Genomic DNA, 56,769 nt, shown 5'->3' with positions numbered 1-56,769 from the left:
GCATCGACACGTCTCCGGCCCGCGACACGCGTTGTATCGAGTCCGTGCGGGCGTTGCAATAACGCAGCCGCGCTGCAGATGCGGATGAAGCGCGCGGGTGCCAGCGACCTATGGATGCCTGGCGAAGCGCCTGCGGTCGCCAGGCGTCGTTGCGGCACACCGTAAGCTGCGGGTCTAGCGCGAATGTCTCGTCCGCGCGCCCTGATTCGAGCTGCCGGCCATGTTCACCCGATTTCGCGTCACCACGCATCGCGGCGACGACGATCTGCTGACCGGTGGCCTCGGCGCGGCGGGTGTGGTCTCGACCGTACCACCTGCATTCGCGGATCGTGACGCGCCGACCGCACCCGAGGTCCGGCGGCGCGCGTTGTGGTCGAACTGGCGCGGCATCGCGGATCTGTCGCCTGGCAGCGGTTACGGCCGCGTCTACGGCAGCCTCACGCCGGTGGCGGGGCGCGAGTACCACGCGTTCGCGACCGTGCCGGGTGCGCGGCATCCCCATCGGGTCATGACCCAGGTGCCGGATCACTTCGACCGGCGCCGCCGCTGTCTGGTCGTGTCCGCGTCGTCCGGCTCGCGTGGCGTCTATGGCGCGATCGCCGTGGCCGGCGCATGGGGGCTGCCCCGCGGCTGTGCCGTCGCCTACACCGACAAGGGCGCGGGCACCGACTACTACGATCTCGATGCAGGACGCGGTGTGGCGGCGGACGGCACGGTCGCCGCCGATCGGCGCGCGACGACGTTCGCCGTGGCGGCGTCCGGCGCATCCGGCGTCGCGTTCCCGCACGCGCATTCGGGCGACAACCCGGAAGCCGATTGGGGCCGCCATGTGCGCCAGGCGGCCGAGTTCGGTCTGCAGGCGCTCGCCGACGCCTGTCCGGACGCGGCGCCTTTCACCTTCGACAACACCTGCGTCATCGCCGTGGGCCTGTCGAACGGCGGCGGCGCGGTGCTGCGTGCGGCGGAGGAGGGCGATTGGCTCGATGCCGTCGTGGCCGCGGCGCCCAACGTCTGCGTCGCGGCCCCCGGGGCGCGCTCGCTCTTCGATTACGCGACCGAAGCGGCGCTGTGGATGCCGGCCGCATTTCCGCACCTGCGCGATGCCCCGCATCCCCTTCCCGCGGCGCAGGGCGTGCACCGGGGCGCATCGCTGCACGCGAGCGGCGTGGTCGATGGTGTCGGAACCGCAGCGCAGGCACGTGTTGCGTACGACCAGCTCCGGGCCGCGGGGTGGGAGGCCCCGGCCGTGCAGGCCGGCGCGCTGTCGGTGCGCTTCGGCCTGTGGCGTGCAGTGGCCGCTGCCTATGCGTCCGCCTACGGGCGCTTCGCGGTCGACGCCCACCCTTGCGGATTCCGCTATGCGGCCCTGGACGCCGACGGCGCCGCGCGGCCCGCGACGGCGACGGAACGCGCCAGCTGGTGGAGCGACGCCGGTGGCATTCCACCTGGAGCGGGGATCGGCCTGATCGAGAGCCCGTCCGGCGACACGGACGCAGCATTTGCCGGCCTGCTTTGCCTGCGCGGCCTGCAGACGGGGGGCGATGCGGCCGCCCAGCGGGTGCAGCAGGGCGTCGCCGGCACGCGGGCGGGTGCGCCACGCGCCGGTCTGCCGATCGTCATCGTCCATGGCGACGACGACGGCTTGATCCCACCCGCGTTCAGCAGCGCGCCCTATGTCGCGCAGGCGCGGGCGGCGGGCGGCGAGGTCGCGTACTGGCGGATCGCCCGGGTGCAGCATTTCGACAGCTTCTTGGCGCTGCCGGAATGCGGCGTCCGCTACCGGCCGTTGCTGCCGTACATCTATGCCGCGCTGGATCGGATCGACGCCGCGCTGAACGGGCAGGCCGCAGGTCCGCGCGATGCATCGATCGCGCCCGCGCGCGCGAGCGGGCTGCCCCTGACCCTCACCGATCTGGCGATTCCGGCAGTCTGACGCCGAAGACGGCGTGCGCTGGACTGCGCTCGGCCAGACCGGACAGGTCCATAGACGGGCTTGCGGCGGGCTCCGTTAGTAGTAATACTACTAACTATGGACCTGACCCAGACCCAGCACGCGATCCTCGCCCTGATCGCCGAGCGCATCGAATCGGAAGGCATGCCGCCGTCGCAGGCGGAGATCGCGCGCGCATTCGGCTTCAGTGGCGTGCGCGCGGCCCAATACCATCTCGACGCGCTGGAAGCGGCCGGCGCGATCGAACGTGTGCCCGGACGTGCGCGCGGGATCCGGGTTCGAGTGGCCGTGCCGGCATCGCAGCAGGTGCTGCCCCTTTCGGCGACATCCGACGACAGCGCCCTGCGCCTGCCGGTGCTCGGGCAGGTCGCGGCCGGCCTGCCGATCGGCGCCGACGCGCCACTGGATCTGTCGGCGGTCGACGATTACGTCGTGCTCGATCGGGTCTTCTTCTCACCGTCGCCGGATTACCTGCTCAAGGTGCAGGGCGATTCGATGCGCGACGAGGGCATCTTCGAAGGCGACCTCATCGGCGTGCATCGCACCCGGGACGCGCGTTCGGGCCAGATCGTCGTCGCCCGCATCGACGACGCGATCACCGTCAAGCTGCTGAAGATCGGCAAGGACCGCATCCGGCTGTTGCCGCGCAACCCCGACTACGCCCCGATCGAAGTGCTGCCCGACCAGGATTTCGCGATCGAGGGGCTCTATTGCGGCCTCGTCAGGCCGAACCGCTGATGCGGCGCGGCGGCCGGCATCTGCACGGTGTTTCCCGACGTATCGCTGCGTGGTCCGCTCCTGATCCGCGGCGGCCCGCACAATTAGTTTCGATTCCACGCGAGCGTGTCGCAGCCTGTGCGATCCGCGGCTGCGAGGATGCTCCCACCTACCCGGAACACGAATGACAAGGACCACGACGATGGACGAGAACAAGAAGCGCGCGCTTTCCGCTGCACTGAGCCAGATCGAGAAGCAGTACGGCAAGGGCGCGGTGATCCGCATGGGCGACCGTGTCTCGGAAGTGGTCCCGGTGATTCCGACGGGCTCGCTGCAGCTCGATCTGGCGCTGGGCATCGGCGGCCTGCCGCGCGGCCGCGTCATCGAAGTCTATGGTCCGGAATCCTCGGGCAAGACCACGCTGACCCTGCAGACGATCGCGCAGTGCCAGAAGGCCGGTGGCACGGCGGCGTTCATCGACGCCGAGCATGCGCTCGACCCGACCTACGCGCAGAAGCTCGGCGTCAACGTCGAAGACCTGCTGGTGTCGCAGCCCGATACCGGCGAGCAGGCGCTCGAGATCGCCGACATGCTGGTGCGTTCGAACTCGGTCGACATGGTCGTCATCGACTCGGTCGCCGCACTGACGCCGCGCGCCGAAATCGAGGGCGAGATGGGCGACCAGTTGCCCGGCCTGCAGGCCCGCCTCATGAGCCAGGCCCTGCGCAAGCTGACCGGCAACATCAAGCGCAGCAACTGCATGGTGTTCTTCATCAACCAGCTGCGGCACAAGATCGGCATCATGATGCCGGGCCAGAGCCCCGAGACCACGACCGGCGGCAACGCGCTGAAGTTCTACGCCTCGGTCCGCCTCGACATCCGCCGCATCGGCGCGATCAAGAAGGGCGACGAGATCATCGGCAACCAGACCCGCATCAAGGTCGTCAAGAACCGAGATCCTCTACGGCGAAGGCATCAGCCGCGAAGGCGAGCTGATCGACATGGGCGTCGAGGCCAAGCTGGTCGACAAGGCGGGCGCCTGGTACAGCTACGGCGACGAGCGCATCGGCCAGGGCAAGGAGAACGCCCGCCAGTACCTGAAGGAAAACCCCGAGGCCGCCGCGCGTCTGGAGGCCGCGATCCGTGAGCGCCTGCTGCCGGCACCGGTCGCCGTCGCCGACGTGGCCGAGGCGGACGACGCCGACTGAGGCGATGACGGAACCGGATGATCCGATGGGCAGTGCGCCGGCGTTGGACGAGCATTCGTCCGCCGCCGGGGCGCGTCGTCGGCGGCGTCCCGAGGCGACACCGGCGCAGCGCGCACTGGCACTGCTGGTCCGGCGGGAGCATTCCCGGCTCGAACTGGAGCGGAAGCTCCTGGTCCGTGGCATCAGCGCCGAAGATGCGACGCTGGCGGTCGAGCGGATGCAGGGCGAGGGCTGGCAGGACGACCTGCGTTTTGCGGTGAGTCTGGCCAGGATGCGGGCCAATACCGGCAACGGACCGGTCCGCATCGAAGCGGAGCTGTCGACGCACCGGCTCGACGATGCCGTGATCGCCGACGCCTTCCGGCAATTGCAGGAAGACGGGGAGGATGACTGGCTCGCGCGGGCCGGGGATCTGCTCGCGCGGCGTTTCGACGCCGTCGCGCTGCAGGCGGATATGGCGCTGCGGCGCAAGGCCAGCGACTTCCTGCTGCGCCGGGGATTCGCCGGCGACACCGTGCGGCAGGCGATCCGCCACTACTGCGGGCGTTAGTCCCCGCCCGGCGTCGCCGCATCGGCGGTCGGTCGGTCGGGCGGGCGTGTCCGGCCCGCAGACTGTGCCCGCGCCGGCCTGATACCCTTTGCGGACTGGGCGAATGCTTCGTGCCGATCCCGCAATGCGCGGATCATCGGATCGCGAAGCCTGCCCGTTCCGTCAACGCCAGGCCCATGACCACGTACAGCCCGACCAGTACCGCCCAGATCCGCAGCGACTTTCTCGCCTTTTTCCGCGACAAGGGCCACACCGTGGTGCCGTCGGCGCCGCTGGTGCCCGGCAACGACCCGACGTTGCTGTTCACGAACTCCGGCATGGTCCAGTTCAAGGACGTGTTCCTGGGCGCGGAAAAACGCAGTTACGTGCGCGCGACGGACGTGCAGCGCTGCCTGCGCGCGGGCGGCAAGCACAACGACCTCGACCAGGTCGGCTACACCGCGCGTCACCACACCTTCTTCGAGATGCTGGGCAACTGGTCGTTCGGCGACTACTTCAAGAAGGACGCGATCGCCTGGGCCTGGGAATTGCTGACCCAGGTGTGGAAACTGCCGCCCGAGCGCCTGCTGGTCACGGTCTACCAGACCGACGACGAGGCGTACGCGCTGTGGCGCGACATGGTCGGCGTGCCGGAGGATCGCATTGTCCGCATCGGCGACAACAAAGGCGCGCCGTACGCGTCGGACAACTTCTGGCAGATGGCCGATACCGGCCCCTGTGGCCCGTGCACCGAGATTTTCTACGACCACGGTCCCGCGCATTTCGGCGGCCCACCGGGCTCGCCGGACGAGGACGGCGACCGTTTCATCGAGATCTGGAACCTGGTCTTCATGCAGTTCGATAAGCAGCCCGACGGCACGCTGCTGCCGCTGCCGGCGCCGTGCGTCGATACCGGCATGGGACTCGAGCGTCTCGCGGCGATCCTGCAGGGCGTGCACAGCAACTACGAGATCGATCTGTTCCAGGCTTTGATCCGCAAGGCCGGCGAGCTGACCGGCACGCAGGACCTGGAGAACAAATCGCTGCGCGTGATCGCCGACCACATCCGTGCGTGCAGCTTCCTGATCGTCGATGGCGTGCTGCCGTCGAACGAAGGCCGAGGCTACGTGCTGCGCCGGATCATCCGCCGCGCCTTGCGCCATGGCTGGATGCTCGGCGTGCGCCAGCCGTTCTTCAGCGCCATGGTCGACACGCTCGATGGCGTGATGGGCGAGGCGTACCCGGAACTGCGCGAGAAGCGCGACCTGGTGGCGCGTGCGCTCAAAGCCGAGGAAGACCGCTTCGCCGAGACGCTTGATGCGGGCATGCGCATCTTCGACGACATCGCCGCGCGCAGCACCGGCACGATTCCGGGCAACGATGCGTTTCGTCTGTTCGATACCTACGGATTCCCGCTCGATCTGACCGCCGACATCGCTCGCGAACGCGGTCTCGACGTCGACATGGCCGGGTTCGATGTGGCCATGCAGCGCCAGCGCGAGACCGCGCGCGCCGCCGGACGTTTCGCCTCGTCCAGCAGCCTGCCGGCCGAGCTCGTGTCGCAGCTGCAGCCCACGACGTTCCTGGCGGAGGGTGCCGATGACCTCACGGTCGTCGCGTTGCTGCGCGATGGTCGGCCGGTCGACACGGTCGCGGCCGGCGACGCGGCCGTGGTGATCCTCGATCGCAGTCCGTTCTATGCGGAGTCCGGTGGCCAGGTCGGTGACACCGGCGTGCTGGAGAACGACGCCGCGCGCTTCGAGGTGTCCGACACCCAGAAATATGCCGGCCAGTTCCACGGACACATCGGCACGCTGACCGGCGGCACGCTGCGGCGCGGCGACCGGCTGCGCGGCGCGATCGACGACGCCCGCCGCGGCACGATCATGCTCAATCACAGTGCGACCCATCTGCTCCACGGCGCGCTGCGCGAACTGCTCGGCACGCATGTCGCGCAGAAGGGTTCGCTGGTCGCGCCCGAGCGCCTGCGTTTCGACTTTTCGCATTTCCAGCCGGTGGAGGCCGGTGAACTCGCCGAGATCGAACGCCGGGTCAATGTCGAGGTCCGCGCGAATCATCCGGTGTCGATCGTCGAGATGGACATGCAGGCCGCGATCGATGCGGGTGCGATGGCGCTGTTCGGCGAGAAGTACGGTGAGCGTGTGCGGGTGGTGACGATGGGCGAATCGGTCGAGCTCTGTGGTGGCACCCACGTCGACCGCACCGGGCGCATCGGTCTTTTCAAGCTGGTGTCGGAAGGTGGCGTGTCCGCCGGCGTGCGCCGCATCGAAGCGCTGACCGGTCAGGCCGCGCTCGATCATGTCCGCGCCGAGGAAGACCGGCTGCGCCAGGCCGCGGGCCTGCTCGGCGGTACGGCGGCCGATGTCGGCGACCGGGTGCGGGCGCTGCTCGATCGGCAGAAACAGCTGGAACGCGAGCTCGAGACCTTGAAAGCGAAGGCAGCCAGCGGTGCGACGTCGGATCTGGCGTCATCCGCGATCGACGTCGATGGCATCCAGGTGCTGGCGGCGCGCCTCGAAGGCCTCGATGCGAAGGCATTGCGCGACGCGGTCGACCGGTTGAAGCAGCAGCTCGGCGATATCGTGATCGTGCTGGCAGGCGTCAGTGGCGGCAAGGCCGCGCTGGTGGCCGGCGTCGGCGGCAGCGCCGCCGGGAGGATCAAGGCCGGCGAACTGCTGTCGCACATCGCCGGCCAGATCGGCGGCAAGGGTGGCGGTCGTCCGGACCTCGCGCAGGGCGGCGGCGATGACGGTCCTGCGCTGGCGGCTGCGCTCGCCGCGGTGCCGGCATGGGTGGCCGGGCGGACCGGGGTGAGCGCGCGCTAAATGCGGTTCGCCGGTTGTTGACCGGTCGTCCGGATCGCGACATCCTTCACGCTTCATTTTGGCCTGTAATCGGTTTCTACAGTCGAGGACGGTTCGGATTGCAGCCCATGCCGACAGGGATTTCCATGTCGGCCCCAGGAGATTTGTTATGTTGATTCTGACCCGTCGCGTCGGCGAGACGTTGATGATTGGCGACTCGGTCTCGGTGACCGTCCTCGGCGTCAAGGGCAACCAGGTACGCATCGGCATCACCGCGCCCAAGGACGTGGCGGTGCATCGCGAAGAAATCTATCAGCGCATCCATCGCGGCGAAGGCGTCGAAGCGCCGCTCGACGCGGATGACGCCGACGATGCGACGGAAGATTTGCCGCAGACGAGGTGAGCCGGTATCCTTCGCCCCGCGTCGGGTGCATTGCACACGACGCGTTGCTTCGGAGAGTTGCCCGAGTGGCTGAAGGGGCTCCCCTGCTAAGGGAGTATGGGGCTTAAAACTCCATCGAGGGTTCGAATCCCTCACTCTCCGCCACTGTTCTGATCCGACGTTTTTTTAGTTCGCGTCGAAAAATCATTGCAGTGGGCATTGACGGAATTGCGCACCACGTGCAAAATTCCGCTCCTGTTCCAGCGCGCCCGTAGCTCAGTTGGATAGAGCACCAGGCTACGAACTTGGGGGTCGGAGGTTCGAATCCTTCCGGGCGCACCACGGGACAGACCATGAAGAAGCCAGCGAGCGATCGCTGGCTTTTTTGTTGCCTGTCGTGCCGTCAGGCGTGCGGTCGCTCCGGTTCGACAACTTGCATCGCGCGGCTCGCGTCGCACGCACGTGGGCTGCGCGACGTGCTGCACACAGACGCGTCGATGCATCGGCGACGGCATCGCGCGATCGATCAGAGGCGCGCGTCGGCCTCGCCGGCGGGCAGCATCGCCTTGACGTCGAACAGCACGGCGCCCGGCTTGCCGAACGCGCGTAGGCCGCTGGCGCCGAGGGCCTGGAACTGCGCATGCGCGACCGCGAGTACCACGGCGTCGTACGCGCCGTGGGCGGGCTCGGCGACGATGTCGAGCGCGTATTCCGCCTGCGCATATGCGGGCGCGACCCACGGGTCGTGCACGTCGACCGTGACGTTGTAGCTGCGCAGTTCCCCGATGACGTCGATGACCCGGGTATTGCGCAGGTCCGGGCAGTTCTCCTTGAACGCCAGTCCCAGTACCAGCACGCGCGCGCCGGCGGTCTGGATGCCCCGCTGCTGCATCAGCTTGATGACGCGCTGCGCGACGTGCAGGCCCATGCTGTCATTGATCCGGCGACCCGCCAGGATCACTTCCGGGTGGTAGCCGATTTCCTGCGCCTTGTGCGTCAGGTAGTAGGGATCGACGCCGATGCAGTGACCGCCGACGAGTCCCGGCCGGAACGGCAGGAAGTTCCATTTCGTGCCGGCCGCTTCGAGCACTTCGTGCGTATCGATGCCGAGCCGGTCGAAGATCAGGGCGAGTTCGTTGACCAGGGCGATGTTGACGTCGCGCTGGGTGTTCTCGATGACCTTGGCCGCTTCGGCCACGCGGATGCTCGACACGCGATGCGTGCCCGCGTCGATGATGTCGCGGTACAGCGCATCGACGAAATCCGCGGCCTCGTCGCTGGAGCCCGCGGTGACCTTGAGCGTGTTCTCGAGCCGGTGCTGTTTGTCGCCTGGATTGATCCGCTCGGGGCTGTAGCCGACATGGAAATCGTGGCGATAACGCAGGCCGGACACCTGTTCGAGGATCGGCACGCAGACCTCTTCGGTCGCGCCGGGATAGACCGTGGATTCGTAGATCACGACATGGCCCGGCTGCAGCGCCGTGCCCACCGCGCGACTCGCCGCATCGAGCGCCGACAGGTCTGGCCGCTTGTAGGCATCGACCGGCGTCGGCACGGTGACGATGAAGACGTTGCAGGTCGCGAGCGCTGCCGCGTCGGCGCTGTAGGTCAGGCGATCGGCGGCGCGCAACTCGCCCGTCGACAGCTCGCGGGTGTGGTCGAGTCCGGCCTGCAGGCCTTCGACGCGCGCGGCATCGATATCGAACCCGAGCGTCGCGTGCCGGCGACCGAGCGCGACTGCGAGCGGCAGTCCGACATAGCCCAGTCCGATGACGGCGACGCGAATGTCGTCGCGTGCGGGCGGTGCTGCGCTCATCCGGGATGTCCTGCGTAAAACCGGCAGTGTAGCGGAGTCGCCCGGGCCCGCCGGCGTGCGCCGACCACCGCGTCGGGCTGGCGCATCCACGCGAAATGGTCGGCCGCCGCGCCCAGGGCGTCGTTGTCGAGATGGGCGATCGCGATGTCCGTGCTCGCCAGTTTGGATGTCAGGAACCGCAGCGAGGTCTCGGGCGCGAGCCAGTCCTGCGACAGCAGGACCGCACGCACCGGGACATCGACCGCGGCCAGTGCGGACTCCAGGTCCACGTCGAGTGCGGCTGCGCGATAGCGGCCCGACAGCCCGCTGCGCGACCAGTCGCCGATGACACCGCGCGCCTCGTTGCCGCCGAAACCGAGACGACGCCCCGGCAGCACGCCGTTGGTCCGTGCCAGCCATGCCATGAACCGGTAGGCGAGCGGCAGTCCCCAGCGCTGCGGCCCGGGAAACGCACGCCAGTGCGGCGCGCCGCTGGCGACCAGCCACAACGCGTCGAAGGCGTCCGGCTCCAGCGCGAGCCGGCAGCAGGCCAGCTGTCCGCCGAGGCTGTGGCCGCCGATACGGCGCGGCAGCTCGGGCACGCAGGCGCGCAGCGCGGCTGCGCTGCAGGCGACGTCCTCCTGCAGCAGGTGACGATACCCCCAGTCGGCGCGGCGTCCTGCGCGCAGCGAGCTCGAACCGATGCCGCGCCATTCGTGCAGGGCCACCGCGACGCCGCGTACGGCCAGCGCATCCGCGAACGGCAGGTAATGCCGGGCGGGCACGCCCATCGCCGGTAGCCACAGCAGGCTGGCGACCGGCGCGTCGGGTCGGCGGACGATCAGTTCGTAGCGATGGCCGTCGTGCGTCTGCAGCGCCTCGACCGAGCCGTCGACCTGCGGCATCACGGGAGGATCGGGCCGAGATGCCCCAGCACGCTGACCGCGCCGGTGCCCGGCCGGTAGGCATCGCGCATCGCCGCGTGCACGTACTCGATGCCGGCGCGACTGGCGTCGACGGCGGCATCGCCGAGCGCGAGGCGCGCCGCGATCGCCGAGGACAGCGTGCAGCCGGTGCCGTGGCCGTCGATGTCCAGGCGCGGCGCGCGATGTTCGAACGCGGCGTCGTCTTCGTGATAGCGGTCGACGACCGTGTCGCCTTCCTCCAGATGGCCGCCCTTGAGCAGCACGCCGCGCACGCCGAGGTTCCGCAGCGCACGCAAGGCCTCGCGCGCCTGGGATGCGTTGGCGATCCGGCGCCCGAGCAGCAGTTCGGCTTCGGGAATATTCGGCGTCAGCACCCATGCGCCCGGCAGCAGGCGACGACGCAAGGCGTCGAGCGCGTCGTTGTCGAGCAGCTTCGCTCCGGAGGTCGCGATCATCACCGGATCGAGCACCACCGGCACGCCCGGATGCGCTGCGAGCGCATCCGCCACTGCGTCGACGATCTCCGCCGTGGCGAGCATGCCGATCTTGATCGCGCGGATGTCGAAGTCGTCGAAGCAGGCGTCGATCTGTGCGCGCAGGAACGCGACCGGCGGCGCGTGCACCGCGGTCACGCCGCGGGTGTGCTGCGCGGTCAACGCGGCGATCGCCGAGACGCCGTGGACACGATGCGCGGCGAAGGTCTTCAGGTCGGCCTGGATGCCGGCGCCGCCGCCGGAATCGGAGCCGGCGATGGTCATCACCGTGCGCGGGCGTGCGGGACGTGGAAGCTCGTTCATACACGCATTGTGCAACAGCCGCGCGATGCGAATCCCGGGCGCGCGGTCAGCCGATGCCGGCGGGCGTACTGCGCAGGCGCCAGTGCCGATAGGCGGTGTACCCGGTGCCCGCGAGCCCGGTCAGGGCCGCCGGTACCAGCAGGGCGCGATAACCGAGGCCTGCGAACAGCCAGGCGCCCAGCACGCCACCGGCCAGGAAGCCGGTGATGATGATTGCGCTCAGCGTGAGCTGGCGCACCGGTAATGGCAGACCACGTAGCGCGTGGCCCAGGCCGATGCCGAGGTCGGTGAACATGCCGCTCAGATGCGTCGTGCGCACCAGCGCGCCGCTGTAGGTCGTCACCATCGCGTTCTGCAGCCCGCAGGCCATCGCGGCGAGCATCGCGCCCAGGATCTGCTGCTGCAGGAACAGCGGCACCGCCAGCGCCAGCAACGCCGCTTCGATCGACAGGGCGACGCCGTAGCGCCGTCCCAGCTGCAGGCTCCGGCCTTGGAGGATCAGTCCGCTGAGGGTCGCCCCGATGCAGAACGCGATGACCACGCCGCAGAGCTGGGTCATCGCGCGCCAGTCACCCTGGGCAAGGGCCGCGCCGAGCAGGCTGGTGGTGCCGGTCAGATGGCTGACCGCCTGGTGCTCGAAGCCGAGGTAGCCGATGACGTTGACCATGCCCGCCACGCAGGCGAGCAGGGTCGCACCGATCCACACCCATCGCGGCAGCGTGTGCGCCACCCGCGCTACAGCACTTCCGAGGCGAAATCCGCCAGCCGCGAACGTTCGCCGCGACGCAGCGTGATGTGCGCGCTGTGGGCCCAGTTCTTGAAGCGGTCCACCGCGTACGTCAGGCCAGAGGTGGTCTCGGTCAGGTAGGGCGTGTCGATCTGCTCCACGTTGCCGAGGCACACGATCTTGGTGCCCGGACCCGCGCGCGTGATCAGGGTCTTCATCTGCTTCGGCGTGAGGTTCTGCGCCTCGTCGAGAATCAGATAGCGCGACAGGAAGGTACGTCCGCGCATGAAGTTCATCGAGCGGATCTTGATCCGGCTCGCCAGCAGATCGTTGGTCGCCGCGCGGCCCCAGCTGCCGCCCTCCTGGTTGTGGGTCAGCACTTCGAGGTTGTCGGTCAGCGCGCCCATCCACGGCGTCATCTTTTCCTCTTCGGTGCCGGGCAGGAAGCCGATGTCCTCGCCGACGCTGACCGTCGCGCGGGTCATGATGATTTCGCGGTAGCGCTGCTGGTCCATGGTCTGGGCGAGGCCCGCCGCCAGCGCGAGCAGCGTCTTGCCGGTCCCAGCGGTGCCGAGCAGGGTGACGAAATCGATGTCCGGATCCATCAGCGCGTTGAGCGCGAAATTCTGCTCGCGGTTGCGCGCATTGATGCCCCACACCGCATGCTGCGTGTGGCGGAAGTCGTCGACGATCTGCAGCGTCGCGCGGCCCTCGTCGACGCGCGCGACCCGGAATTCGGATTCCTCGTCGCCGGGCAGGTAGAGGAACTGGTTGGGGTACCAGCCGTCGTCCTCGTCGGCGGCCAGTTCGTAAAACGTCCGCCCCTTGTCGGTCCACGACTTCAGGTCCTTTCCGTGGCGCGTCCAGAAGTCCTCCGGCACCGCGGTCGCGCCGGTGTAGAGCAGGCTGAAATCGTCGAGCGCGCGGTCGTTCTCGTAATCCTCGTTGGGGATGCCGGCGATCGCCGCCTTGATCCGCAGGTTGATGTCCTTGGAGACGAACACCACCGGGTAGTCGGGTTCGGTGCGCACCAGGTCGAGGATCGCGCCGAGGATGCGGTTGTCGGGCGCGGCCACGCCGAACGAGGTCGGGTCCTCGGCCGGCACCGTGGTCTGGAAGCGGAGCTTGCCGACGCTCTGCGCGCCGCGCAGCTGCAGACCCTGCGGGCGCAGCAGCGGCAGGCCCGAGGCGATCGCGTCGCTGCCGGACGCCTCGATCAGCTCGTTGAGGAAGCGGCTGACCTGTCGCGCGTTGCGACTGGCTTCGGTCGTGCCTTTCTTGCCGTTGTCGAGCTCTTCGATCACCTGCATCGGCAGGTAGACATCGTGCTCCTCGAACTTGAACAGCGCGGTCGGATCGTGCATCAGCACGTTGGTGTCGAGGACGTAGACGCGTTTGCCTTTGGTCATCATTGTGGTGTCGACAATCCCTGTTGGGTGGGGTGCGGGCACAGCGGGGACCCCGCGCCGTGCAGGCGCGACGCGGAGCGGGAACACGGGGAACCGGGTGGAGACCACGGCGTCGACGCACCGGTACGCGCGCGCGGCAGCGCCGCCGTGGCCCGGAGGCCGGGACGGCGGAACGTGCGGACGGGAGGAGCGATCACCTGGCCTGCGCAGCCTGCAACGCGTCGAGCACGGCCTGGGCATGGCCGGGGACCTTGACCTTGCGCCACTCGGCGACGATGGCGTCGTCGGGGTCGATCACGAAGGTGCTCCGCTCGACACCCATGACCTTGCGGCCATACATGTTCTTCTCGCGGATCACGTCGAATGCGCGACACAGCGCTTCGTCCGTGTCGCTGACCAGCGGAAAGGCGAAGCCCTGCTTGGCGCAGAAGTTGTCGTGCGATTTCACCGAGTCGCGCGAGACGCCGAAGACCTCGGCGCCCAGCGCCTGGAACCGCGGCAGCAACGCGTTGAAGTCCAGCCCTTCGGTCGTGCAGCCGGGCGTGGAATCCTTCGGGTAGAAGTACAGCACCCGCCAGCGGCCGGTGTGGGCGGCAAGGGTGGTGGTCGTGCCGCCGGACAGTGCCAGCGGGAGGTCGAGCGTGGATCGGTCGAGCTTGGCTGCGCTCATCGAACGACGGGGCATCCGGTGCAGGAGTGATTGCGCATCACAATGCGCCAAAGCGCTCGCGATCCGCAAGCGCCATCGTGCATCGTCAGAACTTCATCGGGTCCATGATCGCGTCGAGGTTCAGGTGATCGCAGAACTCGAGGAAATCATCGCGCAGCGCGGCGATGTGCATGTTCGCCGGAATGCCGATCGTGACCTGCGCCGAGAACATGTCGGCGCCCGTCTGCATGGCGCGGTAGCGCGACGAATGCAGGCTCTCGATGGTGATGCCCTGGCGGTCGAAGAAGTCGGCCAGCTGGAACAGGATGCCCGGCTTGTCGGCGGCCACGACTTCGACCACGTAGGGCAGCAGATTCGACTGCACGGGCTTGGGGCCGGTGCGGTACCAGACCAGCTTGAGGTCTTCCTCGCGTTCGAGCCGCGTCAGCATCGCTTCGAGCTTCGCCACCGCGTCCCACGGGCCGTTGGCCAGCGCGGTCACCGAGACATCGCGGCCGACGGTGGACAGCCGGGTGTCCACCAGGTTGCAGCCACTGTCCGCGATACGCCGCGACACCGACAGCAGCGGCGATGCCGGATGCGTGGTGTAGGCATTGATCAGCAGGTAGTTCTCGTTCGGCGAAGGCCGGGAAGCGGTGTCTGTATCGGAGTCGGTCAAGGGGGCGTCCGCGGCGGAAATCTGGTCGTCCACGTCGTGGTGACGGGAACTGGGTGAACGGCGACCCGGTCTCGGACCGGAAGCCGCGGTCAGCATACTTGCCCGCGCTTCGTGGCCGCAAGTAACATCGACGCGCATTTCCCGCAAAAAACCCGCTGTTCGCCCGTTCGTCCGCCCAGCGCGGTCGCGCCGGCGTGCCGCTCACCGGACCCCACGACCTTGCGATTGACCGGCAGCATCACCGCCCTCGCCACGCCCTTCACCGACACCGGCGCCGTGGATCACGCGGCGTGGAAACGCCTGGTGGACGCGCAGCTCGAGGCGGGCACGCAAGGGCTGGGGGTCGCCGGATCGACCGGGGAAGCGGCGACGCTGTCGGACGATGAATACGCCGAGATCCTCCGCGCGGCGGTGCGCATCGTCGCGGGTCGGGTGCCGGTACTGGCCGGCACCGGACTGTCGGGGACCGGCAAGACGATCGCGCAGACCCGCGCCGCGGCGGCGCTGGGCGCCGATGTGGCGCTGGTGGTGACGCCGCCGTACGTGCGACCTACGCAGACCGGACTGCTGGCGCACTACCGCGCGATCGCCGATGACGGCGCGTTGCCGGTGCTGCTCTACAACGTGCCGGGCCGCACCGGTTGTGACCTGCTGCCGGAGACCGTCGCGGCGCTGGCCGCGCATCCGCGCATCGTCGGCATCAAGGAAGCGCACAACGGCGAGGACCGGATGCAGGCCCTGCTGGTGCTGCGCGATGCCGGTTTCGCGGTGCTGAGCGGCGACGATCCGACCGCTGCGCGTGCGATGCTCGCGGGCGCCGACGGCGTGATCGCGGTGGTCTCGAACATGATTCCCGCGGCGTTCCGTCGTCTGTGCGATCTCGCGCGTGCCGGTCGCGCCGACGAGACGCTGGACTGGGACGCGCGGTTGCAGTCGCTCTACGCATTCGCCGGCATCGAATCCAATCCGATCCCGGTCAAGGCGGTGCTCGCGCGGCAGGGCTTCGGCCACGGCCTGCGGTTGCCGCTGACTTCCCTGGCCGACGCGCACCTCGCGCTGGCCGACGATGCGACGCAGGCGGCGGCGGACCTCGAACGGTCCTGTCGTGCGCTGCGCGCCGCCTGATTCCTGCAGGAGTACTCCACTGATGCGTTCATCGAATTCCCCCCTCCGTTACGTCGCCATCGCCTGTCTGGCCGTTGCGGTCGTGGGTGCCAGCGGCTGCCGCTGGTTCAAGAAAGAAAACGAGCTCTACGCACAGAGCCCCGAGACCCGTCCGCTGGAGGTCCCGCCGGATCTCGACCTGCCGCGCACCGAAGGCGGGATCGCGCTGCCGCCGACCGGCGGCTCGGTCACGCGCTCGACGACCGGGCCTGCGGTCGCGGGCACGGCCAACGGCTTTGCGGTGCAGGGCGAACGCGACGCGGTGTTCGCGCGTGTCGGCCAGGCGCTCGAAGCGACCGACGGCGTCACGGTCACCAGCCGCGCGCAGATCGTCGGCACCTACGACGTGCAGTACGCGGGCAGCCAGTTCCTGCTGCGCGTGACCCCGGCCCAGGACGGCGGCACGTTCGTGTCGGCGGTGGATCCGCGCGGCCAGGCGGCGACCGGCGACGCCCCGACGCGCCTGCTCGCCGCGGTGCAGGCGGCGCTCGCCGACTGACGTCGACACGCGACCGCTGGACACGGAAACGGGCGCCTCGGCGCCCGTTTTCATGTCTGCAACCGGTCGCGGCCGTCAGCGTTCGAGCAGCGGCAGCTTGTCCGGCTTGTTCTCCCACTCCTTTGCGTCGGCCAGCGCGTCCTTGCGGGTCGTGATGACCGGCCAGTCGCGCGACAGCTCGGCGTTCAACGCGACGAAGGCTTCCTGCCCGGCGGGCACGTCGTCTTCGGGATAGATCGCATTGATCGGACATTCGGGCTCGCACAGGGTGCAGTCGATGCACTCGTCGGGGTCGATGACCAGGAAGTTCGGGCCTTCATGGAAGCAGTCGACCGGGCAGACCTCGACACAGTCGGTGTACTTGCACTTGATGCAGTTTTCGGTAACGACAAAGGGCATGGAATCTTCGTACGGGCGAATGCTGGGCGCAGTTTAAGGCAGCGGCCCGCGCGGCGTGCGAAGTGTTCGCATTTGTGCCGCAGGCGTCGAAGCGGCGGGCGTCGAAAGAGGGCGGACGCAGGCGGGCATTGCGTGCATGCGCCCGTCGCGGACGGACGGTCTCGACGTGCGGCGGCCGGCAGCGCCGGAGTGCAGGGCCGTTTCGGCCCACGACGACCACGCTGGGATGCGGGCCCCCGAAACGCAACAGGCCCGCAGCTTGCGCGGCGGGCCTGTTGCCTGAAATGGTGCTCCCTACGGGATTCGAACCCGTGTTTTAGCCTTGAGAGGGCCACGTCCTAGGCCTCTAGACGAAGGGAGCGAGTGCGTTACCGCCGGAGCGGCACCGGCTGGACGACCGGCTGCAGGCATCGTCAGGTGCGTGCAGCTTGCTAGTATAGCAACGATACGAGCCCCGAAGCAGGGGCCGGACAGGAAATTTTTCCACTTGATGCCGAATCACATTCCGTCTCTTCCGGCCGCCGAGCTGCGGACCATTCCACGAGACCAGCACACGATCTCCCGCCGGCAGATCAGCCAGAACGCACTGCGCGTGCTCTACCGGCTGCACGAAGCCGGTCACCAGGGGTATCTGGTCGGCGGCGCCGTCCGCGACGTCCTGGTCGGGCTGGCCCCCAAGGATTTCGACATCGCGACCGATGCGACGCCCGAACAGGTCAAGGCGCTGTTCCGCAATTGCCGCCTGATCGGCCGCCGGTTCCGTCTGGCGCACGTCGTGTTCGGCCGGGAGATCATCGAGGTCGCGACCTTCCGCGCCAACGTCGACGACGGCAGCGGCGACCGCGAGCTGCACGAGGGCGGGCGCCTGCTGCGCGACAATGTCTACGGCACGGTCGAGGACGATGCGATCCGCCGCGACTTCACCGCCAACGCGTTGTATTACGGCATCGCCGATTTCTCGGTGCGCGATTACACCGGCGGCTTCGAGGATGTACAGAACCGGGTGCTGCGCCTGATCGGCGATCCCGACACGCGCTACCGCGAGGATCCGGTGCGGATGCTGCGCGCGGTGCGGCTGTCGGCCAAGCTCGGTTTCACGATCGATCCCGGCACTGCGGAGCCGATTCCCCGGCTCGCGTCGCTGCTCGGCGAGGCCGCGCCTGCGCGGCTGTTCGAGGAATGTCTGAAGCTGTTCCTGTCGGGCCATGCGGTCGCCAGCTTCGAGGCGCTGCAGCAGCACGGCCTGCTCGGCGCGCTGTTTCCCGAGTCCGCGGCCGCACTGGCGTCGAACCGCAGCGGCGCGCTGCGGGCGATGGTCGTCGCCGGCCTGCGCTCCACCGACGCACGCGTGCAGGCCGGCGATCCGGTCTCGCCCGCGTTCCTGTTCGCGACCCTGTTGTGGCCGGCCTACTGCCGCACGCTGATGAAGCTGCAGGCCGAGGGCGTGCAACTGGTCGACGCGCAGCGCCGCGCCGCGGACCGGGTCACGGTGCACCAGCTGTCGACGATCGCGCTGCCGCGTCGCTTCTCGCTGCCGATGCAGGAGATCTGGCTGCTGCAGGCGCGCTTCCCGCAGCGCCAGCGCAAGCGCGTGACGCGCACGCTGTCGCATCCGCGTTTCCGCGCCGCGTTCGATTTTCTCGTGCTGCGCGAGGCCGCATCCGACGAGCATGCGGCCGACGTCGCGTTCTGGACCGAGGCGCAGGACGATCCGGACCACGCGATCGCGCTGTTTCCGGCCGACGACGAGGCCGGCGAAGGCGATGGCGAGGCGCCCCGACGTCGGCGTCGTCGCCGACGTCCCGCCGGCGGCTGAGCGACGGGCCACGATGGAAGCCGCACGCGTGCAGCGCGTGTTCGTCGGTCTGGGCGGCAATGTCGGCGATGCCGTCGCGACGCTGCGCGCCGCGGCCGGTGCACTGGCCGGGTTGCCGGACGCGCGCGACTTCGTCCTGTCGCCGCTGTACCGCACACCGGCCTGGGGCCGGGTCGACCAGCCCGACTTCGTCAATGCGGTCGCGGCATTCGACACCACGCTCGCGCCACGCGACCTGCTCCATGCGCTGCTGGCGATCGAGCTGCAATTCGGCCGCGTCCGCGACGCGTCCTGCGACGACCGCTGGGGGCCGCGCACGCTGGATCTGGACCTGCTGCTGTACGGCGCGCAGGTCGTTGCATTACCGGGACTGACCGTGCCGCATCCGCACCTGCACCAGCGCGCATTCGCGCTCGTGCCGCTGCTGGACATCGCGCCGGACATCGTGATTCCCGGCATCGGGCCCGCATCCACTGCGCTGGCCGGCCTGGCGCCTGCGGCGATCGAACCGGTGCGATGACGGTCACGGCCCGCGGCGGACGCTGCCGGGCACGCGCGCGTGATGCGACACTAGGCACATGAGCATGCCTTCCAATGACGCGCCGGTCACCGTACCCGCGCTGTTCGCCGCCCGCGACGCCGGGCGCAAGCTGACGATGCTGACCGCCTACGACGCGGGCTTCGCGCGGGTCAGCGACATCGCCGGCATCGACCTGCTGCTGGTCGGCGACTCGCTCGGCATGGTGGTGCAGGGGCATGGCTCGACGTTGCCGGTCACGGTCGACGACATCGCCTACCACACGGCCTGCGTGGCACGCGCCACGCGCCGCGCGCTGGTCGTCGCGGACCTGCCGTTCCAGTCGGACGCGACGCCGGAACTCGCGCTCGCGGCGTCGACGCGTCTGCTGCAGGCCGGTGCCGGCATGGTCAAGCTGGAAGGCGCGGGCCCGCACAAGCTCGACGTGATCCGGTTCCTGGTCGCGCGCGAGATTCCCGTCTGCGCGCACCTCGGGCTGACGCCGCAATCGGTGCTGCGCTTCGGCGGCTTCAAGGTGCAGGGCCGCGGTGACGCCGCCGCGCGGGCACTGCGCGAAGAAGCGCAGGCCGTCGCCGACGCGGGTGTCGCGCTGCTGGTGCTCGAAGGTGTGCCGGCGGCGCTCGCCAGCGCGATCACCGCAGCTTCGCCGGTGCCGACGATCGGTATCGGCGCCGGGCTGGGCTGCGATGGCCAGGTGCTGGTGCTGCACGATCTGCTCGGTCTCGACAGCGGACATCGCCGGCCGAAGTTCGTCCGCGATTTTCTCGCCACCGGCGGGTCGGTGGATGGCGCGGTGCGCGCCTACATCGATGCGGTGCGCGATGGCACGTTCCCGTCCGAGCAGCATTCCTACAGCTGAGCGCCGCGCCGGCGTCTCCGTCTCTCCCTCGATTGCCGAATCCATGATCGAAACCGTCGACGACCTGTCCCTGCTGCGCGCGCGCGTGACGCAGTGGAGGCGCGAAGGCCTGCGCGTCGGCCTGGTGCCGACGATGGGCAACCTGCACGCCGGCCATTTCTCGCTGGTCGAGGCGCTGCGCGCACGCGTCGATCGCGTCGTCGCCAGCATCTTCGTCAATCCGACGCAGTTCGGGCCGCACGAGGATTTCGACCGGTACCCGCGCACGCCCGAGGCGGATGCGGCCGGTCTCGACGCCGCGGGCTGCGACCTGGTGTGGCAGCCATCGGTGGCGACGATGTATCCGCTGGGCCTGGCACAGGTGGTGCAGGTCCGCGTGCCCGGCGTGACCGCGGTGCTGGACGGCGCGCATCGGCCGGGGCATTTCGATGGCGTCGCGACCGTGGTCACGCGGCTGTTCCACCAGGTCCAGCCCGATGTCGCCGCGTTCGGCCGCAAAGACTACCAGCAACTGGCGGTGATCGCCCATCTGGTGCGCGATCTCGCGTTCCCGGTCGAACTGCTGCCGGTCGCGATCGCGCGCGCGCCGGACGGGCTGGCCTTGAGTTCGCGCAACCAGTACCTGGATGCGACGCAGCGCGCGGCCGCGCCCGATCTTCATCGCAGCCTGCTGGCGGCCCGCGATGCACTGGCCCGCGGCGATGCGCCCGCGACCGTTGAAGCCGCTGCCGGGGAGCGCCTGCGCGCTGCCGGGTTCGACGTCGACTACGTGGCCGTGCGCGCGCCGGACCTGGCCGCATTCGATCCCGGCACGCGCGAGGGCGTGGTCCTGGTCGCCGCGCGGATCGGTAGCACGCGCCTCATCGACAACCTCGAATTCAGCTTCTGATCGCGGCCGCCGCGGTCGCTGAATCCTGCCGGCGTGCGGGCCGGCAGCATGTTGCGATGCGGAATATCGACCCTATACTTTCCGCCTCCTGCGGGGCTCTCCCGCCAGACCGCCGAGATCCGGCCGCGATGCCATGCAACTGACCCTGCTCAAAGCCAAGATCCACCGTGCGTCCGTGACCCACGCCGAGCTGCACTACGAAGGCTCGTGTGCGATCGACGGCCGCCTGCTCGACATGTCCGGCATCCGGGAATACGAGCGCATCGAGATCTACAACATCAACAACGGCGAGCGCTTCGCGACCTACGCGATCCGCGCCGAAGTCGGCAGCGGCATCATCTCGGTCAACGGCGCGGCCGCGCACAAGGCCGGCGTCGGGGATCTGGTGATCATCTGCGCCTACGGCGCGCTGGACGAGGCGGAGGTCGCCAAGTTCAAGCCGAAGCTGGTCTACGTCGACCGGCAGAACCGGATGACCCACACCAACGACGCCATCCCGGCGCAGGCCGCCTGATGGCGACGGCGGCGCAGCGGATCGACTCCACGCTGGCGCCGCATGCCGCGCGCCTCGCCCAGGCGCGCATCGCCGACCTCGTCGCCGCCGATCCGGCGCGGCCGCAGACCAGCGCGCTGCGCGTCGGTGGCCTCTACGCCAGCTTCGCGCGCCAGCGCGTGGATGCCGGTGCGCGCGATGCGCTGCTGCAACTCGCACGCGATGGCGGTGTGCCCGGTGCGCTGCGCGCCTTGTTCGACGGCGAGACCGTCAACACCTCCGAAGGGCGTCCGGCCCTGCATGTCGCGCTGCGCGCGTCGCTGTCGACGACGGCCATCGCCCGCGATGCGTCGGCGCAGGCGCGCGAAGCCCGCGCCCGCATGGCGCAGCTGGTCGCCGGACTCGAGGCCTCGGACGTCACCGACATCGTCAACGTCGGCATCGGCGGGTCGGACCTCGGCCCGCGCCTGGTCGTCGATGCGCTGAAGGATTTCGGCACCGGCCGCTTCCGCGTGCATTTCCTGACCAACGTCGACGGCAGCGACGCCCAGCATCTGCTCAAGCAACTCGATCCCGCGCACACCGCGGCGATCCTCGTGTCCAAGACCTTCGGCACCCAGGAGACCCTGCTCAACGGCGCGGTGGTGCGTGACTGGCTCGGCGGCAGCGACCGGCTCTACGCGGTCAGCGCCAACGTGCCGAGGGCCGAAGCATTCGGCGTCGCGCCCGAGCGCGTGCTGCCGATGTGGGACTGGGTCGGCGGCCGGTACTCACTGTGGTCGGCTGTCGGCTTCTCGATCGCACTGGCGATCGGGGTCGACGGCTTCGACGCCTTGCTCGCCGGCGCGGCCGACATGGACGCGCACGTGCTCGAGGCGCCGCTCGAGGCCAACCTGCCGGTGCTGCATGCGCTGACCGGTGTCTGGAACCGCAACGCGCTCGGCCTCCAGACGCAGGCGGTGCTGCCCTACGACGAGCGCCTCGCGCTGCTGCCCGCATACCTGCAGCAGCTGGTCATGGAAAGCCTGGGCAAGTCGGTCACGCCCGACGGCGCGCCCGCGGGCGTCGATACCGTTCCCGTGCTGTGGGGCGGGCCGGGCACCAATTCGCAGCACAGCTTCTTCCAGGCGCTGCACCAGGGCACCCAGACCGTACCTGCGGATTTCATCGGCGTGGTGACGCCGGCGCATCCCTATGCCGAGAACCACGCGGCGCTGCTGTCGAACCTGCTGGCGCAGACCGAGGCGCTGGCCAACGGTCATGCGGCGGACGATCCGCAGAAGGCCTATCCGGGCAACCGCCCGTCGACGCTGTTTTTGCTCGACACGCTGACGCCGCGCGCGTTCGGCGCGCTGGTCGCGCTGTACGAGCACAGCGTCTACGTGCAGTCGGTGCTGTGGGGCATCAACGCCTTCGACCAGTGGGGCGTGGAGCTGGGCAAGCGCATCGCGGGCGAACTGCTGCCGGCGGTGCAGGGCGGCGATGCGACCGTGTCGGATCCGGTCACGCGCGCGCTTCTCGACGAGATCCACGCGCGCGCCGGACGCGCCTGACGGGTGCGCAGTGCCGTGTGCATCCGCGCGGCCGAGCCGGCGGATGCGCCAGGCCTGCACGCGCTGTTTTCCGAGGCCGCGGCCTATGGCGGCACGCTGCAGTCGCCGTATCCCTCGCAGGCCGAGTGGGCCCGCCGACTCGCCGACCTGCCGTGCCACACCGTGCAGCTGGTGGCCGAGGAGGCGGGCACGGTCGTCGGTGCCGCCGGGTTCGACGTGTTCCAAAACCCGCGTCGGCGGCACGCCGCGAACCTTGGCATGGCCGTGCGGCAGTCGCGGCACCGCACCGGTGTCGGCACGGCGCTGTTACGCGCGGTGATCGACACCGCCGAGCGCTGGCACTGTGTGCGCAGGCTGGAGCTGGAGGTCTACACCGACAACGCGCCGGCGATCGCGCTGTATGCGCGCCACGGGTTCGTCGAGGAAGGCGTGGCGCGGCAGTACGCGTTGCGCGACGGCGTCTTCGTCGATGTCCTGCTGATGGCCCGCGTGGTCGACACGCCGGGGCCGCGCACGGGTTGACGTCAGGCGGGGTGTCGAACCCGTCGTCTCCGTTGGCTTGAAGCGCGCGACCGATGCAGGCGTCGCGCCGCCCGTGTCGGAGCGCGCGCGATCAACCTCCGTCGTCGAGACCTGTCGCGCGCGAGCACGCTCTTCCAGTTCTTTCGCTTCGACATCGAGTTGCAGCTGCGACCTGTTTGCGCAGGCACTGCCGACAGTCCGGGTTCACTCCAGCCCGTGGCGGCGCAGCGCCCACTCGACGTGCTCGTCGACCAGCGCATCGCCCGAGTGCTGGCGCGCGCGCAGCGCCGCCGTCGTCTCGGGTGTCGTCGGCGCGTTGCCCAGCGCGATCGCGAGGTTGCGCAGCCAGCGGCGGTGCCCGCTGCGGCGAATCGGCGAGCCCTCGGTGCGCTGCAGGAACTCGTCCTCGTCCCAGGCGAACAGGTCCGCCAGCGACGCGGTATCGAGGGCGTTGCGTGCGCGGAAATCGGGTTCGTCGTGGCGCTTGGCGAACTTGTTCCATGGGCACACCAGCTGGCAGTCGTCGCAGCCGAAGATCCGGTTGCCGATCAGCGGCCGCAGCGAGGCATCGATCGCGCCTTCGTGCTCGATCGTCAGATAGGCGATGCAACGCCGCGCATCCAGCCGGTGCGGCGCGACGATCGCGCGCGTCGGGCAGACCTCGATGCAGCGCACGCACGTACCGCAGTGGGCGCTCGCCGGCGGATCCACCGGCAGCGCGACATCGACGTAGATCTCGCCGAGGAAGAACCACGAGCCGCCGTTCCGGTCGATCAGGCAGGTGTGCTTGCCGATCCAGCCGAGTCCCGCGTTGCGCGCGAGCGCACGCTCCAGCACGGGCGCCGAATCGACGAACACGCGATGGCCGAAGGGGCCGATCTCGTCCTGGATCCGGTGCGCGAATTTCTGCAGGCGCTGCCGCATCAGCTTGTGATAGTCGCGACCGAGCGCATAGCGCGCGACGTAGGCGCGGCTGCCGTCGGCGAGCGTCTGCCATGCGCTGTCGTCGTCGTTGCGACCGTAGTCCAGTCCGACCGAGATCACCCGCAGCGTGCCGGGCAACAGCGCGTCGGGGCGGGCGCGCAGGTCGCCGTGGCGCGCCATCCAGTCCATCGTTCCGTAGAGGCCCTGGGCGAGCCAGTCGCGCAGATGGATCTCGTCGTCGCCGAGTTCGATGCCGGCGATGCCGCAGCGCTGGAAGCCCATGTCGCGCGCGATCGCCTTGATGCGCCCGGCGATGTCGGCGGGCGTCTCGATGGCATCGATGGGGGAGTGCGGCGTCTGGGACACGATGCCGCAAGTATAGAATCCGCCGCATGAGTCTCCCCTGCGACCAGAACGCGCCGCGCGCGCCCGGCACGCCGCTGTACGACGCCGCGGGCCTGCGCGCACTCGAAACGGCGGCGATCCGGGCGCTCGGCGGCGATGCCGGCATCCTGATGGCGCGCGCGGGTCTCGCCGCGTGGCATGCGGTGCTCGCGCACTGGGCGGAGGCGCAGCGCATCGTCGTCGTCTGCGGCCCGGGCAACAACGGCGGCGATGGTTACGTGCTCGCGCGTCACGCGCTGCAGGCGGGACGCGGCATCACGGTCTGCCGCCACGCCGCGCATGCGCCGCGCACGCCGCTGGCCCGCGCGGCCTGCGACGCATTCGTGGCGGCAGGCGGGCAGGTGGAGACGATCGGCACGGGCCTGCCGGCGGCCGACCTCGTCGTCGATGCCCTGTTCGGCATCGGGCTGACGCGCGCGCCGGATGCGGCGGCGCATGCGGTGATCGACGCGATGCAGACAGCGGGCGCGCCGATCCTGGCGCTCGACGTGCCCAGCGGACTCGATGCCGATCGCGGCAGCGCGCCGGGCATCGCGGTCCGCGCGACCCGCACGCTGCAGTTCCTCGGGGCGCAAGTCGGACTGCAGACCGGCGACGGCGTCGACCACGCCGGCGCGTGCGCGCTGGCCGATCTCGACGTGCCGCCCGCCGCGCGCGCGACCGTTCCGCTCGCCGCGCGCCGCGTCGCTGCCGCGGATCTGGCGCACTGGCTGCCCCCGCGCGCGCGCAATGCGCACAAGGGCACGTCGGGGCATGTGCTGCTGGTCGGCGGCGATACCAGCAAGGGCGGCGCGATCCTGCTCGCGGCCGAAGCAGCGCTGCGCTCGGGCGCCGGGCTGGTCAGCGTCGGCACGCGCGCCGCGCATGTCGCCGCGCTGCTGACACGCTGTCCCGAAGCGATGGCGCTCGATGCGGACCACGCGCCGGCACTGGCCGCGTTGCGCGATCGGGTCGACGTCGTCGCCATCGGCCCGGGCCTGGGGCAGGGTGCATGGGCGCATGGCCTGTATGCCGAACTGCTGGCCGGCGACACGCCGCGGGTGCTCGATGCCGACGCGCTCAACCTGCTGGCGCAATCGCCCATGCCGCTGCCGTCGGACACCATCCTGACCCCGCATCCGGGCGAAGCCGCGCGTCTGCTCGACTGCACGAGCGCGGACATCCAGCGCGACCGGCCTGCCGCGGTGCGTCGGCTGGCCGAACGCTTCGCTTGCGTCGTGGTGCTCAAGGGCGCCGGCAGCCTGGTCTGCGTGCCCGGCGGCGTGCCGTGGCTGGTCGCCAGCGGCAACCCCGGCATGGCAGTCGGCGGCATGGGCGACGCGCTGACCGGCTGCATCGCGGCATTGCGCGCCCAGGGACTCGACAGCGAACAAGCGGCGGTCTGCGGCGCGCTGCTGCACGGCGTGGCCGGGGACGTGGCCGCCGGCGCGGGCGGCGAGCGCGGGCTGTTGCCCCGCGATCTGATCGACGCCTTGCGCGCCCTGGCCAATCCGGTGGCCGCTGCATGAGCCGCTACGTCCTGCCCGACGAGGCGGCCACGCAGGCCCTGGCGCAGGTGCTCGCGACGACCCAGCCTGCGTCCGCGGTCGTGCACCTGCAGGGCGATCTCGGCGCCGGCAAGTCGACGCTGGCCCGCGGCTGGCTGCGCGCGCTGGGCGTGACCGGCCCGGTCCGCAGTCCCACCTACACCCTGGTCGAGCGCTATCCGCTGACCGGCGGCGCCGAAGCGCTGCACCTCGATCTCTACCGGATCGGCGATGCCGGCGAACTGGAATTCCTCGGTCTCGACGATGTCGCCGCATCGCTGTGGCTGATCGAGTGGCCCGAACGCGGTGCCCGGGCACTGCCGCCGGCCGATCTGCGCATCGAGCTGGTCCAGTCCGGGACCGGGCGGGCCGCCACACTGGTGCCGACCAGCGAGAGCGGACGTGCATGGCTGGCCGAGGTCGACGCGTCTTCACGTTTGTCGACCATTCCTGAACCCAGCCCGTAGGAACCCGCTGCAGGTTACGGATTTACAAAGAAAACCGGCTTGCATTGTCCTGACCATGGTGATTGACTACCGGCCATGCGAACCCGGGGAATCAATCTCTCTCAGGCCATGTTGGCGCTCGCGCTGCTGGCCGCGTTGTGCTGGAACCTCGCCTACGGCGCGGAACTGCGCGACGTGCGGGTCCAGTCGGGCGCCACCGGCACCCGCGCCGAGCTGGTATTCGACGCCAGGGCCGAGTTCGCGATCATCTCGCTGTCCAATCCCGATCGCCTCGTCGTCGACCTGCCCGGCACTCGGCTGCGGTCGGGCCTGGCGTTGTCCGGCGCGGGCGGCATCGTCAAGTCGGTGCGCAGCGGCCAGCCCGTCGCGGGCACGACCCGCATCGTCTTCGATCTGGCGGGCGCCACCGTCGCGCCGCCGCCCCGGCGCGAGGACGGTCCCGATGGGGCGCGCCTCATCATCGAGTGGCCCGGCGATGGCGACGCCGATCCCATCGCCCGCATCGCGGCGGCCGCGGCGCCCGCAGCGGCGCCGGTCTCCGCTTCCGCGGGCGCGCCGCCGCCCGCCAGGGATCCCGCGCTCGCCTCCAACGACGCCACCTCGCGCCTGATCTCCTCGATGGCGCAGCCCGCACCTGCCGTTGCAACCCCGACACCGGTGCCTGCCGCCGTACCCGCGCCCGCACCCGTCGCCGCGACGCCGCCACAGGTCGAGACGGCGCCGCCGCCTGCCCCCGTCGCGGTCGCGCCCGCGCCGACGTTGCGCGCAGGTCCCGGCATGCGGCCGCTGGTCATCGCGATCGATGCCGGCCATGGCGGCCGGGACCCGGGGGCGATCGGTCCGGCCGGCACCTACGAAAAGCACGTGGTGCTGGCGATCGCGCGGGAACTGGCCCGCCAGATCGACGCGACGCCCGGCATGCGGGCGCATCTGGTGCGCGACAACGACAGTTTCGTCGAACTGCCGCAGCGCGCACGCCGCGCGCGCCAGGCCAAGGCGGACATGTTCGTCTCGATCCATGCCGATGCGGCCTTGAACCGCGCGGCCTACGGATCGTCGGTCTACACGCTGTCGCTGCGCGGCGCCTCGTCGCAGCAGGCGCGCTGGCTGGCCGACCGCGAGAACACGGCCGACCTGGTCGGCGGCGTGCAGCTGGAGAAGGACACGCTGTCGTCGGTGCTACTGGATCTGGCGCAGAGCGGTCACATGCGCGCGTCGCAGGATGCCGCCGGTCACGTGCTGTCGGGCCTGCGCAACGTCGGCAAGACCCACAAGTCGAACGTCGAGTACGCGAACTTCGCGGTGCTGCGCAATGCCGACATGCCGGCGATGCTGGTCGAGACCGGTTTCATCTCCAACCCGGACGAAGAGAGGCGCCTGCTCGATCCGGCGCACCAGCGCCGGGTCGCGGCCGCGGTGATGAACGGCATCAATACCTTCTTCACCAGCCAGCCCCCGCCGGGCACGCTGTATGCCGCGCGCGCGGCGGCGGCCGAAGCGAGCGGCGGCAGTCCGTAGCCGCGGGCGCGCCCGCGGTCGCGCGATGCAGCCGGTATCATCGGCACTGGTTTTTCCAGAGCGGCCCGCGCCGCAGATGCCGTGCCGATCCGCCAGCTGCCCGATACCCTGATCAACCAGATCGCCGCCGGCGAAGTCGTCGAGCGGCCAGCGTCCGTGGTCAAGGAACTGGTCGAGAACGCACTCGATGCGGGCGCCCGCCGCATCGACATCGACCTCGAAGAAGGCGGCGTGCGCCTGATCCGGATCCGCGACGACGGTGGCGGCATTCCGGCCGACGAGCTGCCGCTCGCCATCTCGCGGCACGCGACCAGCAAGATCGGATCGCTCGACGACCTCGAGGCCGTCGCGACGCTGGGGTTCCGGGGTGAAGCGCTGCCGTCGATCGCGTCGGTCAGCCGGTTCGCCATGACGTCGCGCCGCGAGGGCGATGCGCACGGCGCCATGCTGCAGGTCGACGGCGGCACGGTCGGCGCGGTCGCGCCGAGTCCGCATCCGCGTGGCACCACGGTCGAGATCCGCGACCTCTTCTTCAACGTGCCCGCGCGGCGCAAGTTCCTGCGCGCGGAACGCACTGAGCTGGGGCACATCGAGGAATGGCTGCGTGCGCTGGCGCTGGTGCGGCCGGACGTGGAACTGCGCGTCAGCCACAACGGCAAGCCGACCCGGCGCTACAAGGGCGAGGAGGAACTGTTCTCCGGCGTGCGCCTCGGCGAGACGCTCGGCCAGGACTTCGCCGACGCCGCGCTGCGCGTCGGGCACGAGGCGGCGGGGCTCGCGCTGCATGGCTGGATCGCGAAGCCGACGTATTCGCGCGCCAGCGCCGACCAGCAGTATCTGTACGTCAACGGCCGCTCGATCCGAGACCGCAGCGTCGCGCATGCGGTGCGCCAGGCCTATGCCGACGTGCTGTTCCACGGCCGGCAGCCGGCCTACGTGCTGTTCCTCGAACTCGATCCGACGCGGGTCGACGTCAACGTGCATCCGGCCAAGCACGAGGTGCGGTTCCGCGATGCGCGCCTGATCCATGAGTTCGTCTATCGCACGCTGCATGCCGCGCTGTCGGACACGCGCGCGGGCATGGCCTCCGGCGTCGACACGCTGCCGCCGGCGCAGGCGACGGACGGCATGCCGTCGTCGATGCCGGCGTGGGCGCGCCCGATGCCGCAGTCGAACCTCACGCTGCGCGTCGACGAGGCGCGCGCGGCCTACGCCAACCTGTACGGCGCGCCGTCGCAGGGCGCGGGTGCGATCGGGCCGGTGTCTTCGACCGGCTACGCCGCGCCGGCACTGCCGGCGCATGGCGATGCGCTGGTGCCGCCGCTTGGCTATGCAGTGGCCCAGTTGCACGGGATCTACATCCTCAGCGAGGCCGCCGACGGCATGATCGTCATCGACATGCACGCCGCGCACGAGCGCATCGGCTACGAGAAACTGAAGAACGCGCACGACGGCGACGGCGTGCGCATGCAGCCGCTGCTGGTGCCGCAGACCGTGGCGGTGTCCGAGCGCGAGGCCGATGTCGCCGAGGGCGAAAGCGCGACCCTGGCCGAGCTGGGCTTCGAGGTGTCGCGCAGCGGCCCGCAATCGCTGTTGTTGCGCGCGGTGCCCGCGTTGCTCGCACACGGCGACAGCGAGGCGCTGCTGCGCGATGTGCTGGCCGACCTGCGCGAACACGGCGCCAGCCGCCGCGTGCGCGAGGCGCGCGACGAGCTGCTGTCGACGATGGCCTGCCATGGCGCGGTGCGCGCGAACCGGCGACTGTCGCTGCCCGAGATGAACGCACTGCTGCGCCAGATGGAAGCGACCGAACGCTCGGGCCAGTGCAACCATGGACGCCCGACCTGGGCGCATTTTCCGCTGGCGGACATCGACCGCTGGTTCTTGCGGGGACGCTGACGATGCGGCCTGTGCTCCTGATGGCCTGCGCGCTGCTCGCGCTCGCCACCACCGCCTGCAGCGACGACGTCGCCGGCCCTGCGCCCGCGGACGTCGCCGAGACGGCGCGTCTCGACCGCGCCTTCGCCGAGGAGACGCGGACCTGGCAACAGGCGCGTCGGGCGGAACTCGTCGCGCCGGACGGATGGACCAGCCTGATCGGGCTGCACTGGCTGGAGCTCAAGGCGCACTACGTCGGCAGCGATGCGACCAGCGGGCTGCGGCTGGCACTCGGACCGGCCAAGCTGGGCCTGCTGCAACAGGACGGCGATGCGGTGTTCTTCACCCCGGAACGCGGCGCCGCGGTCACGCTTGATGGCGCGCCGTTGAAGGGACGCGCGCGACTGCACAGCGACCACGATCCGACGCCCGGCACGCTCGGCTTCGATGACGGCAAGGGTCTGCTGACCCTCGTCGAACGCGGCGGCCGCCGGGCGTTGCGCGCGCGGCATGCCGATGCGCCGACACGCATGCACTTCACCGGTCTCGACTACTGGCCCGCCGCGCGACACTGGCGCATCGAGGCCCGTTTCGAACCCGCGCCGCCGGGCACGACCATCGAGATCGCCAATATCATCGGCACGGTGGACGCATTGCCCAGCCCCGGGAGTGTCGTCTTCGAGCGGGACGGCGCGACCTTCGCCCTGCAGGCGCTCGAAGGCGAGGCCGGCGGCCTGTTCCTGATCCTCGCCGACCGCAGCAGCGGGCACGGCAGTTACGGCGCGGGCCGCTATCTCGACACTGTCCCGCCCGCGGCCGACGGTCGCGTGGTCGTGGATTTCAATCGCGCCTACAACCCGCCGTGCGCGTTCACGCCGTTCGCGACCTGCCCGTTGCCGCCTGCCGGCAACCGTCTCGACCTGATGATCGACGCGGGCGAGCAAGCCTACGTCCCGCCTGTTCTCTGACCCGTCCCCGTTGCGTCGTCGACCGGCGCGTTCCAAGGAGTCCGCATGCGTTTCGATCGCGTCCGCCGTGTCATCTTCGTCCCGCTGCTGGTCGCCAGCCTCTGCGTCGGCGCCGCCGTGCAGGGCGAGCGGCCCGCCGGAGAGCCGCCGACGCTCGACGCGCTGTCCATCGCCGACGTGCCCGTCACGCCGCCACCGGTGCCGCTGCTGTGGCGCATCCGCGGCGAGCACGGCAGCCTGTTCCTGCTCGGCTCGTTCCATTTCCTCAAGCCGACCGACTATCCGCTGTCCGGCGATATCGACCTGGCGCTCGCCCGCGCCGGCGACGTGGTGTTCGAGCTCGCGCCCGGCGAGATGGCGTCGCCCACGCTGGCGACCCAGATGATGCAGGCGGGCCTGCGCAGCGACGGCTCGCGTCTCGACGACGAGCTGCCCGTCGAGACCCGGGCCGCGCTCGCCGGGTGGGTGCAGACCAACCTGCCGCGGCTGCAGGCGCTCGGCATGAGCGCGCAGACGCTGCAGCTGTTCGAGCCGTGGTTCGCCTCGCTGATCCTGACGACGACCGAGCTGGGTCGCTACGGCCTCGAGCCCGCGCTGGGACTCGACGCGAATCTCGGACGTCAGGCGACCGATGCCGGCAAGCCGACGGCCGGCCTCGAGACCGCGGGCCAGCAGATCGAGTTCTTCGACGGCATGGGCCGCGTGGAGCAGGTGCAGATGCTGCAGGAAGCGCTGACCCAGACCGATGCCGGCCAGGCCGAGATCGAACGGCTCCACAGCGCCTGGCGCAGCGGCGACGCCGAGACGCTCTGGGCGCAGATGGCGGTCGACATGCGCGCCCGCTTTCCCGCGCTGTATGCGCGCATCAACACTGAACGCAACGACGCCTGGCTGCCGAAGCTCGAGCAGATGCTGCAGGAAACCGGCGACACCCTGGTCGTCGTCGGCGCGCTGCACCTGCTCGGCGAGGACGGTGTCGTCGACAAGCTCGCGGCCAAGGGCTACACCGTCGAGCGCGTCTGCACGGTGTGCGTGATGCCGCCGGCCGAGGCCCCGGTGACGACGCCCGCCGACACGCGCGTCGCGGACGCGGTGCCCACGGCCGAGACGCCTGCGCAGACGTCCGCGATTCCGATCGTCGACATGCCGGCGCCGACCGCGTATCCGACGATCGCGTTTCCGTCGGTCGATGCGCCCGAGCCGGAGGACAATGCTTCCGTTCCCCCTGCAGAGAACGATTTTGAACGCTGATCCTCGCACTACATACGCTGCTGCCGTCGACGCGCTGAACAAACAAGCGTGGCCCAAGGCTTGGCAGTTGGCATCGTCGCTTTTCGATGTTGCCCCCGAACATGCAGGTGTCCAGTTCGTCGCAGGCGTCGCATCCTTGCAGCAGGGCAATATGGCGCAGGCGCATCGGCATTTGGGACGGGCGGCGAGGCTGAATCCTAAGCGCCCTGACTATGTCGCCCAATGGGCGCGACTCCTCGCGATGTCGCATGCCATCCAGGATGCGGTGACCGTCACGCTTGACGCTATTGGGGTCGTCTTCACCCAAGCCAACGAACACGCGAAGGCGGTTGATGTCTTCCGGCGAGCAGTGAGGATCGCACCTCATCATGCAGGTCTTCACTTCAATCTTGCGACGTCAGCGACTTTCAACGGGAACATGAGTGAAGCGGAATCCGCGTACGAGTCCTGCATATCGCTCCAGCCGGACTATTGGAAAGCTCATCTCGGTTTGGCACAACTGCGTCGCCAGACAAGTGAACACAATCACCTGCCGCGTTTGCACTCGCTTCTTCATGATGCAGGAACAGATCGCAGCGCCAAGCTGTATCTCAATCTCGCGCTGGAAAAGGAGTACGCCGACCTGGGGAACATAGATGCATCGTTCGAGGCGCTGACTGTCGGAAAAGCCGCGTGGCGCGAAACGCTCCCGAATGAACCGACGCGCGACGAGCGTTTATTCCAGGCGATTGAAGATTCGGTTGCGTCTATCCACCATCCGGCAACAGGATCCGGCAGTGCCCGGCCGATTTTCATCATGGGGATGCCTCGGACAGGCACGACCCTCGTCGATCGAATTCTGTCGAGTCATTCGCAAGTCATGTCAGCAGGAGAGCTTCAAAATTTCGGCGTCCTCTGCAAGCGCGCGTCAGGGAGCAGGACGAGCCCGATTCTCGATGAAGACACGGTCAGCCGCGTCGCAAATGTCGACTGGCATGCGCTCGGTGAGGCCTACCTTCGGAGTACCCAATTGCAGACTGGCGCGGCGGCGCGTTTCATCGACAAGCTGCCACACAACTTTCTCTATGCCGGCTTCATCGCGCAAGCGCTGCCCAACGCTGCGATGATCTGTCTTCGTCGTGATCCGATAGATACGTGCCTGAGCAATTTCAGGCAGTTGTTCGCGTTGAGTTCGCCATACTACGACTACTCCTTCGACCTCTTGGATACGGCGCGTTATGTCGTTCTGTTCGATCGGATCATGTCGCATTGGCGCGCCGTCATGCCTGGACGCATTCTCGAAATTGCGTACGAGGACATCGTCAATGATCAGCTCGGCTGTACACGGCGTCTGCTGGAACATTGCGCCCTGCCGTGGGAAGACGCGTGTTTGCGCTTCCAGGACAACGTGGCACCTGTGTCCACAGCGAGCGCCGTTCAGGTGCGCGCACCGCTTTACAGCAGCTCGATCGGTCGTTGGAAGCAATATGGGAACAGGCTGGATCCAGCGCGTGCGATTCTGGCGGATGCAGGCCTCGTAGGCGCCGACTAAGTTCTAAGGACGCTCTAGCACGATGCAGTCGACCGGACACGCCGGCACGCACAGCTCGCAGCCGGTGCACAGCGCCGGCAGCACGGTGTGCATCAGTTTGGAGCCGCCGACGATCGCGTCGACCGGGCAGGCCTGGATGCACTTCGTGCAGCCGATGCAGTCGGCTTCGACGATGACCGCGATCTGCGGCGCGACCTGCCGGCCACGCGTGCGGTCGTAGGGCCGGGGCGGCACCTGCAGCAGCCGGGCCAGCGCACGGGCGCCGGCGTCGCCACCGGGCGGGCAATGGTCGATACCCGCCAGCCCGGCCGCCATCGCATCCGCGTAGGGACGGCACCCGTCGAAGCCGCACTGGCCGCACTGGGTCTGCGGCAACAGGCGGTCGAGACGTTCGACGAGCGTGGGCTGCGGCATCGACCGGGATCGGGCGATCAGCGGACCGGCATGCCCGGCGCGGCGCCGTCGTCGGCGTCCAGCAACGCGAGTGCGCCGCCGTCGAAACCGGCCGAGAGGATCATGCCTTCGCTGATGCCGAAGCGCATCTTGCGCGGCGCGAGATTGGCGATGAACACCACATTGCGGCCGACGAGCGTGGCGGGTTCGCCATAGCTCGCGCGGATGCCCGAGAAGATCTGGCGGGTGCCCAGATCGCCGGCGTCGAGTTCGAAGCGCAGCAACTTGTCGGAACCCTCGACGACGTCGCAGGCGACGACCTTGCCGATGCGCAGGTCGAGCTTCGCGAAGTCGTCGATCGAGACGGTGTCCGTGCCGCCGGTGCTGGTGACCGGCGCAGGCGCGGGTGCCGGCGTCGGCGCGGTCGCCGCCCTGGCTGCGGCAACGGGCGCGGCGGGCGCGGTCATGGTGTCCTTGCTGGCGTCGGTCATGGCGTCGATCTGCTTGGGGTCGATTCGGGTGAAGAGGGCGGCGTACGGCGCGATGGCGTGGTCGAGCAGGGGCGCGTCGAGATCCGTCCACGCGCGCGACGGCGCGGCGAGGAAGGCGTCGACCTGGTCGGCGATGCCCGGCAATACCGGCCGCAGCGCGCCGGCCAGCACCCGGAACAGGTTCAGGCCCTGGGTGCAGACCGCCTGCAACTCCGCATCGGCGCCGTCCTGCTTGGCAATCACCCAGGGCTTGCGGTCGTCGATGTAGCGGTTGGCCTCGTCGGCCAGCGCCATCACCTGGCGCAGCACGCTCGCGGGATCGTTGCGCAGGTAGGCCTCGCGCACCGGGCCCAGCGCGTCGATGAAGCGCGCGTACATCGCCGGCTCCGGCAGGGCGGTCGCCAGCCGGCCGTCGAAGCGCCTGCCGATGAAGCCTGCGCAGCGGCTCGCGAGGTTGACGAACTTGCCAACCAGGTCCGCGTTGACGCGCGCGACGAAGTCGCTGAGGTTGAGGTCGAGATCGTCGACGCCGCCCGAGGACTTCGCCGCGAAGTAGTAGCGCAGCGCTTCGGGATGGAGGCCCTGGTCGAGATACGTGCGCGCCATGACGAAGGTGCCGCGCGACTTCGACATCTTCGCGCCGTCGACCATCAGATAGCCGTTGACGTGCAGCCGGGTCGGCGCGCGCATGCCCGCGCCGTGCAGCGTCGCGGGCCAGAACAGGCCATGGAAATTGACGATGTCCTTGCCGATGAAGTGGTGCAGTTCGGCATCGCTGTCGGGGCCCAGATAGGCGTCGAAATCCAGGCCCTCGCGCGCGCACAGCGCCTTGAAGCTGCTCAGGTAGCCGATCGGGGCATCCAGCCAGACGTAGAAGAACTTGCCCGGGTGGCCGGGAATCTCGAAACCGAAATACGGCGCATCGCGGGAAATGTCCCAGGCGCGCAGGCCGCCGTCGCTGTCGAGCCATTCCAGCAGCTTCGCCTTGACGCCGCTGCCGGCCACGTCGCCCGCCAGCCACTCGCGCAGGAAGCCTTCGAAGCGGCCGACATCGAAGAAGAAGTGCTCGGACTCGCGCAGCTCCGGCGCCGCGCCGCTGACGACCGACACTGGATCGATGAGGTCGCTCGGCGAATACGTCGCGCCGCAGTGCTCGCAGTTGTCACCGTACTGGTCGGGCGTGCCGCACTTCGGGCAGGTGCCCTTGACGTAGCGGTCGGGCAGGAACATCTGCCGCACCGGATCGAAGAGCTGCGCCACGTCGCGACGCGCGATGTGGCCGCCGGCGTCGAGCCGGGCGTAGATCGCCTCGACCGTCTGCCGGTTGACGTCGGAATTGGTGGAGTCGTAGTGGTCGAAGGCGATGCCGAACGCGGCGAAGTCACGCTCGTGGCCGGCCTGGATGTCGGCGATGAAGGCCTCGGGCGTCGTGCCGGCCTTCTCCGCCGCCAGCATGATCGGCGTGCCGTGGGTGTCGTCGGCGCAGACGAAATGCGCCGTGTAGCCGGCCATGCGCCGCGCCCGCACCCAGATATCGGCCTGGATGTAACCGACCAGATGGCCGAGGTGCAGCGGTCCGTTGGCGTAGGGCAGGGCGGTGGTGACGAGCAGCTTGCGCGACATGGCGGGGAAACGTGGGAAAGACCGGTGATTATCGCACGCGCTCCCTGTCGTGCCGGCGGGTGGCGCGGCGCTTCGGGCCTCGGTCCCCAAACGAGACGGCCCGGCAAATGCCCGGCCGTGCAGGTCGCTGAGGGCGGACCGCTTACTCGCGCTGCCAGACCTGTTCGCGGCAGATGAAGGCGATGCAACCCGACACGCCGATGCGGTTGGCATCGAGCATCTTGGCCTTCGACTTGTAGGTCTTGCCGTTCGCCGGATCGAGGATCGTGCCGCCCGCCCACTCGCTGCCGTCGGGCTTGAGATCCCACAGGATCGTCATGCCGGTGATCGGCTGGTTGCGCCGGTCGCCGCTGCACTTGTCGCAGACCGGATTCGGCCCGCGATCGGACTGCAGCACCTGCACGACGCGGCCGCTGAGATTCCCGTTGGCGGCCTGGCTGATCTCGACGATCGACTTCACACGGCCGGTCTCGTCGTCGATGGTCTTCCAGCGCCCGACGGGCGATTGCGCGGCCGCGGCCATCGATGCCAGGACCAGCGGCAGTGCCACCAGGGCCAGCAGGTGTGATTGCTTCTTCATGGATTCCCTCCTCGGAATGACTGCGTCACGTGGCACGCTTGCCCGCGCAGCTGGGCGATATATACCCGATTCGTGGTCTTCGTAGGCAAGTGCACGCGCTTTGTTCATCATGTTGCGTTACGGAAAAGACGGCAACGCTCAAAAAAAAGCCCCGCTTTCGCGGGGCTTCAGGGCACGGAGGGTCGTCCCCTATTAGTTGCGACTTCCGCCGAACTTGTAACGCGCTTCAAGATAGAACGCGCGGCCGTAAGGATTGAAGTTATACGAGTTGTATGGAGACCCGGTGGTGCCGGGATAGCTGACGTCTAGCGGAGGCATCTTGTCGAACACGTTATTGGCCAGGACTGAGAACTGGAGTGCCGGCAGTGGCTGATAGCTCAGCGAGAGATTGTAAGTGGTGAAAGATCCCAGGCGAGCAGCGAGCGGATTGTCGTAGTTGCCATCAAGACTCGCCCGGTAGTTCGGCGTTTCGCTGATGTAGTTCGCATACAAAGTCGATGACCACTTATTTTTGTTCCAGCTGATCGAGGCGTCGGCCTTGTGCTTCGGATCTGTGCTCCAGTAAGGATCGTTGAGGTAGTCGACTTCCGGGTCTTCGGCGTACTGTTGGTACTTGTGGCTAAGCTTCAGCAGATCGCCGAATGCCCCGGCCTCAAATGCATAGTTGAGACCGGCCGTTACGGCTTCGAGCGTCTGGCGAGACACATTGACCTTCGGAGTGAAGATTTCGACGACCTGGTTGGTCTCGTTGCGAGTGACTTGGTCAAGAGTCGCGACGCAGAGAGCGGAGTTGATATCGTCAAGACCTTCACGGCAGCGATACTCCTGCCTCATCAGCGCATCGGAATTCTGCTGGTTCACCTCGTCGCTGATATCCCAGTTGTGGTAGTCGATGCTGAGAGACATCCGCGCAATTGGCGACCAGACGACGCCCGCACTCCATACATCAGCATTGATGGGCTGCAGGTCCACGCTGCCTGCCTGCTGGCCGAACACCTGCCGGTTTGCAAACTGCGCTGGGCAGTTTGCGGTGTTACCCGGCTCGAAACCCAGCTCGGCGCAGCGCACATAGTCGGTCACGAACGTGTAGTACCCGCTGAGTCCCTGATAGAGGTCGGGCAGAGTTGGTGATCGAAATGCCGTGCCGTACTTGCCGCGGACCAAGAGTGAATCAAGCGGCCGGTACTCGAGGCCGAGGCTGTAGGTCGGCTTGTCGATGGTCCGCCCACTCGCTTTGAACGCATCGTAACGACCGGCGAGTGTGACCGTCAGTGGCTCGGCCACGGGCAGGCGCAATTCGCTCGTCAGCGAATAGCTGTCCCGATCACCGCCACCCGCGACCGCGGTGGTGCCCCACACGGAACCGTCGAGGTAACCAGGATGCGGGACATACTCCCACTCTTCGTCCCCCGCTTCCGCGACGATGGCGAGGCCAGCGGAACCACCCGGAAGCGAGAACAGATCGGCATTCGTGATCTGCGCCCGCAGCATCTGTGATTGGGTCCTGGAGCGACTTGTCGCGTAGCCGGTGAAGCTAGCGAAGTCCTCCGGGCTCATTACCGAATAGAACTTGGCGTAATCAGGCGTGAAGACGGGATAAGCACCGTAGTAGGGGTCCAGTCCCTGCTGTGGGCCCAACACATTCTGCTCGAAGTAATCGTTGATGGGATCCGCCCAACGCACGAAGCCCACTTCGTCGAGCTTGTAATCCGTCCGGGTATAACCAACATCGTAGTCCCAGGCAGATGCGCCAAGCGTGCCGTTGACGCCGACAGTGAAGCGAAGCGCTTCGCTTTTATCGGTTGCCATCGAGTTGTCGAACCCGCCCGCTCCCATCTCTTCGGGCGCGAACGCACGCTGTAGGTTCAGAAGTGCATCGAAATTGGGGTCGTAGTAGTAGCCCCATTTCGTGCCGGTGCCCCACCAGGTGTAGTTGGACCCGACGTGCGTGTCGATCGACTCTTCGCTGTACAGAACGTTGCCGTAAAGCTGGAGGTTGTCGCTGACGTCGAATGTCGCGTTGCCGTAGACCTGCGTGGCTTCCTTGCCACTACGGATCGTCCGATAGCCCGGCGTCGCGAACGAGCCGCAGTAGCCACCAACGGTGCCGCTGCTGCGGTAGAAATAGTCGACGGTTCCGCCGAACTGGCTACGCACATTGTCGCAATTGTTTGGATCGGCAAACTGATACTCGAAGTAGCTGGCGGGGAATCCGGTTTCTTGGAGCGCCTGCGCCATGTCAACGAAGCCAAACACGAGGTAGTCGCGGCTCGGAATGGGCGTGCTCGTACCCTGGTCGAAAAAGCCGCTCGTGATCTCCCGATCGTAGCCCCAGATCGGATCGCGCTCTTCGTGCTGGATGCCCAACAATGCGTTGAAGCGCCCGTCAGCGGCACTGAAGCCCGTCGCGAAACTGCCGCGGAAGCTGTTGCCACCGCCGTCGCTGTAGGTGCCGCCACGGATGTTGAGGACCGAGCCGTCCATCTCCTTCTTCAGGATGACGTTGATCACGCCGGCGATCGCATCCGACCCGTAGAGCGACGACTGTCCGCCGGGAAGAATTTCGATCCGTTCAACCAAGTCGACCGGGATACCGCTGATGTTGTTGAATGCATCGCTGCCGTTGTAGAGCGCGGGATAGTTGGCCATCGGGCGGCCATCGATCAGGTATTTCACGTACCCGGGGTTGAGACCGAACAAGCTGATCGTTTCCGCACCCTGAGTGAACGACGCGGAGGTCTGGCCACCTTGTACCGCGCCTGTGGAAAAGGAGCTCTGCTGCAGCACGTCGGCGACGGTGTTGAACCCGCGGGATTGGATGTCGTCCGCTGTGATAACCGTGACGGGAGTGAACGTTTCGATCTGCGACTGTGGGATCAGCGATCCAGTGACAGTGACGCGATCGAGCGTGGTCGCGGAATTCGAGGGAGTCGTTTCTTCGGGCGCGTCCTGCGCCAAGGCGCCGCTAGCCGGGACGACCAACGCTGCGAACAGTGCTGCGCTCAGTAGATTGCGGGTGGGAGAAGCCTTGGTAGCTGCCATCATCTAAAAAATCCCCTGTTGATCAATTCGTGAACTAAGCCTGAAATTTATCGCCATAGCTGAATGGACTCCGAATGCACGGGTCGATCTCGAACGTAACATGGCGTTAACGCTCCTGCCACCCAATCGACACACCTGGTCGAGACCGCATGTTCTCGTGATGCAACAATGGCGATCTTTTTGCGGACGAACCGATGTCAACGATGCACCGCTATGCTGTCCAGGGCGCGCTCTCGCCCCATCCCCGCATACGCAACCTGATCGCCATCGGCGCGGGCAAGGGGGGGGTGGGGAAGTCGACGACGGCGGTGAATCTGGCGCTCGCGCTCGCGGCCGATGGGGCGCGGGTCGGGGTGCTGGATGCGGATGTCTACGGGCCCAGCATTCCGACGATGCTCGGACTGTCCGGCAAGCCCGACAGCCCCGACGGTAAGTCGATCACGCCGATGCGCGCGCATGGCATCGAAGCGATGTCGATCGGCTTTCTGGTCGAGTCCGACACGCCGATGATCTGGCGCGGCCCGATGGCGACGTCGGCATTGACGCAATTGCTCAACGAGACACTGTGGGGCGGCGACGAGGGACTCGACTATCTGATCGTCGACCTGCCGCCGGGCACCGGTGATATCCAGCTGACGCTGGCGCAGAAGATTCCGGTGGCCGGCGCGGTCATCGTCACCACGCCGCAGGACATCGCGACGCTGGATGCACGCAAGGCGCTGCGGATGTTCGAGAAGGTCGAGGTCGCGGTGCTCGGCATCGTCGAGAACATGGCCCAGCACGTCTGCTCGAACTGCGGGCATGTCGAGCATCTGTTCGGCAGCGGCGGCGGCGAGCGCATGGCCGCGCAGTACGGCGTGCCGTTGCTGGGGTCGTTGCCGCTGGAGATCGGCATCCGCGAGCAGGGCGATGCGGGGGTGCCGATCGTCGCGTCGGCGCCGGACTCGCCGGCCGCGCAGGCCTATCTGCAGACCGCGCGGCACCTGGTCGCCGAGCTCGTGAAGCGCCCGCGCGCGCCGATGTCGATCGCCGCGTCGCTGGTCTGAGCGACGCCAGGGCGATCGCGCGACGCGCCGTTCCGACGCTGCATGCGCCGACCGCCGGGGCCGGCGTTCGCCGCCGCAGCGGTTCGGGCCGGCAGCGGTTCGCGTCGGCACGATCCAGGGGCGATGCGGTCGCATCCGCCGCGGCAGGTGACGGGAAGCGGCCCGCGCGGCGACAATGCCCGCCCTGGCCCCACGCCGCATGGAATCGACGATGAGCATCAAGTCCGACCGCTGGATCCGCCGCATGTCCGAGCAGCCCGGCGGCATGATCGAGCCCTTCGAGCCCGGCCAGGTGAAGCAGGCCAATGGCCAGCGCATCGTCAGCTACGGCACCTCGAGCTACGGCTACGACGTGCGCTGCTCGCGCGAGTTCAAGATCTTCACCAACATCAACTCGACGATCGTCGATCCGAAGCATTTCGATCCCGGCAGCTTCGTCGACATCGACGCCGACGAATGCATCATCCCGCCGAATTCGTTCGCGCTCGCGCGCACCGTCGAGTATTTCCGCATCCCGCGCGACACGCTGGTGGTCTGCCTCGGCAAGAGCACGTATGCGCGCTGCGGCATCATCGTCAACGTCACGCCGCTCGAACCGGAATGGGAAGGCCACGTGACCCTGGAGGTCAGCAATACGACGCCGCTGCCGGCGCGCATCTACGCCAACGAGGGCGTCGCGCAGATGCTGTTCTTCCAGGCCGATCCCGACGACATCTGCGAGACCTCGTACAAGGACCGCGGCGGCAAGTACCAGGGCCAGACCGGGGTCACGCTGCCGCGCACCTGAGCGGCGGTCTCGCGACGGACGCGCCGTGCGCGTCGCGCGTCTCAGCCCGGCAACGCGCGCGTCAGTCGCGTGATCCGGTCCACCAGCGCCTCGGGCGAATAGGGGCGGGCGGCGACGCGGCCCCAGACCGGCGCCGGCCACGCCGGGTCGTCCTGGTTGCGGCCGATGACGTGCACGTGCAGCTGCGGCACCAGGTTGCCGAGCGCGGCGATGTTGAGTTTGTAGGGGCGGAACACGTCCCGGACCAGGCGCGCGCCGAGGTCGATCTCGTCGGTCAGCTGGCGGCGCTGGTCGGCATCGAGGTCGATGAGTTCGCGCGCTTCGGCGATCCGCGGCACCAGCACCAGCCACGGATAGTTGCCGTCGTCCATCAGGCGCAGATCGCAGAGCCCGAGGCTGGCGACGGGATGGGTGTCGTCGGCGAGCTGGGGGTCCAGCGCGTAGGCGGTGGGCGCGGCATGACGGGACATCGTGGCCTCCGGGTCAGCGCAGGGCCGACTTCAGGAATCTGAGGGTCTGCCGGCGGGCCTCGGCGGCGCTCGCGGCGTGGTAGTGCGCGGGATCGACATCGCGGTTGAAGGCGTGACCGCCCGCATGGACGTGGAGTTCGGCGTCGGGCTGCCCCTGGCGGTGCCGGTCGATGTCGTCCTGTGGAATGGCCGCATCGTCCTCGCCGAAGTGGAACAGCATCGGCGCGCGCAGCGCTTCACCCAGGTGCGGCACGGTCCGCGCGCCGTAGTAGCTGACCGCCGGCAGGCCGAGCCGGGTGTTGGCGAAGAAGGCGAGCGTGCCGCCCCAGCAGAAACCGACCACCGCGATGCGGCGATGGCCCTCGTCGAGCAGCAGCGCGCGGCAGGCCTCGAGGACCGCGAGCGCCTGCTCCGTGCCGAGTTCCTCGACCAGGGCCCGGCCACGCGCGAACCCGTCGGTGTCGTAGTCCAGCTCCACGTGCCGTGCGACCGGATCGAACAGCGCCGGGGCGAGGGCGACGTAACCGGCGGCCGCGTAGCCGTCGGCGACGCTGCGGATATGCGCATTGACGCCGAAGATCTCCTGGATCACGAGCACCGCGCCCTGGGCGACGGCACCATGGGGTGGATCGGCGCGCCAGGCCTCGACGGGGCCGGCAGGCGTGCTCACGGCGATGTCCCGACCCATGGCGATGCCTCGAGGTTGACGGGTGGCCCGAGTCTACCGGAAGCCGCCCTGGCCCGGCCCCGGTGCGGGGCGGCGGTATACTGCGCGCCCGGCAGCAGACGTCCCGCGCCCGGCCGCAGCGCAGCAGCGCCGCACCCCAATCCCCACAGCCACGGATCCGCATGTCCGCCGCCAATCCCAAGGTCGGTTTCGTCAGCCTCGGTTGCCCGAAGGCGCTGGTCGATTCCGAACGCATCCTCACCCAGCTCCGGGTCGAGGGCTACGACATCGTCCAGACCTACGACGATGCCGACGTCGTCGTCGTCAACACCTGCGGGTTCATCGATTCCGCGGTCACCGAGTCGCTGGATGCGATCGGCGAAGCGATCGCCGAGAATGGCCGCGTCATCGTCACCGGTTGCCTCGGCAAGCGCGAGGCGATGATCCGCGACGCGCACCCGGGCGTGCTGTCGATCAGCGGACCGCAGGACTACGGCTCGGTGATGCGCGCGGTCCACACCGCACTACCGCCGAAGCACGACCCCTTCCTCGACCTGGTGCCGCGCCGCCCGGCCAACGACGACGTCGGCATCAAGCTGACGCCCAAGCACTACGCGTATCTGAAGATTTCCGAAGGCTGCAACCACCGCTGCGCCTTCTGCATCATCCCGTCGATGCGCGGCGATCTGGTCTCCCGCCCGGTCGACGACGTGCTGCGCGAGGCCGAGAAGCTGGTGCGCGGCGGCGTGCGCGAGCTGCTGGTGATCTCGCAGGACACCTCGGCCTACGGCGTCGACGTGCGCTACGCCGAGCGCACCTGGCGCGACAAGGCCTACCAGACGCGCATGAAAGCGCTGTGCGAAGGGCTGTCGGAACTCAACGTCTGGACCCGGCTGCACTACGTGTATCCGTACCCGCACGTCGACGACATCATCCCGCTGATGGCCGAGCGCCACGCCGACGGCATGCCCAAGCTGCTGCCGTATCTGGACATTCCGTTGCAGCACGCCAGTCCGCGCGTGCTGAAGCTGATGAAGCGGCCCGGGGCGATCGACAAGACCCGCGAGCGCATCGCGCGCTGGCACGAAGTCTGCCCGGACATCGCGATCCGCAGCACCTTCATCGTCGGCTTCCCCGGCGAGACCGAGGCCGAATTCCAGGAACTGCTGGATTTCCTCGACGACGCCCAGCTCGACCGGGTCGGTGCGTTCGCGTATTCGCCGGTCGATGGCGCGACGGCCAATGCGCTGCCGGATCCGGTGCCCGAAGCGGTCAAGCAGGAACGCCTGGCGCGTTTCATGGAGAAGCAGGCGGCGATTTCGACCGCCAAGCTCGAAGCCCGCGTCGGCACGATCCAGACCTGTCTCGTCGACCTGGTCGACGGCGAACTCGCGATCGCGCGGTCGATGGCCGATGCGCCCGAGATCGACGGCGTGGTGCAGATCCAGGACGGGCGCGATGCCGGCCTGCAGCCGGGCGATTTCGTCGACGTCGCCATTCTCGGCAGCGACGAGCACGACCTCTATGGCGAAGTCGCGGAGGACGAGGCATGACGCGCGCGCTGCGTGCACTGCTGCTGGCCGCGGCGTTTGCCGTGCCGCAGGCGCAGGCCGCAGACGGCCTGAGCGGCGTCTACGTGCCGGCGGGCGATGCCGCCGCGGGCATGCCGGCAGGTGGCGGCGAACTGCGGGTGACGGCCGAAGGGCGCGGCTGGCTGGCGACGTTCCGCGGCGAGGGCCTGGCCTTGCTGCCGGTGTCGGCGGCCGAGGCGGCCGGCTTGTTCCCGGGCGTCGCCGCCGACGCCGGCCTGCAGTGCGCGGTGTCGCCGGCCTTCCTGCTGTGCCGCGTGGCACCGGGCACGCGGTTCGAGGACAAGGATTTCGTGTCGACGACCGGCTTCTTCACCGCGGTATCCGACGCGGGCATGTTCGAGATGCGACGCGTCGAATGACGCGCGCGCCGGCGCTTATTGCGCCGCCGTCTCCGCCGTCGTGACGTAGGCCCAGGCGGCGGCTTCGATCGCATCGATCGCGGCGATGCAGCCCGGCAGCAGCCGGCGTCCTTCGTCGCCGCCGTCCTCGGCCAGGCGGCCGGACGCGTTGTAGTCGACCATCGCCTGCCAGTCGGGCAGGCGGCGTTCGACCGTCGCCACCAGCGCGCGCAGCGCCGCATCCGCGGCGGGCGCGCTGCCGTCGTCCCGGGCGAGGATCGCCTCGGCGCGGGCGTGGAATCCGGCATTGAAATGATGCGTGTCGCGGCGCGCTTTCCAGAAGGCGCCGAGCCGCAGGCGTTCGTCGTCCGCGGCCAGCCGGCCCGGCGTCGCGCCACCGCGCTCGATGAGGAACGGCCGCAGCCGGCGTGCCAGATCGGCATGCGCCTGCGCTGCGGTCCGTGTGCCGGCGGCGTCGGCCTGCGCGCGCGCGTCCTGCGACGTGGCCGGCGCCACGCGCGCGGCATCGCCGGCGTCCTGCGTGCACGACGCCAGCGAAACCGCGAGGACGATCGCCAGCAGGCCGCATCGTCGCGGGATCCGCAACGACGGCATCGCGTGCCTCCGACGGGTTCCGCGGCCCGCGCGGGACTCAGCCCGGACCATAGTCGACCCCGACGATCGCGAAGCGCACCGGCCCGGCCGGCAGCGCCGCGGCGAATTCGTCGTCGACGCGCTTCTTCAGCATCGCGCGCGCCAGCGGCGAATCGATGCTGATCCAGCCGCGCTTCGCGTCGGTTTCGTCGGGCCCGACGATGCGGTAGCGCACCGTTTCGCCGCTGGCCGTGTTCTCCAGCTCGACTGTCGCGCCGAAGAACACCGCAGCGGGATCGCTGGGCACCGTGTCGACGACCTTCAGCGCTTCCAGTCGTTTGCTGAGGTAACGCACGCGCCGGTCGATCTCGCCGAGCTGCTTCTTGCGGTAGATGTATTCGGCGTTCTCGGAACGGTCACCTTCGGCCGCGGCCGCCGACAGGGCGCGCACGACCTCGGGCCGGCGCACGCGCCACAGATCGTCCATCTCCGCCTTCAGCCGGGCGTGGCCGTCCGCGGTGATCAGCGCGGTGCTCGCTTCCGCGGGCGGGCGCCAGCGGCTCATGGCCCGGACCGGTCGGTGGACGCGGTCATTTGAGTTTGATGCTGCCGAGGATGTTGCGGACGATCCGGTTGGTGATCGTCCGCGTCACCTGCCTGCCCGCGGCCTGCACGACGCCCTGGCGGCGCTTCGTGCCGAACAGGAATTCGTTGAGCTTCTGGCCGTGGCCGCCATCGGCATCGCTCGCCGCGGGCTGCGCGGCGCGGCCCCTGGCAGGTGGTGCATCGGCGGCATCGGTCGCGGCCTGGGCGCGCGCGGCCAGTGTCTCGGCCGCCGATTCGCGGTCGATCGCGGTGTCGTACTTGGCGCCGACCGGGCTGCCGGCGCGCACCTGCTGGCGTTCGGCATCGGTGATCGCGCCCATGCGGCAGCGCGGCGGCGCGATCAGCGTGCGCTCGACCGGCATCGGCACGCCCTTCTCCTGCAGCATCGACACCAGCGCCTCGCCGGTGCCGAGCTGGGAGATCGCCGCGGCCACGTCGAGGCCGGGGTTGGGGACGAAGGTCTCGGCCGCGGTGCGCACCGCCTTCTGGTCGCGCGGCGTGAACGCGCGCAGCGCATGCTGCACGCGGTTGCCGAGCTGGCCGAGCACGTTGCCCGGCACGTCGTCGGGGAACTGCGAGCAGAAGTACACGCCGACGCCCTTGGAGCGCACCAGCCGCACGACCTGCTCGATCCGCTGCTGCAACGCCGGCGGCGCATCGTCGAACAGCAGGTGCGCCTCGTCGAACACGAACACCAGCTTCGGTTTGTCCAGGTCGCCGACTTCCGGCAGCGTCTCGAACAGCTCCGACAACAGCCACAGCAGGAAGGTCGAGTAGAGGCGCGGCTTGAGCACCAGCCGGTCGGCGGCGAGGATGCCGATCACGCCGCGCCCGTCGACCTGCGTGCGCATCAGGTCCGACAGCTCGAGCGCCGGCTCGCCGAAGAACTGGGTGCCGCCGTCCTGTTCCAGCCGCAGCAGCGCGCGCTGGATCGCACCGATCGACGGCGCGCTGACCAGGCCGTACTCGGTCGAGACCGCCTTGCGCTCCCCGGCGACGAGGGTCAGCAGCGCGCGCAGATCGTCGAGGTCGAGCAGCAGCAGGCCGCGGTCGTCGGCGAGCTTGAAGACGATGTCGAGCACGCCCGACTGGGTGTCGTTGAGGTCGAGGATGCGGCCGAGCAGGGTGGGGCCGATCTCGCTGACGGTGGTCCGCACCGGATGGCCGGACACGCCGTAGAGATCCCAGAGCAGCACCGGACTGGCTTCGGCGGTGTAGCCGTCGACACCGAGGTCGGCGGCGCGCTGGCGCAGCGCATCGGTGTGCGTGCCGGCGACCGCGAGGCCGGCGACGTCGCCCTTGACGTCGGCCATGAACACCGGCACGCCGATGCGCGAGAAACCTTCCGCGAGCGTCATCAAGGTGACGGTCTTGCCGGTGCCGGTCGCGCCGGCGACCAGGCCATGGCGGTTGCCGAGCTTCGGCAACAGATGCACGGGGCCCGAATCGGGCGTGGTGACGGCCTTGCCGACGAGGATCGGGTCCATGCGCGCTGCCTGTGGTCGGGGACGATGCGGAACGTTGGCGTCGATTCTAGTGGCTCGTCGCGGCGCATGACGGAGTGGCGCGCCGGTATGGGCGAGCGCCCTCGGCCGCATCGCGCGTCTCCGCAACGCCGCGCGCGCCGGCGTCGCGGCCGGAGCGGGCCGCCGTCGCACATCGCGGCGCTCGCCTTGCCCCCGCGGCGCACGCAGGGCTACCCTGCCGGCCCCCTCTGCAGGACGACCGCCGCCGATGTCGATGTTGATGACGCGCCCCGCGATTTCGCTCGTCCGCCTCGGCGCGGCGGCCCTCGTGCTGGTGCTGGCGGGCCATGCCACCGATGCCCACGCCCAGTCGCGACGCGACCGCGAGGCGACCGAGGCGCTGAACCAGCGGATGGTCGAGGCCGAAGCCCGCTACCGCCAGGCCGTCGTCCAGGTCGCCAACGACGATCCCGCGGGACTCGACGCCAGCAATGCGGCGCTTGAGGACATGGAGGACATCATCATCGCCTGCGAGAAGGTCCGCGGCTGCGGGCTCTCGCAGCTGCTGACGACCTACAAGCGCCTGCTCAAGGCCGACGCCGACGCGCAGGTGCCGAGCGAGGACGCGACCGACCTGACCCTGGTCGACGACGGCAGCATGCCGACCGGCAACGTGCCCGACGCCGCCAACGCCGCGGCGCTGCTGCGCGAGGACGAGCGCTTCGTGCGCATGGTCCAGCTCAACCCCGCGGTCCAGGAAGGCATCCGCCGCTGGCTCACCGACATGCGCGTGTCGCTGATCACCAGCCACGAAAACTACCAGTACATGCAGCACCTGATGTCGCCGGCGTTCAAGCGCAGCGGCCTGCCGGAGGCGCTGCTGTTCGGCATCCTCGCCAAGGAATCCAACGGACGCGTGCATGCGCGCTCGCGCGCCGGCGCCGCCGGACCGCTGCAGTTCATGCCCGCGACCGGCCGCCGCTTCGGCCTGGGCCCGGACGGCAGCGGCTTCGACACCCGCTACGACCCGCGCCTGGCCGCCGACGCCGCCGCCGTCTACCTCAACGAGCGCTTCGCCCAGCACGGCAACGAGATCGAATACTGGCTGGCCGGCTACAACGGCGGCGAGGGCCGGGCGCTGCGGATCTACCGCGAGGCCAACGGCCGCAGCTTCTGGGATCCTGGCGTCTACAACCAGTTCCCGGCCGAGACCAAGGACTACGTGCCGATGGTCATCGCCGCCGCGTGGCTGTACCTGCACCCGCAGGAATACGGCCTGACGTTCCCGAAGGTCGATGCGCGCCCGCAGACGTTCAGGCTGGAGCGGCCGGCGTCGATCTACGAGCTGACGATCTGCCTCGGCAACGGCGGCACCCGCGACGGCTACATGCGCGCGCTGCGCAATCTCAACCCGAGCTACGAGGCCGATGCGTGGATCCCGCGGGGCACCACGCTCAACGGCACGGTGCGCATCGCCAGCCTGTACAAGCGCTGGTGCACCAGCGGCCCGCGTGCGCAGCGCGCGCAGGACCTGGTCAACGGCACGCCGCGCGTCGGCGTGGTCCGCACCGGCGCGGTCGAAGTCCTGCCGACCGCGACGCCCGACGGTACCGCGATCCCCGCGCCGGCCTCCGTCGAATCGGCCACGCCGGCGACGCCCGACGCACCGGTCGCCACGCCCGCCGCGCCGGCCGCGGCACCGGCGCGCACGCACCGTGTCGTGTCGGGCGAGAACCTCGGCCGCATCGCCCAGCAATACGGCTGCGAGGTCGCGACCCTCGCGCGTGCGAACGGACTGCAGGCACCGGCTTACGCCGTCCGGCCCGGGCAGACGCTGACCCTGGAAGGCTGCAGCCGCTGAGCCGATGAGGCGGCAGCGCGTGTGCGCTGCCGTCCGCGTTTGGCCAACGGACCACCCGCAGATCGCCGTCGGGCGCCCCCGCTTCGGCGCTCGGCGCATTGTCGTCCCAGCGTCTCCATGCGACGCGCCGCACTGCGTGCAGGCACCGTCGAGCCTCTAGGCGCGCGCTTGCGCGCGACGAACGGCTGGCGATGCGGTCGCGCGCACGCGCGCTGCGACAGGCGCGGCGACCGAACGGCACCGTCGTGGCGACTGCCGGCCCTGCGGCCCGGGATGATCACGGGGCCGGACAGGGCCGTCAGCGCCGGTGACGCGCTCAGCGCACCCGCGTCGCCAGGCGCTGGCCCAGACGCACCGCCGACTCCGCGCCCAGCGACGGATCCAGCGTCGCGACGCCCGGCGGCAGGAGCACGACGACGGTCGAGCCGTAGTTGAAGCGCGCCATCTCGGCGAATCGCTCGAGCGTGATGCCGCGTCCGCGGTAGTCCTTGCGGGTGATGCGGTTCCCGTAGGCCGGGATCTCCTCGCCGCTCCAGACCGTTTCGACGCCCGACACCAGCAACGCGCCGACCATCACCTGGACCATCGGGCCGAACTCGGTGTCGAAATGACAGACCAGCCGCTCGTTGCGCGCGAACAGGCGCGGAACCTTCGCCACCGCGGCGGTGCCGACGCTGAAGAGGCGACCGGGCACGTGCACCGTCTCGCGCAGCGTGCCGGTCCAGGCCATGTGCACGCGGTGGTAGTCGCGCGGCGACAGATAGACGGTGGCAAAGCTGCCGTGGCGGAACGGCGCGGCGTCCTCGTCGCTGCCGAGCAGTTCGGCGGCGGTGAACGAGCGGCCCTTGGCCTGGAAGATGCGACCGTCCTCGATCGGCCCGCACTGGCTGATGTGGCCGTCGGCCGGCATCAGCAGCGCATCGGGATCCGGATCGGGCTGGCGCGCGCCGTCGCGCAGCGCGCGGGTGAAGAACGCATTGAAGCTGGCGTAGGACGAGGGGTCGGCGTCGGCCGCTTCCGACAGGTCGACACCGAACTTGCGGACGACGGTGTCGATCAGCCAGCGCCGCGTGCCCGGATGCCGGGAATACGCCAGCCGCCGCGCCAGCGACGACAGCAGCCGGTGCGGCAGGACGTAGGTCAGGGCCGTGATCGCACTCATGGACGCGCGTCCCGGGTCAGGCGCAGCAGGTCCGCGGCGATCGCCTCGGGCTGCGGCGTCTCGGCGTTGAGGACGCGGCCCGAGACCACGCCGGCCATGCGGCCCTGCGGATCGAGCACGGCCAGCGAAGCGCTGTGATCGATGGTGTAGGCGCCGGCCGGCGCGTCGTCGCCCAGCGGCACCTTGGCGAACACCATCGACAGCGACTTGGCGAACTGCTCCAGCGCCGGCACGTCGGCGGTCGCGGCCAGGGTGTCGCGATGGAAGGCGTGGGCGTATTCGCCGAGACGCCCGGGCGTGTCGCGCTCCGGATCGACCGAGACGAACAGCACCCGCGGCCGCGTCGCTTCGGGCAGCGCTTCCCACTGGCGCTGCGCCTGGGCGAGGTGGGTCAGCGTCATCGGGCAGACATCGGGGCAGTGGGTGAAACCGATGAAGACCAGCGTCCAGTGCCCCGCCAGCTCGCCGGACAGCAGCTGGGTGCCGTCGGACTGCTGCAGCGCGAATGCCGGCAGCGCGCGCGGCTGCGGATACAGCTGCACGACCTGCAGCTCGGGCTGCGCGGCCGCCGTGCCGGCGCCGAAGAACTTCTGCGCGGCGAGCAGGCCGAGGCCACCGGCGACGGCGATGGCGAGGATGACGAGCGTGGTGCGGTTGAACATCGGGAATCCCGTTGCGGTTGACGGCCATGATACCGCGCGCCTCTGGCGTCCCCCGGCTGCGGTGCCGAGTGCAGTGCGGTATCCGCCGCGCGCCACGACGGCGCCGAGGATCGTCCCGGCATCCGCGCCCGGGGCGCAGCGCTGTTGCGATCGCATGCGACGTGATCGCCAGCGGACATGGGCCGCCACCACGCAGCGCAGGCCCGAGCCGGCGCTGGCCTATACTCACCGCCCCGATTTTCACGAGCGGATCGCCGCGCCATGACCGAAGAACTGCAGACGATCGTCGACCTGATCCGCTATGGCGCCAGCCGCTTCAACGCCGCCGGCCTGACGTTCGGCCACAGCTACGACAACGCGATCGACGAAGCCACCCAGCTGACCCTGCACGCGCTGCACATGCCGCACGACCTGAGCCCGGTCTACGGCCAGTCGCGGGTCACGCTGGCGGAGAAGGAAGACGTGCTGGCGCTGTTCCTGCGCCGCATCGAGGAGCGCGTGCCGGCGGCCTACCTGTCGGGCGAGGCCTGGTTCGCCGGGCTGAGCTTCAAGTCCGACGCGCGCGCGCTGGTACCGCGCTCGCCGATCGCCGAGCTGATCCTGTCCGGCTTCGAGCCCTGGCTCGGCGGCCGCGAAGTGCGCCGCGCGCTGGACCTGTGCACGGGCTCGGGCTGCATCGCGATCGCGATGGCGCACCACAATCCGGACTGGCACGTCGATGGCGTGGACCTCAGCGACGAGGCCCTGTCGCTGGCCGCCGAGAACGAGCAGCGCCTCGACGTGAAGAATGTGCGCTTCCTCAAATCCGACCTGTTCGGCGCGTTGCAGGGCGAGCACTACGACCTGATCGTCACCAATCCGCCCTACGTCACCAACGACGAGACCGACGCGCTGCCGCAGGAATATTCCTACGAGCCCGAGATGGGCCTGCGCGCCGGCGACGACGGGTTGGACCTGGTGCTCAAGATTCTGCGCGATGCGCCACTGCACCTGACCGAGGACGGCCTGCTGATCTGCGAGGTCGGCGAATCCGAGCAGCACCTGGTCAAGCTGCTGCCGGAACTGCCGCTGTTCTGGGTGGAGTTCCAGGTCGGCCAGATGGGCATCTTCGTCGTCGAGCGCCACGACCTGGTCAGCCACAGCGCCCGCATCACCGCGCTCGCGGCCGAGCGCGAGGCCGGCGCGACGACGGCGTCCGCCGCGGGCGCGGGCGCCGCCGGTCTGTTCTGAGGCCGGTTCCGCCTGCAACCACCCGGCCGCGGCCGGCACGCGCGCGTTAAGCTTGCCGGCCCGCGTTCCCTGCCGCGTCGTCCGCGACGCCACCGGTGCCATGTCCAGCAACCGTTTCGGCCAACTGTTCAGCGTCACGACCTTCGGCGAGAGCCACGGGCCGGCGATCGGCTGCGTCATCGACGGCTGCCCGCCGGGCATCGCGCTCACGGTCGAGGATTTCGCGCACGATCTCGCGCGGCGCGCGACCGGGCGCACCCGGCACACGTCGGCGCGTCGCGAGGCCGACGCGGTCGAAATCCTCAGCGGCGTCTTTGAGGGCCTGACCACCGGCACGCCGATCGCGCTGCTGATCCGCAACACCGATGCGCGCAGCAAGGACTACGGCAACATCGCGCAGCAGTTCCGGCCCGGACATGCCGACTACGCCTACTGGCAGAAGTACGGGATCCGCGATCCGCGCGGTGGCGGTCGCTCGTCGGCGCGCGAGACCACGATGCGCGTCGCCGCGGCGGTAATCGCCAAGAAGTGGCTGAACGATCGCTACGGCGTGCGCGTGCACGGCTATCTGTCGCAGCTGGGCGACATCGTGCCCGCGCAGTTCGACAGCACGTCGATCGACTGGGACGTCGTCGAATCCAATCCGTTCTTCTGGCCCGATGCCGCGCAGGTGCCCGCGCTCGAGACCTATATGGACGCGCTGCGCAAATCCGGCGATTCCGTCGGTGCGCGCGTGACTGCCGTGGCCGACGGCGTGCCCCCGGGCTGGGGCGAGCCGATCTACGGCAAGCTCGACGGCGATCTGGCCGCGGCGATGATGTCGATCAATGCGGTCAAGGGCGTCGAGATCGGCGCGGGCTTCGCCTCGATTGCGCAGAAGGGCAGCGAACACCGCGACCTGATGACGCGCGCCGGCTTCGCCTCCAACCACGCCGGCGGCGTGCTCGGCGGCATCAGCACCGGCCAGCAGATCGTGGTGTCGACGGCGTTCAAGCCGACGTCCAGCCTGCGCCTGCCGGCCGACGGGCTGGATACCGACGGCAACACGGTCGAAGTGATCACCACCGGTCGCCACGACCCGTGCGTCGGCATCCGCGCGACGCCGATCTGCGAGGCGATGCTGGCGCTGGTGCTGATGGACCAGGCGCTGCGCCATCGCGCGCAGTGCGGCGATGTCGGCACGGTGACGCCGCGGATTCCGGGGCGCATCGATGGCTGAGTCGCGGCCCAGGGTCTGGGTGTCGCAGCCGCTGTTCGACGACATCGTCGAGCGCCTGCACGCGCATTTCGACGTGGTGCAGGTGCCGGTCGTCAGCGAACACGACGCGTCCGCGATCGCCGATGCGTTGCGCGAGGCCGACGGCGCGCTGGTGACGCTCAACGAGCGCATCGGCAGTGACGCAATCGCCGGTGCGCCGAAGCTGCGCGCGATCGCGAACGTGGGCGTGGGCTACAACAATCTCGACATCGACGCGCTGCAGGCCCGCGACATCGTCGCGACCAACACCCCCGACGTGCTGACCGAGACGACCGCCGATTTCGGCTTCGCGCTGATGATGGCCGCTGCGCGCCGCGTCACCGAATCCGAGCGCCATCTGCGCGCCGGCCAGTGGCAGGGCTGGAACTTCAAGGGCCTGCTCGGCGCCGATCTGCACGGCAGCACGCTGGGCATCCTCGGCATGGGCCGGATCGGGCAAGGCATCGCGAAGCGTGCGTCCGGCTTCGACATGCGCGTGCTCTATCACAACCGCAGCCGCCTGCCGGCCGATGTCGAGCGCGCGTTCGACGCGTCGTATGTCGATTTCGATGCGCTCCTCGCGCAGGCCGATCATCTGGTGCTCGTGCTGCCGTATTCGGCCGCCAGCCACCATATCGTCGACGCGGCCGCACTGGCGAAGATGAAACCGACCGCGACGCTGACCAACATTGCGCGCGGCGGCATCGTCGACGAGGCCGCGCTGGCCGATGCGCTGGACGGCGGCCGGCTGGCCTCGGCAGCGCTCGACGTGTTCGAAGGCGAGCCGGCGGTGAATCCCCGGCTGCTCGCGCTCGACAACATCGTACTGACGCCGCACATCGCCAGCGGCAGCCTGGCCACGCGTCGCGCGATGGTTTCGCTCGCCGTCGACAACCTGATCGCCGCCCTCGGCCACGGCCCGGATGCGGGAAAACCGCCGTCGCCGGTCACGGCGACGACCGGCGACGCCGACGGCAAACGATCGGGAACCGCCTGAGCACGCAGGCGGGCGGTTCCCCGACATTCCGACGTCCACCCTTCGTTTCCCGGCGCGCCCTCCGCGCCCGACCGCCCTAATCCGAGAGTGTTTCCAATGAGTGAGTCCCAGAACCGCCGTTTCCGCGTCGCCGTCGTCGGTGCCACCGGCGCCGTCGGCGAAACCATGCTGTCGATCCTCGCCGAGCGCGATTTTCCGGTGTCCGAGCTCGTCGCGCTGGCCAGCGAGCGCTCGGCCGGCAGCACCGTGAAGTTCGGCGACGAGGACATCGTCGTGCAGGATCTCGCGACCTTCGATCCGGCCGGCATCGACATCGCCCTGTTCTCCGCCGGTGGCGACACCAGCAAGGCCTACGGCCCGAAATTCGCGGCGGCCGGCGCCGTCGTCATCGACAACAGCTCGGCGTTCCGCTACGACGACGACGTGCCGCTGGTGATCAGCGAGGTCAATCCCGAAGCGGCGCGCAAGCGCCCGCGCGGCATCATCGCCAACCCCAACTGCTCGACGATGCAGATGCTGGTCGCGCTGGCGCCCATCCACCGCAAGGTCGGCATCACCCGCATCAACGTCGCCACCTACCAGTCGGTGTCCGGTGCGGGCCGCTCGGCGATGGAGGAACTCGGCCGCCAGACCGGCGACCTGCTGAATTTCCGCGCCGCGGATCCGTCGAAGTTCCCGGTGCAGATCGCCTTCAACCTGATCCCGCAGATCGACGAATTCCTCGACAACGGGTTCACCAAGGAAGAGATGAAGCTGGTCTGGGAGACCCAGAAGATCCTCGGCGACGACGGCATCCTGGTGAACCCGACCGCGGTCCGCGTGCCGGTGTTCTACGGGCATTCCGAAGCGGTTGCGATCGAGACGCGCGAGAAGATCGGCGCCGACGAAGCGCGCGCGCTGCTGGCGACGTCGCCGGGCGTCGAGGTCGTCGACGAGCGGCGCGCCGGCGGCTACCCGACGCCGGTCACGCACGCCTCGGGGCAGGACGCCGTGTTCGTCGGCCGCATCCGCGAGGATCTCTCGCACCCGCGCGGCCTCAACCTGTGGATCGTCTCCGACAACATCCGCAAGGGCGCGGCGCTCAACGCCGTGCAGATCGCCGAACTCGTCGCCGCCGAAGGCTGAGTACGGCGCGCATCGCCCCGGCCGCGTCGCGTTCGCAGCGCCTCGGCCGGGTGCGGTGCGGCCCTCGTCATTGCGGAGCGGGAGGCCGCGCCGCTACAGTCGCCGCATGAATCTGGGGAAATCCGTGCCACGCCAACTGCCGCGTCTGCTGCTGATCGCATGGCTGCTGCTCGTCGCCGGGCCCGCGTTCGCGCTGGGGCTGGGCCGTATCGAAGTCCGCTCGCAGCACGGGCAACCGCTGCTGGCCGAGATCCCGATCGTGTCCAGCGATCCCGCCGAACTGCGCCAGCTGCAGGCGCGTCTGGCCTCGCCGGACACGTTCGCGCGCATCGGCCTCGACCCGCCGCAGGGGCTGGTGTCGAACCTGCAGTTCAACGTCGCGCTCGATCCGCAGGGCCGCCCGGTGATCCGCGTCACCAGCCTCGAGCCGGTGCAGCAGGACACGCTGACCTTCCTCGTCGAAGTGGACTGGGGCCAGGGACGACTGGTGCGAGAGTATTCGGCGCTGGTCGCCGTGCCCGACACCGTCGCCGCGCCCGCGCAGCCCTCCGTGCAGGCGCCCGTCGTCTCGGCGCCGACGACGATCGATCGCACCCCGACGCTGCCGGCGCCGACATCGCCGACGCCGGCCGCGGTGCCCGTCCCCACGCCGGAACCGATCGCCACCGACGACACCGCGGTTGCACCGACGCCTGCACCTGCAGCCGCACCCGCACCCGCACCCGCGCCGGCGGCCCCGCCGCCGGCCGGGACGCTGCCGCCGGTCCAGCGCGGGCAGACGCTGTCCGCGCTCGCCGCGCCCTTGAGCGCCCAGGGCGACATCAGCGTGAACCAGGCGATGGTGCTGCTGCTGCGCGCCAATCCCGAGGCCTTCATCGGCGGCAACCTCAACCTGATCCGCGAGGGCGCGGTGCTGCGCGTGCCGCCGCAGGACGAGTGGTCGCAGTACTCCAACGCCGAAGCGGCGGCCGTCGTGCGCGAGCAGGTCGGGCAGTGGCGCGAGATG

At 69.2% G+C, this 56,769-nt stretch carries 51 protein-coding genes, 3 tRNA genes and 1 pseudogene; 34 read left to right on the top strand and 21 right to left on the bottom strand.

What is annotated here, in order from left to right:
- Positions 1-220: 220 nt before the first annotated feature.
- The 8 genes and pseudogenes from CJ022_RS00275 to CJ022_RS00240 all read left to right on the top strand — a co-directional run bounded on the left by CJ022_RS00275 (position 221) and on the right by CJ022_RS00240 (position 7,954).
- Complete coding sequence (locus CJ022_RS00275; protein WP_101924718.1) at positions 221-1,933, top strand: 3-hydroxybutyrate oligomer hydrolase family protein; 1,713 nt, start codon at positions 221-223, stop codon at positions 1,931-1,933.
- Positions 1,934-2,029: 96 nt separating this feature from the next.
- Positions 2,030-2,689 (top strand): transcriptional repressor LexA, encoded by a 660-nt coding sequence (gene lexA, locus CJ022_RS00270; protein ID WP_101924717.1) that lies wholly within the window; start codon positions 2,030-2,032, stop codon positions 2,687-2,689.
- Positions 2,690-2,870: 181 nt separating this feature from the next.
- A pseudogene (recA, locus tag CJ022_RS00265) lies at positions 2,871-3,876 on the top strand (recombinase RecA).
- Between the two features lie 25 nt (positions 3,877-3,901).
- A complete protein-coding gene (locus tag CJ022_RS00260; protein ID WP_233198536.1) occupies positions 3,902-4,426 on the top strand; it encodes a regulatory protein RecX in 525 nt (174 codons plus the stop codon).
- A 176-nt stretch (positions 4,427-4,602) separates the two neighbouring features.
- Positions 4,603-7,251, top strand: a complete 2,649-nt coding sequence (gene alaS, locus CJ022_RS00255) for an alanine--tRNA ligase (protein WP_101924715.1) — start codon at positions 4,603-4,605, stop codon at positions 7,249-7,251.
- Positions 7,252-7,399: 148 nt separating this feature from the next.
- A complete protein-coding gene (csrA, locus tag CJ022_RS00250; protein ID WP_101924714.1) occupies positions 7,400-7,633 on the top strand; it encodes a carbon storage regulator CsrA in 234 nt (77 codons plus the stop codon).
- A 51-nt stretch (positions 7,634-7,684) separates the two neighbouring features.
- A tRNA-Ser gene (locus CJ022_RS00245) sits at positions 7,685-7,777 on the top strand.
- A 100-nt stretch (positions 7,778-7,877) separates the two neighbouring features.
- Positions 7,878-7,954, top strand: a tRNA-Arg gene (locus tag CJ022_RS00240).
- Positions 7,955-8,138: 184 nt separating this feature from the next.
- Here CJ022_RS00240 and CJ022_RS00235 read toward each other — a convergent pair.
- The 7 genes from CJ022_RS00235 to CJ022_RS00205 form a co-directional block, all read right to left on the bottom strand.
- A complete protein-coding gene (locus CJ022_RS00235) occupies positions 8,139-9,428 on the bottom strand; it encodes a nucleotide sugar dehydrogenase (protein ID WP_101924713.1) in 1,290 nt (429 codons plus the stop codon).
- The gene (locus CJ022_RS00230; protein ID WP_101924712.1) at positions 9,425-10,312 is read right to left on the bottom strand and encodes an alpha/beta hydrolase family protein; all 888 of its coding nucleotides are present in this window, start codon (positions 10,310-10,312) and stop codon (positions 9,425-9,427) included. Before CJ022_RS00230 ends, CJ022_RS00235 begins: the two co-directional genes overlap by 4 nt.
- Entirely contained in the window at positions 10,312-11,130 is an 819-nt protein-coding gene (gene thiD / locus CJ022_RS00225) for a bifunctional hydroxymethylpyrimidine kinase/phosphomethylpyrimidine kinase (RefSeq protein WP_101924711.1), read from the bottom strand. Before thiD ends, CJ022_RS00230 begins: the two co-directional genes overlap by 1 nt.
- Positions 11,131-11,176: 46 nt before the next feature.
- Positions 11,177-11,860 carry a YoaK family protein gene (locus tag CJ022_RS00220; protein WP_101924710.1) on the bottom strand — a complete coding sequence of 228 codons (684 nt, stop codon included), beginning with the start codon at positions 11,858-11,860 and terminating at the stop codon, positions 11,177-11,179.
- A 5-nt stretch (positions 11,861-11,865) separates the two neighbouring features.
- Positions 11,866-13,266 (bottom strand): PhoH family protein, encoded by a 1,401-nt coding sequence (locus CJ022_RS00215; protein ID WP_101924750.1) that lies wholly within the window; start codon positions 13,264-13,266, stop codon positions 11,866-11,868.
- Positions 13,267-13,459: 193 nt separating this feature from the next.
- Entirely contained in the window at positions 13,460-13,936 is a 477-nt protein-coding gene (locus CJ022_RS00210; RefSeq protein WP_101924709.1) for a peroxiredoxin, read from the bottom strand.
- A gap of 85 nt (positions 13,937-14,021) precedes the next feature.
- Positions 14,022-14,594: a glycine cleavage system protein R gene (locus CJ022_RS00205; protein ID WP_458351487.1), complete on the bottom strand. Its 573-nt coding sequence runs from the start codon at positions 14,592-14,594 to the stop codon at positions 14,022-14,024.
- Between the two features lie 219 nt (positions 14,595-14,813).
- Here CJ022_RS00205 and dapA point away from each other — a divergent pair, with 219 nt between their 5' ends.
- Positions 14,814-15,719: a 4-hydroxy-tetrahydrodipicolinate synthase gene (gene dapA, locus CJ022_RS00200; protein ID WP_101924707.1), complete on the top strand. Its 906-nt coding sequence runs from the start codon at positions 14,814-14,816 to the stop codon at positions 15,717-15,719.
- A gap of 22 nt (positions 15,720-15,741) precedes the next feature.
- A complete protein-coding gene (locus CJ022_RS00195; RefSeq protein WP_101924706.1) occupies positions 15,742-16,257 on the top strand; it encodes a hypothetical protein in 516 nt (171 codons plus the stop codon).
- Positions 16,258-16,332: 75 nt separating this feature from the next.
- Here the strand turns inward: CJ022_RS00195 and fdxA are convergent, their stop codons facing one another.
- Positions 16,333-16,656 (bottom strand): ferredoxin FdxA, encoded by a 324-nt coding sequence (gene fdxA / locus CJ022_RS00190; RefSeq protein ID WP_101924705.1) that lies wholly within the window; start codon positions 16,654-16,656, stop codon positions 16,333-16,335.
- Positions 16,657-16,941: 285 nt separating this feature from the next.
- Positions 16,942-17,017 (bottom strand) — tRNA-Glu (locus CJ022_RS00185).
- 129 nt (positions 17,018-17,146) lie between these two features.
- Between CJ022_RS00185 and pcnB the strand changes: the two genes are divergently transcribed.
- The 7 genes from pcnB (at position 17,147) to CJ022_RS00150 (ending at position 23,326) form a co-directional block, all read left to right on the top strand.
- A complete protein-coding gene (gene pcnB, locus CJ022_RS00180; protein WP_101924704.1) occupies positions 17,147-18,472 on the top strand; it encodes a polynucleotide adenylyltransferase PcnB in 1,326 nt (441 codons plus the stop codon).
- Between the two features lie 28 nt (positions 18,473-18,500).
- Positions 18,501-18,992 (top strand): 2-amino-4-hydroxy-6-hydroxymethyldihydropteridine diphosphokinase, encoded by a 492-nt coding sequence (gene folK / locus CJ022_RS00175; RefSeq protein WP_101924749.1) that lies wholly within the window; start codon positions 18,501-18,503, stop codon positions 18,990-18,992.
- A gap of 58 nt (positions 18,993-19,050) precedes the next feature.
- A complete protein-coding gene (gene panB / locus CJ022_RS00170) occupies positions 19,051-19,869 on the top strand; it encodes a 3-methyl-2-oxobutanoate hydroxymethyltransferase (protein WP_101924703.1) in 819 nt (272 codons plus the stop codon).
- A gap of 43 nt (positions 19,870-19,912) precedes the next feature.
- Positions 19,913-20,758 carry a pantoate--beta-alanine ligase gene (panC, locus tag CJ022_RS00165; protein WP_101924702.1) on the top strand — a complete coding sequence of 282 codons (846 nt, stop codon included), beginning with the start codon at positions 19,913-19,915 and terminating at the stop codon, positions 20,756-20,758.
- Positions 20,759-20,891: 133 nt separating this feature from the next.
- Positions 20,892-21,272 carry an aspartate 1-decarboxylase gene (panD, locus tag CJ022_RS00160; RefSeq protein WP_101924701.1) on the top strand — a complete coding sequence of 127 codons (381 nt, stop codon included), beginning with the start codon at positions 20,892-20,894 and terminating at the stop codon, positions 21,270-21,272.
- Positions 21,272-22,804, top strand: a complete 1,533-nt coding sequence (gene pgi, locus CJ022_RS00155; protein WP_101924700.1) for a glucose-6-phosphate isomerase — start codon at positions 21,272-21,274, stop codon at positions 22,802-22,804. Before panD ends, pgi begins: the two co-directional genes overlap by 1 nt.
- A 3-nt stretch (positions 22,805-22,807) precedes the next feature.
- Positions 22,808-23,326 carry a GNAT family N-acetyltransferase gene (locus tag CJ022_RS00150; protein WP_199171389.1) on the top strand — a complete coding sequence of 173 codons (519 nt, stop codon included), beginning with the start codon at positions 22,808-22,810 and terminating at the stop codon, positions 23,324-23,326.
- Positions 23,327-23,530: 204 nt separating this feature from the next.
- Here CJ022_RS00150 and queG read toward each other — a convergent pair whose 3' ends face one another.
- A complete protein-coding gene (gene queG / locus CJ022_RS00145) occupies positions 23,531-24,592 on the bottom strand; it encodes a tRNA epoxyqueuosine(34) reductase QueG (protein ID WP_233198535.1) in 1,062 nt (353 codons plus the stop codon).
- Between the two features lie 50 nt (positions 24,593-24,642).
- Here queG and CJ022_RS00140 point away from each other — a divergent pair, with 50 nt between their 5' ends.
- The 7 genes from CJ022_RS00140 (at position 24,643) to CJ022_RS00110 (ending at position 33,794) form a co-directional block, all read left to right on the top strand.
- Entirely contained in the window at positions 24,643-26,163 is a 1,521-nt protein-coding gene (locus tag CJ022_RS00140; RefSeq protein ID WP_101924699.1) for an NAD(P)H-hydrate dehydratase, read from the top strand.
- Positions 26,160-26,648: a tRNA (adenosine(37)-N6)-threonylcarbamoyltransferase complex ATPase subunit type 1 TsaE gene (gene tsaE / locus CJ022_RS00135; protein WP_101924698.1), complete on the top strand. Its 489-nt coding sequence runs from the start codon at positions 26,160-26,162 to the stop codon at positions 26,646-26,648. The genes CJ022_RS00140 and tsaE overlap by 4 nt, the downstream gene beginning before the upstream one ends.
- A 108-nt stretch (positions 26,649-26,756) precedes the next feature.
- A complete protein-coding gene (locus CJ022_RS00130) occupies positions 26,757-28,166 on the top strand; it encodes an N-acetylmuramoyl-L-alanine amidase (protein ID WP_101924697.1) in 1,410 nt (469 codons plus the stop codon).
- Positions 28,167-28,247: 81 nt separating this feature from the next.
- Positions 28,248-30,065, top strand: a complete 1,818-nt coding sequence (mutL, locus tag CJ022_RS00125; RefSeq protein ID WP_101924696.1) for a DNA mismatch repair endonuclease MutL — start codon at positions 28,248-28,250, stop codon at positions 30,063-30,065.
- A 2-nt stretch (positions 30,066-30,067) separates the two neighbouring features.
- Positions 30,068-31,012, top strand: a complete 945-nt coding sequence (locus CJ022_RS00120) for a DUF1684 domain-containing protein (protein WP_233198528.1) — start codon at positions 30,068-30,070, stop codon at positions 31,010-31,012.
- 45 nt (positions 31,013-31,057) lie between these two features.
- Positions 31,058-32,263: a TraB/GumN family protein gene (locus CJ022_RS00115; protein ID WP_101924695.1), complete on the top strand. Its 1,206-nt coding sequence runs from the start codon at positions 31,058-31,060 to the stop codon at positions 32,261-32,263.
- Positions 32,253-33,794 carry a sulfotransferase family protein gene (locus CJ022_RS00110; protein ID WP_233198527.1) on the top strand — a complete coding sequence of 514 codons (1,542 nt, stop codon included), beginning with the start codon at positions 32,253-32,255 and terminating at the stop codon, positions 33,792-33,794. Before CJ022_RS00115 ends, CJ022_RS00110 begins: the two co-directional genes overlap by 11 nt.
- Positions 33,795-33,797: 3 nt before the next feature.
- Here CJ022_RS00110 and rnfB read toward each other — a convergent pair whose 3' ends face one another.
- The 4 genes from rnfB to CJ022_RS00090 form a co-directional block, all read right to left on the bottom strand.
- Positions 33,798-34,226, bottom strand: coding sequence for an Rnf electron transport complex subunit RnfB (gene rnfB, locus CJ022_RS00105; RefSeq protein WP_255407545.1), 429 nt, complete (start codon positions 34,224-34,226; stop codon positions 33,798-33,800).
- Complete coding sequence (metG, locus tag CJ022_RS00100; protein WP_101924692.1) at positions 34,226-36,301, bottom strand: methionine--tRNA ligase; 2,076 nt, start codon at positions 36,299-36,301, stop codon at positions 34,226-34,228. Before metG ends, rnfB begins: the two co-directional genes overlap by 1 nt.
- A gap of 142 nt (positions 36,302-36,443) precedes the next feature.
- Positions 36,444-36,881 (bottom strand): DUF2147 domain-containing protein, encoded by a 438-nt coding sequence (locus CJ022_RS00095; protein ID WP_101924691.1) that lies wholly within the window; start codon positions 36,879-36,881, stop codon positions 36,444-36,446.
- 192 nt (positions 36,882-37,073) lie between these two features.
- Complete coding sequence (locus CJ022_RS00090) at positions 37,074-39,923, bottom strand: TonB-dependent receptor plug domain-containing protein (RefSeq protein ID WP_199171388.1); 2,850 nt, start codon at positions 39,921-39,923, stop codon at positions 37,074-37,076.
- A 194-nt stretch (positions 39,924-40,117) separates the two neighbouring features.
- Here CJ022_RS00090 and apbC point away from each other — a divergent pair, with 194 nt between their 5' ends.
- A complete protein-coding gene (gene apbC / locus CJ022_RS00085) occupies positions 40,118-40,969 on the top strand; it encodes an iron-sulfur cluster carrier protein ApbC (RefSeq protein WP_101924689.1) in 852 nt (283 codons plus the stop codon).
- Between the two features lie 211 nt (positions 40,970-41,180).
- Entirely contained in the window at positions 41,181-41,756 is a 576-nt protein-coding gene (gene dcd, locus CJ022_RS00080; protein ID WP_101924745.1) for a dCTP deaminase, read from the top strand.
- A gap of 41 nt (positions 41,757-41,797) precedes the next feature.
- Here the strand turns inward: dcd and CJ022_RS00075 are convergent, their stop codons facing one another.
- Both CJ022_RS00075 and CJ022_RS00070 read right to left on the bottom strand, forming a co-directional pair.
- A complete protein-coding gene (locus CJ022_RS00075; RefSeq protein ID WP_101924688.1) occupies positions 41,798-42,226 on the bottom strand; it encodes an HIT domain-containing protein in 429 nt (142 codons plus the stop codon).
- A gap of 13 nt (positions 42,227-42,239) precedes the next feature.
- Positions 42,240-42,896: a dienelactone hydrolase family protein gene (locus tag CJ022_RS00070; RefSeq protein ID WP_233198526.1), complete on the bottom strand. Its 657-nt coding sequence runs from the start codon at positions 42,894-42,896 to the stop codon at positions 42,240-42,242.
- A 179-nt stretch (positions 42,897-43,075) separates the two neighbouring features.
- Between CJ022_RS00070 and rimO the strand changes: the two genes are divergently transcribed.
- Both rimO and CJ022_RS00060 read left to right on the top strand, forming a co-directional pair.
- On the top strand, positions 43,076-44,446 hold the full coding sequence (gene rimO / locus CJ022_RS00065; protein WP_101924686.1) for a 30S ribosomal protein S12 methylthiotransferase RimO: 1,371 nt from the start codon (positions 43,076-43,078) through the stop codon (positions 44,444-44,446).
- On the top strand, positions 44,443-44,844 hold the full coding sequence (locus tag CJ022_RS00060) for a hypothetical protein (protein ID WP_101924685.1): 402 nt from the start codon (positions 44,443-44,445) through the stop codon (positions 44,842-44,844). The genes rimO and CJ022_RS00060 overlap by 4 nt, the downstream gene beginning before the upstream one ends.
- A 15-nt stretch (positions 44,845-44,859) precedes the next feature.
- Here the strand turns inward: CJ022_RS00060 and CJ022_RS00055 are convergent, their stop codons facing one another.
- From CJ022_RS00055 to CJ022_RS00045, 3 genes are read right to left on the bottom strand one after another with little or no spacing between them, the layout of a single operon-like run.
- On the bottom strand, positions 44,860-45,438 hold the full coding sequence (locus tag CJ022_RS00055) for a hypothetical protein (protein WP_101924684.1): 579 nt from the start codon (positions 45,436-45,438) through the stop codon (positions 44,860-44,862).
- 37 nt (positions 45,439-45,475) lie between these two features.
- Positions 45,476-45,982: a transcription elongation factor GreB gene (gene greB / locus CJ022_RS00050; protein WP_101924683.1), complete on the bottom strand. Its 507-nt coding sequence runs from the start codon at positions 45,980-45,982 to the stop codon at positions 45,476-45,478.
- Between the two features lie 25 nt (positions 45,983-46,007).
- The gene (locus CJ022_RS00045; protein ID WP_101924682.1) at positions 46,008-47,510 is read right to left on the bottom strand and encodes a helicase HerA-like domain-containing protein; all 1,503 of its coding nucleotides are present in this window, start codon (positions 47,508-47,510) and stop codon (positions 46,008-46,010) included.
- 247 nt (positions 47,511-47,757) lie between these two features.
- Here CJ022_RS00045 and CJ022_RS00040 point away from each other — a divergent pair, with 247 nt between their 5' ends.
- Positions 47,758-49,350, top strand: coding sequence for a transglycosylase SLT domain-containing protein (locus tag CJ022_RS00040; RefSeq protein WP_233198525.1), 1,593 nt, complete (start codon positions 47,758-47,760; stop codon positions 49,348-49,350).
- A 316-nt stretch (positions 49,351-49,666) separates the two neighbouring features.
- Here the strand turns inward: CJ022_RS00040 and asd are convergent, their stop codons facing one another.
- Together asd and CJ022_RS00030 are read right to left on the bottom strand one after the other, a co-directional pair.
- Positions 49,667-50,512 (bottom strand): archaetidylserine decarboxylase, encoded by an 846-nt coding sequence (asd, locus tag CJ022_RS00035; protein ID WP_101924681.1) that lies wholly within the window; start codon positions 50,510-50,512, stop codon positions 49,667-49,669.
- The gene (locus tag CJ022_RS00030) at positions 50,509-51,174 is read right to left on the bottom strand and encodes an SCO family protein (RefSeq protein ID WP_101924680.1); all 666 of its coding nucleotides are present in this window, start codon (positions 51,172-51,174) and stop codon (positions 50,509-50,511) included. Before CJ022_RS00030 ends, asd begins: the two co-directional genes overlap by 4 nt.
- 261 nt (positions 51,175-51,435) lie before the next feature.
- On the opposite strand from CJ022_RS00030, the gene prmB reads away from it, so the two are divergent.
- The 5 genes from prmB to CJ022_RS00005 form a co-directional block, all read left to right on the top strand.
- Positions 51,436-52,404: a 50S ribosomal protein L3 N(5)-glutamine methyltransferase gene (gene prmB / locus CJ022_RS00025; protein WP_101924679.1), complete on the top strand. Its 969-nt coding sequence runs from the start codon at positions 51,436-51,438 to the stop codon at positions 52,402-52,404.
- Between the two features lie 100 nt (positions 52,405-52,504).
- On the top strand, positions 52,505-53,623 hold the full coding sequence (gene aroC / locus CJ022_RS00020; RefSeq protein ID WP_101924678.1) for a chorismate synthase: 1,119 nt from the start codon (positions 52,505-52,507) through the stop codon (positions 53,621-53,623).
- The gene (locus CJ022_RS00015) at positions 53,616-54,638 is read left to right on the top strand and encodes a 2-hydroxyacid dehydrogenase (protein ID WP_101924677.1); all 1,023 of its coding nucleotides are present in this window, start codon (positions 53,616-53,618) and stop codon (positions 54,636-54,638) included. The genes aroC and CJ022_RS00015 overlap by 8 nt, the downstream gene beginning before the upstream one ends.
- A 96-nt stretch (positions 54,639-54,734) precedes the next feature.
- Entirely contained in the window at positions 54,735-55,763 is a 1,029-nt protein-coding gene (locus CJ022_RS00010) for an aspartate-semialdehyde dehydrogenase (protein WP_101924676.1), read from the top strand.
- 106 nt (positions 55,764-55,869) lie between these two features.
- A partial coding sequence (locus CJ022_RS00005) for a type IV pilus assembly protein FimV (RefSeq protein WP_304442095.1) occupies positions 55,870-56,769 on the top strand: 900 nt, incomplete at its 3' end.

The sequence above is a fragment of the Luteimonas rhizosphaerae genome (assembly GCF_002849595.1).
Taxonomy (GTDB): Bacteria; Pseudomonadota; Gammaproteobacteria; order Xanthomonadales; family Xanthomonadaceae; genus Luteimonas; species Luteimonas cellulosilyticus.
Note: the sequence above shows the minus strand (reverse complement) of the source record. Positions and strands in the feature narration are given on the sequence as shown.

Excerpts from the sequence above, each read along its gene's own strand:
- CJ022_RS00275 (WP_101924718.1), top strand. The coding sequence starts at position 221 with ATGTTCACCCGATTTCGCGTCACCACGCATCGCGGCGACGACGATCTG.
- lexA (WP_101924717.1), top strand. The coding sequence starts at position 2,030 with ATGGACCTGACCCAGACCCAGCACGCGATCCTCGCCCTGATCGCCGAG.
- CJ022_RS00260 (WP_233198536.1), top strand. The coding sequence starts at position 3,902 with ATGGGCAGTGCGCCGGCGTTGGACGAGCATTCGTCCGCCGCCGGGGCG.
- alaS (WP_101924715.1), top strand. The coding sequence starts at position 4,603 with ATGACCACGTACAGCCCGACCAGTACCGCCCAGATCCGCAGCGACTTT.
- csrA (WP_101924714.1), top strand. The coding sequence starts at position 7,400 with ATGTTGATTCTGACCCGTCGCGTCGGCGAGACGTTGATGATTGGCGAC.
- CJ022_RS00235 (WP_101924713.1), bottom strand. The coding sequence starts at position 9,428 with ATGAGCGCAGCACCGCCCGCACGCGACGACATTCGCGTCGCCGTCATC.
- CJ022_RS00230 (WP_101924712.1), bottom strand. The coding sequence starts at position 10,312 with ATGCCGCAGGTCGACGGCTCGGTCGAGGCGCTGCAGACGCACGACGGC.
- thiD (WP_101924711.1), bottom strand. The coding sequence starts at position 11,130 with ATGAACGAGCTTCCACGTCCCGCACGCCCGCGCACGGTGATGACCATC.
- CJ022_RS00215 (WP_101924750.1), bottom strand. The coding sequence starts at position 13,266 with ATGACCAAAGGCAAACGCGTCTACGTCCTCGACACCAACGTGCTGATG.
- CJ022_RS00210 (WP_101924709.1), bottom strand. The coding sequence starts at position 13,936 with ATGAGCGCAGCCAAGCTCGACCGATCCACGCTCGACCTCCCGCTGGCA.
- CJ022_RS00195 (WP_101924706.1), top strand. The coding sequence starts at position 15,742 with ATGCGTTCATCGAATTCCCCCCTCCGTTACGTCGCCATCGCCTGTCTG.
- fdxA (WP_101924705.1), bottom strand. The coding sequence starts at position 16,656 with ATGCCCTTTGTCGTTACCGAAAACTGCATCAAGTGCAAGTACACCGAC.
- pcnB (WP_101924704.1), top strand. The coding sequence starts at position 17,147 with ATGCCGAATCACATTCCGTCTCTTCCGGCCGCCGAGCTGCGGACCATT.
- panB (WP_101924703.1), top strand. The coding sequence starts at position 19,051 with ATGAGCATGCCTTCCAATGACGCGCCGGTCACCGTACCCGCGCTGTTC.
- panC (WP_101924702.1), top strand. The coding sequence starts at position 19,913 with ATGATCGAAACCGTCGACGACCTGTCCCTGCTGCGCGCGCGCGTGACG.
- panD (WP_101924701.1), top strand. The coding sequence starts at position 20,892 with ATGCAACTGACCCTGCTCAAAGCCAAGATCCACCGTGCGTCCGTGACC.
- pgi (WP_101924700.1), top strand. The coding sequence starts at position 21,272 with ATGGCGACGGCGGCGCAGCGGATCGACTCCACGCTGGCGCCGCATGCC.
- CJ022_RS00140 (WP_101924699.1), top strand. The coding sequence starts at position 24,643 with ATGAGTCTCCCCTGCGACCAGAACGCGCCGCGCGCGCCCGGCACGCCG.
- tsaE (WP_101924698.1), top strand. The coding sequence starts at position 26,160 with ATGAGCCGCTACGTCCTGCCCGACGAGGCGGCCACGCAGGCCCTGGCG.
- CJ022_RS00130 (WP_101924697.1), top strand. The coding sequence starts at position 26,757 with ATGTTGGCGCTCGCGCTGCTGGCCGCGTTGTGCTGGAACCTCGCCTAC.
- CJ022_RS00120 (WP_233198528.1), top strand. The coding sequence starts at position 30,068 with ATGCGGCCTGTGCTCCTGATGGCCTGCGCGCTGCTCGCGCTCGCCACC.
- CJ022_RS00115 (WP_101924695.1), top strand. The coding sequence starts at position 31,058 with ATGCGTTTCGATCGCGTCCGCCGTGTCATCTTCGTCCCGCTGCTGGTC.
- metG (WP_101924692.1), bottom strand. The coding sequence starts at position 36,301 with ATGTCGCGCAAGCTGCTCGTCACCACCGCCCTGCCCTACGCCAACGGA.
- CJ022_RS00095 (WP_101924691.1), bottom strand. The coding sequence starts at position 36,881 with ATGAAGAAGCAATCACACCTGCTGGCCCTGGTGGCACTGCCGCTGGTC.
- CJ022_RS00090 (WP_199171388.1), bottom strand. The coding sequence starts at position 39,923 with ATGGCAGCTACCAAGGCTTCTCCCACCCGCAATCTACTGAGCGCAGCA.
- apbC (WP_101924689.1), top strand. The coding sequence starts at position 40,118 with ATGTCAACGATGCACCGCTATGCTGTCCAGGGCGCGCTCTCGCCCCAT.
- dcd (WP_101924745.1), top strand. The coding sequence starts at position 41,181 with ATGAGCATCAAGTCCGACCGCTGGATCCGCCGCATGTCCGAGCAGCCC.
- CJ022_RS00075 (WP_101924688.1), bottom strand. The coding sequence starts at position 42,226 with ATGTCCCGTCATGCCGCGCCCACCGCCTACGCGCTGGACCCCCAGCTC.
- rimO (WP_101924686.1), top strand. The coding sequence starts at position 43,076 with ATGTCCGCCGCCAATCCCAAGGTCGGTTTCGTCAGCCTCGGTTGCCCG.
- CJ022_RS00060 (WP_101924685.1), top strand. The coding sequence starts at position 44,443 with ATGACGCGCGCGCTGCGTGCACTGCTGCTGGCCGCGGCGTTTGCCGTG.
- CJ022_RS00055 (WP_101924684.1), bottom strand. The coding sequence starts at position 45,438 with ATGCCGTCGTTGCGGATCCCGCGACGATGCGGCCTGCTGGCGATCGTC.
- greB (WP_101924683.1), bottom strand. The coding sequence starts at position 45,982 with ATGAGCCGCTGGCGCCCGCCCGCGGAAGCGAGCACCGCGCTGATCACC.
- CJ022_RS00045 (WP_101924682.1), bottom strand. The coding sequence starts at position 47,510 with ATGGACCCGATCCTCGTCGGCAAGGCCGTCACCACGCCCGATTCGGGC.
- CJ022_RS00040 (WP_233198525.1), top strand. The coding sequence starts at position 47,758 with ATGTCGATGTTGATGACGCGCCCCGCGATTTCGCTCGTCCGCCTCGGC.
- asd (WP_101924681.1), bottom strand. The coding sequence starts at position 50,512 with ATGAGTGCGATCACGGCCCTGACCTACGTCCTGCCGCACCGGCTGCTG.
- CJ022_RS00030 (WP_101924680.1), bottom strand. The coding sequence starts at position 51,174 with ATGTTCAACCGCACCACGCTCGTCATCCTCGCCATCGCCGTCGCCGGT.
- prmB (WP_101924679.1), top strand. The coding sequence starts at position 51,436 with ATGACCGAAGAACTGCAGACGATCGTCGACCTGATCCGCTATGGCGCC.
- aroC (WP_101924678.1), top strand. The coding sequence starts at position 52,505 with ATGTCCAGCAACCGTTTCGGCCAACTGTTCAGCGTCACGACCTTCGGC.
- CJ022_RS00015 (WP_101924677.1), top strand. The coding sequence starts at position 53,616 with ATGGCTGAGTCGCGGCCCAGGGTCTGGGTGTCGCAGCCGCTGTTCGAC.
- CJ022_RS00010 (WP_101924676.1), top strand. The coding sequence starts at position 54,735 with ATGAGTGAGTCCCAGAACCGCCGTTTCCGCGTCGCCGTCGTCGGTGCC.